This is a genomic window from Moorena sp. SIO1G6 (genome assembly GCF_010672795.1).
Lineage (GTDB): Bacteria > Cyanobacteriota > Cyanobacteriia > Cyanobacteriales > Coleofasciculaceae > Moorena > Moorena producens.
The window spans coordinates 1-57,671 of sequence record NZ_JAAHFZ010000031.1; the positions used below are offsets into that span (position 1 = coordinate 1).

A 57,671-nucleotide genomic window follows, 5' to 3' on the forward strand; every position below is an offset into this window, starting at 1 on the left:
CTATCAGCTATCAGCTATCAGCTATCAGCTATCAGCTATCAGCTATCAGCTATCAGCTATCAGCTATCAGCTATCAGCTATCAGCTATCAGCTATCAGCTATCAGCTATCAGCTATCAGCTATCAGCATACTTTCAATTCTGATTAATCTCGAACTATTAGGTGATACCCGTGGCAAATTCAATTCTTAATGGGTCAAGCGCACCTTTAAATTCTCCCGTTCAAGGTTTATTTTAAGTAAGCGATTCGCGTAGCGTGAGCTTTTAGCTGACGGCTGACGGCTGACGGCTGTTCGCGCAGCGTGCGCGTAGCGCATATGCTTACCTTGCCTCTTGCCTTGGCTTGAGGGAGTATATTCACAACTTAAATAAAAATGCTACATCATAGTTTTATTAATCTCAAATGCTAAGCTTTCAGCATCCAGCCCATGAGCACGAAGCACTTCCTGATTTTGACCGCATTTCGGAATATCAAATACTCCAAATTGCCTGACCTGTATTTGCCCAGACAATCCTAATTCTGCCAACCCACTTACAATCCGATCCCCCTGTCCTCCTATTACATAATGGTTATCCAGGGTAAACACCCAGGAGTAACCTTGGAGGATTTGTTCCAACCAGTCTAAATCCACAAAATTTAGCCAAGGCAAATTGACTACTTTTAGGGTGATACCGTGATTCTGAGCCAATAACTGGGCAGCTTGATAGGCTTGTGGCAGCAGCACGGGACCGTAACCAAATAAAATAGCGTCTTGCCCCTCAGTTAAGGCAATCCCCTGACCCAACTCCAACTGATAATCCTCTGGCAATTGATAGGGAATCTGACAGGGGATCGAGACTAGCCTGATATAGCAACTACTGATAGTTCGATGCAAACAGTAGTCTAGAGCTAGGGATACTTCTGCTTCATTAGCTGGTTCAATCATCACCATATTCGGTATCGCTCCTAGGGCAGAAATATCCCTTACCGATTGGTGAGAATGACCAGGACCACCGGGTAGCAACCCAGCTAGGGAGCCAACATAAATAATCTTAGTCCGTTCGGTAGCATTATTATAGATTTGCTCATTGGGTCTGGTGGATAGGAAACAAGCAAAGGAATGCACGATGGGCAGTAACCCTTTCAGTGCCATCCCCCCGGCCTGGGATACCATATCTTGTTCGGCAATGCCACACTCAAAGAACCGTTTCGGGAACTTGTCTTTAAAGGGAATCAACCCACAATCGAGCATTAAATCGGCATCTAGTACTACCAGGTCTTGATTCCGTTCTGCTTGGGTAACCAAAGCTTTGGAATAGGCACTAACCAGTCGTTGCGCCCCATTAGCTACAGCAGGTTTGGCATAGGATAGCATCTCCAATGCTAAGGGGGATGCTCCAACTTGTTCCAATTGGGTATTGGCAGCAGCAATTAGTTCTGCGACTCCGGTCGTGTAGGCTTCATCATCCGGTGCCCCACTATGGAAGTGATATAAGTTGTCTTCTGGTCTGATGGCCGTGTGTTCCATAAAGGAGATTCCTTTGCCCTTAATGGTGTCAGCAATCAGGATTTTGGGCTGATTAGTGACTGCTTTCAATTTTGCGATCGCATTCCCTAAAGCCTTGACATCATTACCATCACAGCGCTCAACATACCAGCCATAGGCCGCAAACTTCCGTTCCAAGTCCCCCAAGTCACTCACTTGGGACACCCAAGTATCGGACTGGATTTTATTATGATCCACAATCACAGTCATCTCATGGAATCCCAGATTTGCTGCTGGTTGGAGAGACTCCCAAAACTGACCCTCCTGCAACTCCCCATCCCCAGTTAAGATATAAACGTTTCCCTCTCGACCCATCAGCCGATTTGCGCTAATCATCCCCTTAGCCTTAGAAACCCCCATTCCCAAGGAACCAGTATTCGTTTCCAAGAACGGAATCGAAATATCTGGATGGCCAGGAAGTCCATCTAGCCGCCTCAAGCTATGGATACGCTCAAACTCCAGCAAACCATGGCCAATCAAAACCGAGTAAAAACCCGGTACATCGTGACCCTTAGAGGAAAAATAAATATCCCGTGGTTGATTAGAGTTAGTTTTCCTAACCCGTAATTCATTTAAAAACAGCCAACAAACAATATCTAAACTACTAAAACTACTACCAATATGCCCTGAACCCGCCTGTTTTATCATATATAAAGTATTGATTCGACAGTAGGTAGCAAAAAGCTCAGTATGAGTTTCGGGAGTAATGTCTAAATCCTTCAGGCGTTCAAACTCCCGAAAGGGCACTAAAGATAGATTTGTCATTTAATAAATATAACTAAATTGGTTTTTGACAGACGAGAGGTAAGTGAGCGTCTCCCTGTTCTATTAAATAGTTCACATACCACCAATCTTTCAAGTCATTAATATCTAATCCCTCATGATCATGGGTAATAAATGGCATAATCACCTTTCCAGCAATTGTATACTCTTCCAGCACTACTCTTGACCAAGCAATTTCTAAGCTAGCATTTTGCACATAGACCTCTGGCAAGGCCTGATAGGGAGTACTATGCCAGGGGGTATGGGGGGTTGAAGGTTGGGGGGTTGAAGGTTGGGGGGTTGAAGGTTGGGGGGTTGAAGGTTGGGGGGTTGAAGGTTGTTCGCGTAGCGTGGCCTTTTGGCCAAGGTTGGCTGGTTGGGTGGTTAGCTGGTTGAAGGTTGTTCGCGTAGCGTGGCCTTTTGGCCAAGGTTGTTGGCCTTTGGGGTTCGAGAAGGGTAGGTTGGGGGGTTGGAGGTTATGGTTAACCTGACAATTGCCTAATTCAAAAGTGTTCTGCTCAAGCAACGGTTTCATCAGGCTGCCGTTGAGTACCCACATTTTCCCAGGATGCTGCTGGCATTTCTCTACTGCCCGTAAGGAGTCTACTTGATTAGCTTGAGCCAAAAAACCCTGCCAAGCTCGTTGAATGGTCTGGGGTTGGCGACAAGGACTGGTTGGTCGCAGGATGCTGAAGCAATCAAATTCTCGCCCAAGATCACTCAAACGCCTCAGGGTGTAATCAATCCACTCAATATCTGGTGATTTGTCAGTAGCATACTCTGGCGGACGCAAAAATGGTACCTCAGCGTTATAGTAACGAGCAATTTCCGCCACCTCCTCTGAGTCAGTGGAAACAATCACTGCTGAGAACACTTGGCTTTGGGTTGCAGCAGCAATAGTATAAGCAATTAACGGATGCCCTTTCAAACGACGAATATTTTTACCAGGTACTCGTTTGGAACCAGCCCGGGCTGGAATTAGGGCAACTACTGTCGGAGTTTTAGAATCCACCAATTTTCTTGATCTTAGACAATAATCTTGCTGGCAAATTTTTGATCACCACTTTATAGTTTACAGAAATAGGGAATAGGTAAGCTATCAGCTATCAGCTATCAGCTATCAGCTATCAGCTATCAGTTATCAGCTATCAGTTATAGCAATCCTAAACGAGGTTTATTTTCAGCTGACGGCTGACAGCTGACGGCTGACAGCTAACAGTAGTCGGGAGTAGAACGGGCATCTTGCCCGTTACAATTTTACGAGTAATTTTTGGTTTTATAATAACTCACCATTGCAGTTAATTAGCTATTAGTAATTGCTAGGAGTTAAGACTTGTCAGTATTGACAAGTATAGTGTATAATTATATATGGTTAAATCAATTACTTTAAGTACAAATTACTGGGTTTTAGTAAGTAGGGATTAGGGAGTAATAATTGCTCCTTGCCACCGTGAATTAAATCCCACAGACAGGATTTCCTTAATAAGGAAATAAACTTGTTCGCGTAGCGTGACTTTTTGGCTAAGGGAAATCATCTGGTAAATCATAAGTAGTAAAAAACCGTTCTAATAGAGCAATGGTAAAAATTAACATTCACAGCGTGTAATCGCAAATCACACTATAAAAATAACACCATAAACAGAATCTACACTAGTTTAATCAGAATTATAGCGGTGATACTACTTAGGATTTACACAGATTTTTTATCCTATGCCCTATTCCCTGTTACCTAAAATCCAAAACGTACTTCAACCAATTGATAACTGCGATCGTAAACATTCTATTGCAGCAAAGCAAATGACAAACTCAGACCAGTTTGATACCCGTTTCAACCTTTTACTAACTGCCTTCGAGCGGATCACCCAACAGATTGAACAGCTCGGTCAAAGAACCGATTCTAATGCTCGTGCCATCGAGCAGACCAACCAACAGATTGAACGGATCAGCCAACAGATGGAACAGCTCGGTCACAGGATTGATTCTAATGCTCGTGCCATTGAAGCTCTAACCAATACTGTCCATGAGTTCAAACGAGATCGCGCTCAAGCATACTCTTTGATGGCAGATTTAGCTCAAAATCAATCCCGAATGTATGGGATGATGGCCAACTTAGATGAGCGACAGGAACAACTCTCCCAGCGACAAGGTGAGATTGTAGAAATTCTGAAGTTATTGACTCAATCTAATTAGGGTTTAGAACCACTAGCGTGAGCATTTAGCTATCAGTGATCAGCTATCAGCTCTCAGCTATCAGCTCTCAGCTATCAGCTCTCAGCTCTCAGCTCTCAGTGATCAGTTTGACCCAGCAGTGGTGGGTTACGGGCAGCAACTTAACCCTGGCTACGAGGCGAAACATGAAGGCTCCCCTGAAGCACCACTAGCAGCTGACCGCTGACCGCTGACTGCTTATAGCTATTGAGAAAACACTAAACACTATTGCAGCAAATGACAAACTCAGACCAGTTTGATACCCGTTTCAATCTTTTACTAACTGCGATCGAGCAGATTAGCCAACAAATTGAACAGCTTCGTCAAAGAACCGATTCTAATGCTCGTGCCATTGAAGCTTTAACCGATACTGTCAATGAGTTCAAACGCGTTCGCGTAGCGTGGCCAAAGGCCATCGCTCTCAACTGTATTCTGTAATGGCTAATTTAGCACAATCTCAGTCTAATTTATTTCAATCTCAGGCTAATTTAGCGGACAGTCAATCCCGAATGTATGGCATTATGGAAAATTTAGATGAGCGACAGGAACAACTTTCTCAGGGACAGGAACAACTGTCTAACCGACAGGGGGAGATTGTAGAAATTCTGAAATTATTGACTCAATCTAATTAGGGTTTATAACCACTAGCGTAAGCTATCAGCTTAAGCGCTACGCGCACGCGATCGCGTTCAGCTGATAGCTTACAGATCTTGATAAAACACTACACACTATTGCAGCAAAGTAAATGACAAACTCAGACCAGTTTGATACCCGTTTCAACCTTTTATTTACTGCCATTGAGCGCATCGACCAACAGATTGAACAGCTCGGTCACAGAATTGAACAGCTTCGTCAAAGAACCGATTCCAATGCTCGTGCTATCGAAGCTCTAACCGATACTGTTAATGAGTTCAAACGGGATCGCGCTCGACTGTATTCTGTGATGGCCGATTTAGCAAACTCTCAGTCTAATTTAGCTCAAAGTCAATCCCGAATGTATGGCCTAATGGAGAACTTAGATGAGCGACAAGAACAACTTTCCCAGCGACAGGAACAACTGTCTAACCGACAGGGTGAGATTGTAGAAATTCTGAAATTATTGACTAAATCTCAACCAGCTTAAATCTAAGCTATCAGCCCTCAGCTATCAGCGGTCAGCTGAGGGCTGATAGCTGAATGCTTAAGCAAAAGGGGCAAGGGAGATTTATATCAATTGTTTTGGTTCCCTTCTAGTAAACTATCCAGCTTATTTTCAATGGTGTTAAGTTTCCTGAGAATAGTGGGACGGTCATCATCGATAGCTATTAACATCCGAGTCAATCCTTCCTCAACTCTGGTAACTCTATTGACAACCTCTTCCATGGTCTGAATTCTCTCTCCATGGTCATTGGCAATAGCTTCTACAGAACGAGCTAATGACTGCACCACTGCTTCAACCTCTTCCATGGTCTGAATTCTCTGTTGATGATCATTAGTAAGAGCTTCTACAGAACGAGCTAATGACTCCACCACTGCTTCAACATTTTCAATGGTATGAATTCTCTGTTGATGGTCATTAGCAAGAGCTAGTACAGAACGGGCTAATGACTCCACCACTGCTTCAATCCGGTCTAATCTATCGTTGTTATTACTCACTGCTATAGCATTTATAAATAGCTTATGAACACCAATACTAATTTAGTATAGCATTTCGATTTAGTATAGCATTTCCTGTAGTAATTTAATAAAAATATTACCGCTTTTTACATTACCCAAAATCCCTTTATACTCGATTAATTATTGCCTGTTGGGTGCATCTCACTTTTGCCTAATTTCAAAACTGAGATGCACCGGTACCTACTCCCTACTCCCTACTCCCTACTCCCTACTCCCTACTCCCTTTCCTAATACCTTACTCACAAATCAGTTTTTTATTACTGATGAGTAATTGAGGCTAAACCTTTTGTTTAGATGGGGAAGGTTTCAGCTTACGTTTGATGGTTGAAGCTAAGCCGAGAATGGCAAGGGTAAAGATACTTATACTATGAGTGGGTTCAGGGACAATCACCGGTTTCGCAGAAAAACTAATCGGCAACTCGCTATCTTCTGGTCCAAAATTTTCAAAACCAGTGATAAATGGCGGTGCTGAAAAAATTTCAAAAAAACTAGGGGGCTGCAAAAAACTAGCGAAAAAGACATTAACAAAGTTTCCAGCTGAGGTGGAAAACCCAAAGCCGTCAGTTGTTAACTGATTACCATCAATACTAATTAAATTGTCAACCTCGAAAGGTTCGTTTCCCGGTGTAGAAGTACCAGTAGGTTGCAAACCAGTAATTGTTTCGGTGTTGCGGGTGCCAGTAATTTCAGAAATCAGGAAAAAACCCAAATCATCAGGAGTATCATTAGTAGTGAAAGTACCACTGGCTTCGATACCAGGAGCAGAATAACTCCAGTTCCAATTTAAAGCTGAAGCTGCCTGGGGTGCCACCAAAACCAATCCAGAGGTAGCAATCAGGAGTGTGCCAGATAGCAGAGTTAGATTTTTCATAGAAACCTTGGGTTGATCAAAACTGTAATTTAGACTAAACATTGAATAATATAGCGTTTCTCTCAGTTATGAGGTACGCTTTTCAACTTCAAAGTCCCCCTTAATAAGGGGGATTTAGGGGGATCAAGTTGTACCTTATGGGATATAGAATTAAATAATAACTCAATACATGAAGCCGCACAACATGATTATCCGAGATGCAGAAATAAGGGATCGTGAGAGCGTGCGCTCCTTACATATGTCAGCCTTTCCTACCGGGGAGGGTGATCTTGTGGCATCTCTCGCTGATGACCTCATATCCAATATTACCGAGCCATGTACCTTATCATTGGTAGCAGTCGATGACAATAAAATAATTGGAAACGTTGCATATAGTCCTGTATTTATTTCCGAAAAACAAGATTTTCATGGCTATATTCTGGCACCACTCGCTGTTAAGCCAGAATGCCAAGGTAATGGTATCGGGAGTGAACTAATTGATGCTGGTATTAAGAGATTGCGTAGTATGAATGTGAATATTGTCTTCGTGTATGGTGATCCTAGGTATTATCAACGATTTGGCTTTAAGGCAGAGTTGGCAACACATTTCATTCCTCCATATCCATTGCAGTGGCCTTTTGGTTGGCAGGCGCTCCTACTTCGCGAGATAGAGAAGTCAGGTGCTGCTGTGAATATCAAATGCGTAAAATCTTTAAACAATCCTAAACTATGGTGATAGGTTGCTAGGATTGCAATAACACTTTCAATTATGTTTTAAAACCATAGTATTATCGTTAGTTTTAGGGATGGATTTGCTGCCAAATTGTACCAAATACTCTTCCCATACTCCCCTGAGCCGCATAGTCCTAGATTCCTGGCATAAAAAGATTTGAAAGATTTGGTTGATTTTCATAAAGGGGTTTTGACAAGCGGATTTGGTATTAGATCTTCCCAATAGATCTTCCAAGTTAAGGGAAATAATGCGAGTTGTAGGATGTTCCTCTCCCAACTGTTTGACAGCAATCTTTCGAGCCTGCTGGTACAGGGGTTCCGCTTCCAAGTACTGTCCCTGACTTTCGTACAGTACTGCCAGGTTGTTGAGGATTTCTGCCACATCTGGGTGTTCTTGGCCCAGGAGGCGTTTCCTCAGGTCTAAAGCTTGCAGGTAAAGGAGTTCCGCTTTTTGGTATCGCCTCTGACTATAGTACAGTAAAGCCAGGTTTTGGAGGGTGCTTGCCACATCTCGGTGTTGTTGACCCAGCAGACGTTTCATCAAGTCTAAGGCTTGCAGGTAAAGGGGTTCCGCTTTTTGGTATCGCCCCTGCTTCCAGTACAAATAAGCCAGGTTGTTGAGGCTGATGGCCACATCAGGGTGTTCTTCACCCAAGCGCTCTCTAACCGTTGATAAGCATTGCTCATACCAAGGCCATGCTTGTTCGTAAGCGCCTTGACCATGGTAAAACCAGGCTAAGCCAACAAAAGGACAGATTAAATCTTCGTTATTTAAGTAATCCTTTTGGTTAGTGACAACTTCCACCAGGTGAGGGATAGCAGGGGTAATTGCTAGAATGTCTGACTGAGTTGGGGTCTCAGGAATATTCTTTGCTATTGTTACTATCGCTGAACAAAAGCCCTGTTTGAGGATTTCAATATCAGCTAATTGTTCCCCCTTGATACTCAAAAAGTCTCTAATCCGTTCCTGAAGTTGGTAGGTATTATCATCCAACTTCTGTAGTAAATACTTTTGAACTAAGATATCCCGATTAACGACCAAATCAAAGTCTAAGCTAGCAGCTCTAGCAGCCTTTGAAACTAATGACCAGGGAATAGGAGCTAAAGCAAATAAACTCAAGAGACCAGCCATGGTTTGAGCTGAAGACTCTAAGGAATCCCAATTGAGTTCCAGCACAACATCTGTACCAGAGTCACCTTCTTGAGATTGCTTCTGCTCTAGGAGCAATAAAATTTCTTCTAGCATCATGTACTCCCTGGCTTTGAGAACAGCCCTGCCAACGTATATAAAGCTAAAGGTTCAAAGTGAACTTTTTTACAGAGTGTTTTGGCAAACTCTAGCTCTTGTTGATCAAACTCTTGCCTTAACAAGTTTGCTAATAACTCTAGAGCCTCATTTTCTGGTAATCCCCCCAGAGAAAGTGATGGATAGGTTAACTGTGAGCTACGTGTGGTGATTAATACCCTGAATCGAGAACCCATGGGCGGTAAGTAGTCTTTGATTTGCTCGATGTTAGTGACATTATCGAAAACTAATAAAACCTTACCTGGTTGCCAGCTACGCCAGCAATAAGCTAGTTGGCTAGCAATGCTGAAATTTTCAGGAATATTAAAACCAGGAAATTCATTCACAATTGCAAATTCCGAGAGCTGGGTGACGATATCCACTCCCTTGAAATACAACCAACAACATCCACCGGGATAATCTTCTAATTTGTACCAAGAGTATTGAATTGCTAGTTCTGTTTTCCCTACTCCCCCCTTACCTGTGCGATCAGTAATCGCCACAATAGTATTGTCTTGCAATAGCTGATGTAACTTTTCCAGTGGCTGGTGTCTATCCACAAACTTACAGGCTTGAGTACTGGGTATATTGTGGGAAATTTCAAAGGGATTAGGATGATAATCCTCCCGATCACCATCCCAACTGCGCCGATAAAAATAGGTTGGTAGTTGTTGTTTATTTAAACTAGCAAATTGTTGTTTAACGTGCTTAGCAACTGCTGGCATATCTGGCAGCCAGTCATGGTGCGCCAACGCTTCTCTTACTGCTTGGGAAAAGTATCCCATTTTTTCTGAGGAGTTAACTTTGGCTGTCTCCCCTTCTCTAGTAGCTAGTAAGACAAACTGTTGACTGTCTTTCCTAGGTTGACCACTAGGAAACTGTTTCCCTCCCAAATTGGTTGGTCGCCCTTTTGACTCTAAAACATAATTAGCACAAGCATCGACTATACAAATATGATGTGGAATTTTAAAGGCATCTGAACCTAAAAGCAGTAACAGGGAATTAAAATCTAGATTCTGCCAATTATTTTTACTAGCATCAGCACAAAGTAGCCTGCGATTCCGCTCCGAAGTAATTAAACCATGACCAGCCCAAAACATAAACAGTAAATCTCCGTTTTTTTGGGACAGGTCATTGGTAATGATATCAACTAGATTATGCTCCGTTGCTGGCTTTGACGTTATCTCAAATTCCTTAACCAGTTCACTATTTTCAGTTAAAGGAGACAAACAGAGCTTGATATTATCTGTTGGCACTGCTTGTGATAACAACCAATCAGCAAACTTGATGGCATCATGAACGGGACCATTAACATTCCAGTTTGTTGCTTGATAGTTCTCGATACCGACAATCAACCCATAGGTTTTTTCTGGCCTAGCATTAATGGTCATGGAGTGCATCTCACTTTTATAAATGTCCCGTAGGGTGCGTTAGGGGCGGACTTGCCATGATTTTTTGCGTAGCCAGGGTTGTGATAGCCCGCCCCGTAACGCACCACCGGTTCAAACAGCAAATATGAGATGAACCCATAGTCATGGTAATCGCGGGATAATTGCTTTCCAGGTAGCTGGGTTTGTCCAATAAGCACTATGAGCTTGGGGAAACGGTTGTTTACTATCCACCAAAACATCCTGCACTTTATTAGGGAATAGAGTAGCGCCAATGTAACTAAGGAAATCGCGTGAATCATAAATATTCAACCACTCCGGAAAAAAGTCGGGCAGAGGCTGACCAAATTCTAGGCTATATAAGCCATTAATTTCGTATAAAAAGGGAGCTTGAGAACCAACTGTAATTAATAATGTCACCTGTGCCATTGGTTCAGTTACCAGTAAATCAACACAAGCAATCCCTCCTAAACTATGGGCTAATATAACAACTGGTGGTTCAGCATCTTCTATAGTTTTTTGGATAAAATCACGTATTTTATGACCCCGACTTTGATAGAGTATAATATCACCAGGTGTAGGAGTATTTGCTTCAGTAATTGCACCCCTCTTACTCCTCACCCAAGCTGTCGCTGGACCCGCCAATAAGGAAAGTGGTTTCTGGATCCAGTCACCCAATCCCAAGTCTTCCTCCTTACCCAAAGCATTACTGAGTGATTTCACGAGTTGATCACGCAATTCCGGATCAGGAAGGATGAAGCCATGGTGGTGCTGCTGAGAGTCAAAAATTGCCTGAGCAACAATTGCTCTTGCGATAGTATCATAACAGTCACTATCTGAATCAGAGACTTGGTTTAATACTTCTTGATAAACAGCACTGCGAGTAACATGGCGTCGTGCCTGATCAAACACCTCTGCTATGCCCGCTGCTTGTAATTTTTCTTGCAATTCTCCAGTAGGAATCAAATCCAGCAACCGGTCATGTAATTGATCACCCGGTTGTTCTCCAAAGGGATTACTATCACCACCAGTCCTAGGTTTAAACGACAACAATCCCAACTCATAAAGGGGATTGCGATATAACTCCTGCCAAAGAATAATAGTTTGATCCTCTTCTTCTCCCTGATCCAGAGCTAAGGTAGCATCATACAAGGGTATCGATGCCCCTTCAGCATTGAGCTTACTCCCAAATTGCTCACCCCAAAAGCAAGGAACAACGGTAATATCTGGACGTTGTTTTGTGACAAAACCCTCAACTATCTTAAAGGTTTGCTCATAGGCAGCTTGCCTAACCCCTGTGCCATGGACAAATACGAGAGTTGTCATAGTTGAGAAGATAGTTGATCAATATCTATATATTTTACTGTGAGCGGTCAGCGGTCAGCGGTCAGGGGTCAGCGGTCAGGGGTCAGCCGTGAGCTTTTAGCTCACGCTACTTGAGGTGCCGTCAGCTTATTTTATTCAAAAGCTGTTCGGTGTAGCTTGGCCAAATGCCCAAAGCTGATAGCTGATAGCTGTTCGCGTAGCGTGCGCGTAGCGCTTAAGCTGATAACTGACCGCTGACCGCTGATAACTGACCGCTGATCTAGCTTTTATAAATGAGATGTAAACGTAGTAAGTCTTTTTTTATTGTCCAACAAAACTCCGAATCTCTTTGCCATATTGAATTTTGTGTATTGCATTTTGCCTTGTTTTGTAACAATTTTGTTTACAACCTAAATATAAATTTTATACATACTAAAAAAAAATTCGGTCAAGTTTTGGTTAACCGCAATTCTTGACCGAATTATATTGTGTAAGCCATCATAAGTACAGCTTAACTGCACTTAAATGTAAATCACTGTCTTGATGCAGTCGCTCATGGGGGGAACCCCCAAGACCGCGCTGCATCGCTACTAATCAACGAATACATTATTATCGAGTTATTGTGCAACTCCTCGAAAGCAACAACATCCCAACTCAGTTTACGTCATACCCCTCCACAAAATAACCTCCACAATTCCTGGCCGCCAGGGCGGCAAACCCTGTCTTGATGCAGTCGCTCATGGGGGAAACCCCCAAGACCGCGCTGCATCGCTGGCAAAACCCTATCCTAGTCTAGGTACAAATATCGAATCAAGGTGGTCATAACCTCACCAGGATTTTCCGTAGGCTCCGGAGTGCTCCACTCCTCGGGATAGGCATATTTAAGGCCATAAATAGCATAAATAGTATGCCGAACTTGTTTAGGAGAACCAATCAAGATGTGCTTGACTTTTTTCCCTTTGCGACCTTGATTGTCAGGGTTTTGATTGTCATCGGAGTTGGGGTTAATGTTTTGATTCATGACCAGTGATTAGTGTAAATGGTTTACACTATCAATATATTAATTTATTAATATATTGTCAAGGGGTTTAGGAATTTTTTTTTATTACGAAATATCAAGATTGTAGAGAGGATAAATAGTATGGTAAGTGTGGTAATAATCAGATAAAAATTATTTGTATTTTATTCATTTTTTTTGATAAAATAAATTCTATGATGATCATTTATGTAGGGTGCGTTAGGTACGGGTTTGCCCTGATTTTATCCGTAGTCAGTGTTGGAAAATTTCGTACCGTAACGCACCACTTACTATATTTTTTTAAAGCTTGTCAACTGATGTTTATAGCGGGTTTTATTCTAATGAGGTACACAGGATTTTTTCCCTCTTGCCTGCTCCGAAGTCCCTGCTCCCTGCTCCCTACCGAATTGTAAACCGCTGTATGGGATGATATTAATAGCTTTGTGGAATGAACATCTTACTGTGGAATGGGCATCTTGCCCGTTACAATAGATTATCAATATCGGGGAGAAGAATTAGTGGATAGCAGAAAATATGCCCCAGCAACCCAGCGCAATCGGGAACCCATTTTAAACGTACTTTTAGAGATATTACCAGCCACTGGCACAATTTTAGAAATTGCTAGCGGTACCGGAGAACACGCTATTTATTTTGCACAACAGTTAAACCCTAGAAAATGGATTCCTTCGGATATCGATGCTTCCCTCCGTGAAAGTATCATCGCCTGGGCTAAAGATTACCCTAGCGACAACCTCCATCAACCCCTTGATATTGATGTCAGTCAGCCAGTTTGGAAGGTAGAAACGGAAATACTATCAGAAATACCAGATATTGTAGCGATGGTGAACATTAATATGATTCACATTTCACCATGGTCTACTTGTTTAGGATTAATGGCAGGTGCTGGTCGTATCCTTTCATCAGGAGATATTCTATATTTATACGGTCCCTACAAACAAGGTCATAAACACACTGCACTTTCCAATGCTGATTTTGACTCCTATTTACGAGAACAAAACCCAGAATGGGGAGTACGTAATTTAGAAGATGTTGTAGAGGTTGCCAGTAATCATAATCTCATCCTTGAAAAAACTTATCAAATGCCAGCTAATAATCTTTCAGTAGTTTTTAAACATACCTAAGGAAATAAAATTAATCCTATGGTGGGCAGTGCGTAATATAAATTTCCAAGCCTGTAGTAGCTTTGATAAGCACTGCCCACCAACAGTAAATAAAATGAATCGTAGGGTGGGCAGTGTATAAAACCAATTTCAAAGGTTTCCATCGCTATGATACTTACTGCCCACCCTACATCAACTACTCCCTACTCCCTACTCCCTAATGATCAAAATTGCTCAGGATCGATATTAATATAGATATCCTTCAACTCAGAATAGACATCCAACGCTTCTGTGCCTGGTTCACGGGTACCATTACCGGATTGCTTTAGTCCACCAAAGGGCATATGGGGTTCACTGCCATAGGTACCGGCATTCACTACAGCTACTCCAGTTTGGACTTTCTCACAAAACCTTACTGCACGGTGGATGTTGCGAGTGTGAATCGAAGCAGTTAAGCCATAGGGGGAATCGTTAGCAAGAGCAAGAGCTTCCTTAAAGTCTTTGACCCGGTAGAGACTAGCAATCGGACCAAATAATTCACATTGAGAAATTTCGGCGTGGGGGTCTACATTCTCTAGCAGGGTCGGAGCCATATAGAAACCAGTAGCATGGTCAGGGTCTGTTAAGCGATCGCCTCCCACCAGCACCGTTGCTCCTGCTTCTTGTGCCTGTTTCACCGCTGCAATCATGTTAGTCAACTGTTGCTCATTAATCACAGGACCCAGGTCATCCTGGTCAGTGGAACCTAATTTTAATTCCTTAGTTTTCTCCAGTAATTGGTCACGGAATTGTTCATAAATGCTATCAAAGACAATGATTCGACTAGCAGAAGCACAACGTTGACCGGCATTACTGAACACTGAGAGTAAGGTCCACTTGACGGCATTGTTCAAATCCGCATCATCACACACGACCAAGGGATTCTTACCCCCCAATTCCAGGGATACCCTGCCAAAGCGCTCCCCAGCTACCCGTTGCACAATTCGTCCTACTTCTGTGGAGCCGGTAAAGCTAACCACAGCGACATCATTATGAGCAACTAAGGGAGCACCTGCTTCTTCACCATATCCCTGAATAATATTGAGGACACCAGGGGGTAACCCAGCCTCTTGAGCAATTTGTCCAACTATCCAAGCCGTGGCGGGAGTGTCTTCTGCTACTTTTAATACCGCGCTATTGCCACAAACCAGGGCTGGAAAGACTTTCCAGGCTACATTAGCAATGGGAGTATTAGCGGCAATAATTAATCCAGCGACTCCCAGAGGTTGACGCACAGTCATGGCATATTTATTAACCACACCGCTGGTAGTGGTGCGACCATACAACCGTTGTCCTTCACTAGCGTAGAATAATCCTAATGCGATCGCACCGCCAGTTTCTCCATAAGCTGAACTATAGGACTTACCGGTTTCTGCTGCTACTATCTTGGCAATCTCCTCCTGACGGGCTTTCATACCCAGGACAATCTCGTGTAAGATAGCTCCCCGTTGTACCGGGGGAGTATCAGCCCAAGCCGGTTGAGCCTGTTTAGCTGACCTTACCGCTTGCTCAATATCTGCTGCTCTTGAGCGAGCCACCTGACATAGCACTTGACCATTAGTGGGGTCTAGCTTCTCAAACCATTCTCCTGCCACTGCTGCTACTTGTTGACCATCAATCCAGTTCAAGACTTGGCTCGGTAAATAGTCTTGTGCCATTATTTTTTCCCCCTTGGAAGTGTCTCATGGTGAGTCATGATACCAATAGAAGTTCAAACAATAGCAATCAAGATAGGGAATAGGGAATAGGGAATAGGGAGTAGGAGTCTAATCTACCAAACTGTAAAACCACCATCAACTCTGAGTTCGATACCTGTGACATAGGCAGAGGCATCGGATGCCAGAAACACTAATGGGCCAAGTAAATCATCAAACTCTGCCATCCGTCCTAGAGGAACGCGATCGCAAAATTGACCTTTGAATTCCTCATCTTGTCCACCCAATACTCCTCCCGGAGAAAGGGCATTAACCCGGATGCCAAAGGGTCCCCAGTGGGTAGCAAAGTACCGGGTTAAATTCACCAGTGCTGCCTTGGATGCCCCATAGGCAGGGGGTTTTAAAAAAGGAGGGTCGCACTCCAGATGCTCATAAAACCGGGCATCGGGAGATACGCTCCCATACAAGGAACCGATATTAATGATTGAACCTCGTCTAGCTTCCACCATCGGGCTACCGAAGACTTGAGTCACCTGGAATGCTCCCAAGACATTCACCTCAAACACATTGCGGCAAATCTCTAGGGGTATCTCTTCCAAGCTGTAGGTTTTCACTGGACCAGGAGGTTGGTCAATCCCAGCATTGTTGACAATCACAGCAGGAATGCCAATGTCGGTCAGGATGCGATCGCGGATTGCGATGATGGCAGTGCGATCGCATATATCACCCCGCTCCAAAAACAAACGAGTCTTGGGATAATGCCGTTGAAGTAGCTCAAAAGACCTTGGCACCTGAGCCAATGGTAGGTCTATCCCCACAACCGTTGCGCCAGCATCCAGTAATGCCCGACTCCACACCGGTCCAAGTTTACCTAAGACTCCAGTAACAATAGCGATTTTGCCAGAGAGGTCAAAATAGTTCACGAAGCCAACAACACCCTACAAAGCAACCTTTTCAACATTTTCCACCAACCCAGCCAACATAATCGACTCATCCACCCTTAGGGGTTTGGTTAAGACTTTACCAATCACATGGTCCAATTCATAAGGGGGTAAACCATCCCCTGGGGATTTCATCGCGATATCCTCTGCCCTTAAAACATGTCCTACAGGTAAATTATCCCCAGCAACCAGTTTTTTACCCATCTTCAAGTAAGCAGGACGTTCATTTAGGTGTACTTTCTTCACCCCATCCCCAAAAGCTTGGCGAGTGCGTCTGAGGTCTCTTACCATCTTGCGCAACCCTGTCGGTTCTAACGAGAAAGCATGGTCTGTTCCTTTCATCGCCCGGTTCAGGGTAAAGTGTTTCTCAATCACACGAGCCCCAAGAACATAAGCCGCCACTGCCATGGCGATACCGTTGTCATGGCTAGATAGACCAATCACAATATCACTGAACAGTTCCCGATAGGTCTCGATCACCTTCAGGTCAAGTTCTTCAAAGTCCGCTGGATAGCTTGCCGTACATTGGAGGATACACAGCTGGGGGTTAATCGGCATGATCGCATCATAAACCCGTTGCACATCCTCTAAAGTAGCTGCACCCGTGCTAACGATCATCGGCTTTTGGAATTGGGCAACATGTTTAATTAGGGGCAAGCTCTTAAGGTCTCCAGAAGCGATCTTATAAGCTGGCATATCCAACTCACCCAAAAAGTCCGCACTCGGAATATCAAAAGCAGTAGAGAAAAACGTAATCCCTACTTCTTCAGCATACTTTTTCAATTCCTGATATTCGTAAGCACCAAATTCTAGAAACTCCCGATGCTCACCGTAGGTCAAACCAAAACTATTTTCATGGTCATAAGGTCTGTCAAAAGCAGCTTTCGTGTAAAGGGCACGATTGTCTCGTTTTTGTAGTTTTACAGCATTCGCTCCGCATTCCTTAGCAATCCGGAACATTTCTTTACACTTTTCCAAGCTGCCTTGATGGTTATTCCCAATTTCAGCAATCACAAAGCAATCGCTATCGTCATGAATTTCAAAGCCATTAATAGTCAGTCTTCGAGACATTTTACACTCCTACAACCAATAAATTCCTATCGGTTTTTCACCACTGACCAATGGTTTACCATTAATTAGCTGAGATTTCAATACTTATTTGTCTTTTTGTCAGCATTCAGCCGTCAGCGGTCAGCGGTCAGCCGTCAGCGGTCAGCCTTTAGCTGATAGCTGATAGCTAATAACTTATAGCTGATAGCTAATAACTTATAGCTGATAGCTAATAACTTATAGCGTTTCTCCCAGTTATGAGGTACGCTTGTCAACCTCAAAGTCCCCCTTATTAAGGGGGATTTAGGGGGATCAAGTTGTACCTTATGGGATATAGAATTGCTATATAGCTAATAACTTATAGCTGATAGCTGATAGCTGATAGCTGATAGCTGATAGCTGATAGCTGATAGCTGATAGCTTTTACGATAACGGCTCGACTTCAAATGATCTCGGTCGTAAATATCCTGGACAATGTTGAATTAAGTGATAACTTTTACGTTGGGTAGTCATCGGATCGGTGATACTAATATACCGACTGGTCATGATGTTGTGCCAATCCCGAGGGATGAGATTCCAGAAGATCGGTTGGTCTGAATTGTAGTGTTGATCAAACCCGATCCCTTTACGAAACAATGCCCAAAGATACTTTTTCAGTTGCCATAACCAACCTGCTTTAGCATACTTTGAGTACCGTTCCGCATAAAGGGCTTTATAGTGCTTTTGCCTCTCCATCATTTGGGCATATTCTGGAGAATTAGGATCCGAACTCCAATTCCGGTAATGATGAATAGCAATTTTTTTAGTATAAACGATATCATTCCCTGAATATAAAACTTTCGTGGTCAAATCCGGATCAATCCCATAATCTCGAAATACTTCACAGAATCCACCCACCTGTTTTAATACGGAAGTTCTCAGCACACCTTGGTTAACATTTAATACACCAATTACTGAGACACCACCAATGTAGGGAGCACTCACGAAGGGACCTTGTTTATCCCTTACTTTCAGGGCTACCATCGCGATCTTCGGCTTATCCTCAAGTATTTTTACCGCCGTATCCAGACCCTGATTCACAATGACATTATCATCACTTACCCAACACACATAGGGAGTATCTACCAGTCTGAACACATCATTATAGGCTTTAGCTTGACCAAGCTTTTCTCCCACCAAAATCGGAATCACCTGTGGATTTGAGGATGCGATCGCATTTAAATACTCAATAGTGCCATCATCAGACCCCGCATCAGTTACATAAATTTTCGTAGGGGTTGATGTTTGTTCAAGAATACTAGTAATACATTGCTTCAGAAGACTCAATCGATTATAGGTACCAACAACAACAGAAAGTTTCATGGTTGCTTCACTCCTCACCTTCACTCCTAAAAATTAACGTAAGCATTCAGCTATCAGCATTCAGCTATCAGCATTCAGCTATCAGCATATGCGCTACCCGCACGCTACGCGAACAGCAGTCAGCGGTCAGCGGTCAGTGGTCAGTGGTCAGCCGTAGCACAGGCCACAAGCGTGATGTAGCCCATAAGCTAATAGCTATTAGCTGATACCTGATACCTGATAGCTGACCGCTGATAGCTGATACCTGATAGCTAATACCTGATAGCTGACCGCTGATAGCTAATACCTGATAGCTGATACCTGATACCTGATACCTGATACCTGATACCTGATACCTGATACCTGATAGCTGATACCTGATAGCTGATAGCTTGCACAACCCTAACGGACATACAAACAATGACAGAATAATGGCTGTCCCGACTTGATAGAATTAATTTGATTTTTAATTCCCGCAAATCGGTAACCCAACTCTACCAAACATTCATGTACCTCTTCAAATAATGGTTGTTCCTTATACAGGGGAACAAATGACATTTCTACCAGAACACATCGCCCTATTGAAAATAGCTTTTTACCTCCCTTTATCACTTTATCTTCAACCCCTTGGACATCAATTTTTATAAAAACATCTCTCTCAAATTGATCAGACTCTAATTCTGACTGTAATAGGTCATCCAGGGGGCAAACCTTTACTTTCATTTCACTTTCTCCTGATGTCTGTGGAAATTCCTTCTTACATAGTTCACTGATTCTTAACATGGAAGAAGCTGGCCCATAAGAATTCTCATAGAATAACTCTTCTCCTTGATAATCCGACAACGCTACATTAAAAATTTTTAGATTAGGAATCTTAGCGCCTTTCCCTTCCAAGTCTGATATATAAGATGGCAATGGTTCAAATACATAGGTCTGTTTAGCATTGAAGTAAATGGCTAAAAATTCCGCAAAATCCCCATTATTTGCTCCAATATCAATTACCGTCTTAATCGAATAATTTTCACGAAGCCATCGCCATAGCTCCCTGCCTGGATCGGGACTCGCTTCAACAATTTGTTTGTAGTCTGAAAGCCTTAACAACTTTAAATTCATGGATGCTAACAGACGATTTACCAACCGACCAATTTCCTGTTTCACCGAAGCCATTTAGTTACTCCTATAAAACTTAATAAACTAAGTCCATAAACTGGTCTGCTGTTCTATTTTTGTCCTCATATAACCTATTTACTCGTCTCCGGAGATCCCGCTTATATCGATGATAATAAATTCCTTCCCATCGCTTCAAGTAAGCCTCTCGGTCATGGTCTAAAACAGCATTGTTAGTCTGGCGAACCGCTTCATTTCGATCATAATAATGTTCAACATAAGCCCCTGGACAATCTACAATTTCATAATTAAGCTGCCACATCTTTAAACAGAGATCACCATCAGCTTTATAAAAGATATATCGCTCTTCATCCGCCCAGTCAACTGCTGCTAGGGCTTCTTTTAAGTACATACCATGATTAACAAACAGTTTGCCACCAAGGGTATGTTGTACATAGTACTCTTCATCCTCTGGCCAATTCCGAAAATAGAAAGCTACTCCCCCTATTTTTCCGCCAGCTTTTTCCACCTCTTCAAACTTGTCCAACCCTAAATTAACCGCATTCGGTAATAGCAGACAATCATCACTGATCATCAAAATATATTTACCTTTAGCTGATTTAAAGCCAAGATTCATAAAATACCCCCAACTGCGACGCTTGAGTGGCTTTCCTTGGAATTCCCCTCGGTTATGTTGGATGATAGTAATAATATCTTTCTGCTGAATGAGCCATTCTAAAGAGCCATCCGTTGACCCCCCGTCAATCACAATGATTTCATAGGGAACCCGAATCTGATTATCTCGAACACTTTGAATCGCTTTTTCCAGTAAAGGTCTACGGTTATAACTCCCAATCACCACCGAGACGATGCAGGTTTTCTCAGAGCTAATTACCGGTTTAGCGAAAGACTTTAATATCTTCAAATGACTCAATTGTCCTGGATTAGCTGGTCCTGGATTAGCTAGTTTAATAGGAGAATGAGTCAATGAGCCATTATACAATTGTTTGACTTGACGAAAAGGCTTAGCTAGAATTTTGATATAGTTCATAAGGCACTCCTGAACACACCTGTATGGAGCCATCACCATTAAGCGATTTAGCTTAATCTGATGTGGCCGTTATAGTTGCACCCTCGGGGATAATGATATCAAACTATCCCATTGTTTATGTTATAATAACAAGTCATTATGGATAGATAAATCTAAAAATTTTCTGAAGGCTGGCCGAGTCCGTAGGGTGCGTTAGGGGCGCGCCTTGCCATCATATTCAACTTCGTAGCCAGTAGCCCCGTAACGCACCACCCAAGGGCTTGCCCTGATTTTCCGCCTCTTCGCGCCTGGTTGGGATAGTCCGTCCGGAAATTGATCACGGGCAAGATGCCCGTTCCACGCCTGATCCCCGTTCCACGCCTGATCCCCGTTCCACGCCTGATCCCCGTTCCACGCCTGATCCCCGTTCCACGCCTGATCCCCGTTCCACGCCTGATGCTCATGGCACCAAGATGCTCATGGCACCAAGATGTCCATGCCACCCACCGGGTCAAACAGCTTTAATGAGATGCACCAGATGCTTAATCCTTAGACGCGATCAATTCCCAACCGTTCCGCTGGATAGATAAAAGGAGAACCAGACAAGATGCCATCACAGATAATATCCAAACCCGGATCTGCACCAGGAAGTAATTGGTCTAGGCTAGTAATATTGAGCTTTACGTAAGGATTTTCCGATAGGGGTTCGGTAAACTGTAGGGGAATCATGCGTCTGAAAAAGAAATGGTAGGCGTACATCCTCGCCCGTTTCAGGGAATTAGAATCTAACCGTTCACCAAGGGGTAGCTTATCCAAGCATTGGAAATACTCCTCTGCTGTCGAAGGATCCATCGTGATTCCCTTATCTCGGATCCAAGCTTCACCACCAACGATCACCGGAATGCCTACACTGGTCAACTCTACTCCAGTTTTTGTCCCATAAATAATCACCGAATCGCACTCCATCATCGCTGCATAGGTACTCACAGGACTTTCTGGAGGAATGATGAAAATATTTTTAGGCAATTGAGACCAGACCTTCTTGATTTCTGGCAACAATGGTTGGCGAGAAGGCAACGTTCCCCGAATCTCTGCTGGATGAATCCGAATCAGCAGTTGTAAGTCAGAACGTTTAGCAAAATACTCAATCGTCTGGAGTACCCACGTTAGCATATTCGGAAAAGCATTAGCGCGATAGTGCAACTGGGCATCCCACATCACATTGGTGAGCATCCCAATCACCGGCTGGTTCAGGTCAAGCCCCATCTCCTCAGCATTTCGGCTAAATTCTTCATCAGGTTTTTCATGAAACCAAATCCAATCCCGAGTGCCTTGCCATCGACTTTTCAAATACTGTAGGATGTCATCTGTCATTGCCTGATTCCAAGGCATGGTTTCCCAGGCATGGAGAGGCTCACTGAGCATAGTGTGATGATAAGTGTCTCCATGGCTAAAAATAAAGCAACGCTTGCGGTAGGCAATCGTCCAGTTAACCACCCGCACTTGGCGTGAGCGACACACCTCACCAATGATGCCATGAGGTAAGTAGATGCCATGATTGAAGCAAGCAGCCTTAAAATTATAGTTACACAGTAGCTTACTGATAGCATACGCAGTCAGCAAAGCCCCTTCAAAATACCGACGCACCACGATTTCACTGTTGGGTTCGTTATCTAGATTCCCGCTGGTAAAATAGCGCAGCGCCCCAGCATAGGCGTGTTCACCAATATTCCAGTTGCCCAGGCAATAGTTTTCAATCTCTGATAGCCTTACGTGTGCTGCGATCTGTTTTGCCTCTAGCCTGTCGAGCCCAGTGAGCAGTTCACTGAATACATGGTTCGTCAAATGCAACGGTTGATACAGATAACGACCGGTTGCAAAACACTTTTGGCACTTGATCGTTTCTAGATCATAGTTTTCAATCCTTTCTTGAGGTGTATCTAGTTTTTGAAGATTGAGGCAGGCAGGCAGAGAATGGTCACACAGGAGAGTATGAACCTGTGCTCCTCTGAGGGTAAGGGCTACTGCTAGTAGGCTTTCTGGTAGTGACAGTGGCGCTGACCCCCCTACGGTAGTTGCTATTAGGACCATTGGTCCCTGGTGAGACCGTTGCTTGGCTTCTCTCCAGAGGGAGGGGTTAGTTTCGATAATAGCTCGCCAATCTAACAAGTTACTTTGCCCTAGTTGCCAAGAAAGCAAGGGACTTGGCTCTAGTTCGTCAGCACTAGTCAGAGACATATAATCAAGTCAGATACTTACTTCTCAAGGGATTATAACAAGTTCCTACTCGACAAATTTCCCTAAACTATGATAAGAATATACACACCGAAACAGAACGGTTGCGCGATGAAGCGTTCGCAAAGCGTGGCCTACGGCCTCAGCTTCCGCGCTTATGCGATTAGCCCAAAGGTCTACGCTACGCGAACGCGCCGTAACCAAAAGTGCGGGGTGGGAACACGACAGGGCGAATTTCTTCGCAGTATATGTTATGGTTCTAAAAATGCGCATCTAAGAACCAGTGGGGAGGCTAACTTGAATCCCTATATATTCGGTTCTATATATTCATATTCGGTTCTATATCTTCGGTGTATAAATTATGACCTTATCCCTCAAGGCTAACACCGCACGGTGGCAACTTCAGCGCTATTGGGAGTTGCTGTATATATTAACAGAGCGAAATCTGAAGGGACGTTATCGAGGATCGCTTCTGGGAGTATATTGGTCTTTGTTAAATCCTTTGATTATGACAGGACTATATACAGCAATTTTTGGTGCTACCTTTGCCTCTTATTATGACAACTCAACCATTAACTATATTCTGGCGGCTTTTACTGGGTTGCTTGTCACTAACTTTTTCTCCGCTTCAACCAACCAAGCATTAGTCAGCGTAGTTGGCAATGGTGCCCTGTTGAATAAAGTTCGTTTACCAATCAGTGTCTTCCCAGTTTCAACCATTGCTGCTAACGTGTTTCAGTTAGCTGTTGGCAGCTTTCCTCTCCTAGCTATTGTCACGTTGCTTACTTCAAAAAGTGTAGTCAATTTGCTAGCGTTGAGTCTTCCGTTAATCGCATTAATTTTGGTTAGTATCGGCCTCGGTTTTTTCGTCAGTGTTCTCTATGTTTTCTTTAGGGATTTACCTTATTTCTACGAACTAGTATGCTTTGTGATCTGGATTAGCTCTCCAGTCTTTTATCCAGCAGCAATTGTCCCAGAGGCGGTTCAACCCTTTTTGTTTTTAAATCCCTTATTGCCGATTATTGAAAGCATTCGACAGATTTCTTTGTCAGGAGGTTTGCCAGATGTAGGGTTAATTGGACACTCATGCCTAAGTGCCATAGTAATTGTATCCTTAGGCTGGACTTGCTTTCGAGTTTGGCAGCCTCACTTCATGGATTTGTTATAGATGACAGAAGAAGTTATTAGACTCGATCGGGTTTCATTGTGGCGAAGAACCCAAGAAGAGTTTTCCTATGACCTCAAGAAAACCATACTATCGTTTTTGGAGGGAAAATACCGCAAACCTTCCAGGAATTTAGTCCTTGATGACATTCATCTAGCAGTAGAAGCTGGGGAAAAAATCGGCATCATTGGACCGAATGGTTCAGGAAAATCAACGCTACTTAAAGTTATCTGTGGCATATTAAAGCCGACAGGGGGTCAGGTATGGATCAGAGGTGAAATCGCTCCTCTGATTGAGCTAGGAGCTGGATTCGATCCGGAACTTTCGGTAGTGGATAATATCAAACTCTATGGCGTGATGCTAGGTTTCTCTAAACAAGAGATGAAACTCAGAACCCCATCGATTTTGGAGTTTGCTGAGCTAGAAGACTACAAGTTAATGCCAGTGAAAGGATTATCCTCAGGGATGTCAGCGCGGCTAGGCTTTGCCATTGCCACTGATGTACAGCCAGATATCTTAATTTTAGATGAAGTGTTATCCGTAGGGGATCAAAGTTTTAGAATTAAGTGCCAGCGACGCATGGAAAGATTTTGGGAGGCTCATGCCACTGTTTTAGTGGTCTCCCATGATTTATCCTTTGTGCGCCATTACTGCAAGCGGGTAATTTGGTTAGACAAAGGCAGGATAAAGTTAGCGGGAGAGAGCAATGAGGTAGTCGATTCCTACTTAAATAGTGTTAAGGAAGTGGTTTAACCTTAAAAAAAGTTAAAAGTTTTAAACAAAAGTTAAAAGCTTAAGGTAAATGAAAGATGGTAATCTCAGCAGTTGGAATATAGTTAAACCTATAGTTAAACCGTCAGCTATCAGCCGTCAGCTATCAGCCGTCAGCTAATAAATGGGAGGTAGTAAACAAGCATCGGGGGGCTGGTACGGTTGGTTAAAAATCCCTGCTCATTTCACTGATCCAATCCCGTGCATTTAAAGCGCCTGGTAGCACCATCTGTAGCCCATAAGCTGATACGCGACACGCTGATAGCTGACTGCTGAATGCTTAGGTTAAATCTGTTAAACAAGTCTTATCACCCTAATAGTGATAATTTTGAGGAGGAGCATGTGAGGATTTCAATTATCACTGTATGTAAAAATGCTGAGCGATTTATAGAACGAGCGATCAAGAGTGTCGTCTCTCAGACCTATGAGGATATAGAGTACATTATTATTGATGGCAACTCCCAAGACAAAACTAAGGAGATTGTTCATAAATATAGTGATCACATTAGCAGATTTATTAGCGAACCTGATGGCGGTATCTATGAAGCCATGAATAAGGGAGTTAGGTACTCCTCTGGTGAGTTTATTGCTTTTATTAACTCAGATGACTATTATCTTGATAAAAAGGTAATCCAAGATACCGTTAACTTCCTGTTGGCAAATCCCTCCTGTGATTTTGTGTATGGAGACCTAGAGGTTAGAGAGCAATCTGGGTCTTCCTTTTTAGTGAAGCCTCCCATGCCTGAAGATGTAGCTGATGAACTGATTTGTGGATGTTTGCCTCACCAAGCCAGCTTCTCCAGAGCTAACTTGTTTTTCTCTAAGATAGGGCTTTTCAATGAACGCTACAGAATATCATCGGATTATGAATGGTTTCTGAGGCTAATCCAGAATGAGACTGTGAAATTGTGTTACTATCCTCGCACAATCACATCCTATTATGCAGGAGGACTTTCTAGTCAGTTAAGACTATCCCTACCTGAATCCTATAGTATTCAGAACCAATGCCCAATGTATCAAGATTCCTACTGGTTGAACAGAAGAATCCTCAAATATCAGGAGTTCGTCATTAACCTGAGAGAATGGCTTCAAAATGCCGAAAACGGTAGAAATACACTAAATCTCAACTATACAGCTCTTGAAAACAAATATCAAGCCGTTGAAACGGAATACCATGCCCTAAAGCTTGAATTAGAGCAAGCCCGGGCGAAAATTGCTGAAATTGCGAAAATTGTTGAGAGGGAAACCGATATAAATCAGAATGGACAAAGTTCTAATATCAAACTCAACTTGACGAATTTGGAACAAGTCTGATTAGGATAACAACTTAGACTAATACCTTAGACTAACAGGTTATAAATACTATAGGGATACTAAATGAATTGTGATAATTTTTGTTCCCTGTTCCCTGTTCCCTGTTCCCTGTTCCCTGTTCCCTGTTCCCTTTGTTATAACAAGTTAAACTTCTTAATTATTGCTATTTACTGCCAAATTTATGGTCAGGTGTGTGTGAGGGGCTGTGTAATATGCCAAGTAATAGGTCAGAATCCGAACTAGATTATGTGATTCCTCCTGAGATTAAAGACGACGATTTTTATAGAGCGATTCAGAGGATAGCTCGGGAAGAAGATATCAAGACGGTTCTAGAAATCGGGTCTTCATCCGGTGCGGGAAGCACCGAAGCGTTTGTGAAGGGGCTGCGGGAAAACCCGTCTAATCCAGTGTTATTCTGTATGGAGGTTTCAAAACCTCGTTTTACTGAGTTAAGGGAACGCTATCGGGAGGATTCTTTTGTAAAGTGCTACAATATTTCATCAATTTCCCTAGAACAGTTTCCTAGGCAAGATGAAGTCAGAGAATTTTATAATTCCCATCGTACCCCTCTAAATAACTACCCTCTTGAACAAGTCTTGGGTTGGCTTCGTCAAGATATCGATTATGTTAGGGAAATGGGAACCTCTGGAGATGGGATTGAAACGATTAAGCAAGAAAACCAGATCGAGGATTTTGATCTAGTCTTAATCGACGGCTCCGAGTTCACGGGTGAGGTGGAATTGGATCAGGTTTACGGAGCCAAATACATCCTACTTGATGATATTTGTACCTACAAAAATTATAGTAATCACCATCGGTTATTAAGAGATAAAAACTATAAACTGATTGAGCAAAATGCGTCTGTGCGCAATGGTTACTCCATTTTTGCTAAAGCGGGTAGTCACCATTTAGGTGGGCAGTCAGGTCAAGCCTCAACCCCTCTTCCCATCAATTTTTTTACAATTGTTCTCAATGGTGAACCCTTCATTCGCTACCATATTGACGTCTTCAGTAAACTGCCATTCCCATGGCATTGGCACATTATTGAAGGTGTAGCGAAATTGAAGCATGATACTGCCTGGAGTTTAGCGACGGGTGGGTATGTCAGTGATGAAATTCACCACAACGGTCGTAGTATTGATGGCACCACAGAGTATCTCGACCAACTGATGGAACGCTACCCTGACCAGATCACCGTCTATCGCAAACCTGATGGGGTTTTCTGGGAGGGCAAGCGAGAAATGGTGAATGCTCCCCTTGAGAATATCCAACAAGAGTGTCTGTTGTGGCAGGTAGATGTGGATGAGTTGTGGACAACTGAGCAAATCTGTAAAGCTCGACAGATGTTCATCGACCAACCTGACAAGACGGCTGCTTTGTTCTGGTGTTGGTATTTCGTTGGAGAAAATTTAATTGTCACCAGTCGCAATTGCTATACACAAAACCCCAAACAGGAATGGTTGCGCCTCTGGAGGTTTAAACCAGGAGCTGTCTGGGCAGCCCACGAACCCCCAAGGCTAGTCCAACCGTGGTCAACTAATCAGTCTAATCAGTCAAATCAGTCAGCTAATCAGTCAGCTAATCATGGGCAAGATGTAGCAACCATAAATCCATTCTTACATCGAGAAACCGAAGCGCAGGGACTGGTCTTTCAACATTTTGCTTATGTAACACCGGAACAGTTGCAGTTTAAGGAGAGCTACTACGGCTACCAGAATGCTCTGGCCGACTGGCAGGGACTACAGCAGCAGTCTGAATTTCCAGTTTTTCTGCGTCAACATTTATCTTGGGTTGAGGATGAAACCCTGGTTGAACCGGCGGATATCTGTGGTATAGTGCCGATTGCTCAGAAGGAGCCTGACGGCGAAAAATGGCAGTTTTTGCAACTGGAAGAATTTCAGCAACAAACTATGAAGATTGAAAGACCATTCCCCCAAATTTTGGTTGATGGGGTATTTTTCCAATTTTTTCCTAACTCTGGGATTTCCCAAGTCTGGAAGTCTTTGCTAGAGGAATGGGCAACTAATGGCTTTGGGAACCATGTGATTGTTTTAGACCGGGCTGGAACGGCTGCGAGGATTCCTGGAATTCGCTATCGCCCCATTCGAGCTTACGATTACAACAAAACGGGAGCAGATGCTGACTTGTTGCAGGAAATCTGTGATGAAAAAGGGACTGATCTATTTATTTCCAGCTACTATACCGCACCCCTATCTACTCCTTCTGTATTTATGGCTTATGACATGATTCCAGAAGTGATCGGTGCCAATCTTAACGAAGCAGGTTGGAAAGAGAAACATTACGGTATCTTACACGCCTCACGTTATATTACGATATCCGAAAGTACGGCTCGAGATCTGATTAAGTTTTTTCCCCATATTTCCCGGTCAAAGGTAACGGTAGCTCACTGTGGGATCAAAAAGGTTTTTTCCCCGGCAAGCCCTGATGATATCGATGAGTTTAAGACTAAATTCAATGTGACCAAACCCTACTTACTCTTAGTAGGAGAAAGAACAGGTGTTAATGGCTATAAAAACGCTATCTTTCTATTCAGAGCATTATCTAAGCTGGTGGATAAGGAAGAGTTTGGGGTGGTTTGTGTAGGTGGTAGACCTGAGTTAGAACCTGAGCTAGCTGCCCTGGCAGCAGGAATAACAACCCAGGTTCTGCCCCTGAGTGATGAAGAATTGAAAGTAGCTTATTCTGGTGCGATCGCTCTGGTTGTCCCCTCTCTGTACGAAGGGTTCGGATTACCAGTTACCGAAGCAATGGTGTGTGGTTGCCCTGTAATTACCTGTCGTCACTCCTCTCTTCCGGAAGCAGCTGGGGAAGCAGCATTGTATGTGGATCAATCTAATGTTTACGAGCTGATTGATGCTCTGTACAAAGTTCAAAACCCAGAGGTTCGTAAGCAGTTGATTGCTGATGGTTTTGAACACGCGAAGAAATTTTCCTGGTCAAAGATGGCCGAGACTGTGGCAGAGGTTATGGTCGAAACTGCTAAGACCATCAAAAATGATGGTACTGGTATAGGTTCCCCCCTTTGGGGAGAATTCAGGAAGTTACAGGCTCAAATCCAAGAAAAGCTACCCCCAAGTCCGTCCCTAATTCAAGTTCAGCCAACTCAGCTTCAGTCAGGGGATCTCGAAGAGCAATTGAGGTACGCAGAGGCTCAACTTCACCAAAAACAGCGGGAACTTCAAGAAGCAGGGTCAACTCTAGCTGCAATGCAGTCCAATCAATTCTGGAAACTGCGGTCAGGCTGGTTTCGACTAAAACCCCTGTTAGTTCCACTAGTTAGTCTAATTTTAGGGATCAACTTACTACTGCTATCTACCGCAATGTATGCTAACAGGACTCTAGTGCAACTAATGTCATTCGTTTCTCCTATCCAAGGAAATCTATTCTTTAGTCTTGGCGGTAGTTTGTTGTCCATTGCACTAATGTTAGGTATGGTGGGCTATCTGGGCTATATGAAGCCTCAGGTTCTCCGCCGGGTCAGAATTGTCATGGGTGGTGGGGGATTAGCGTTGATAGGTTTGACGGTACTACAAAACATTAACCTGTTGTAGATAACAGCCCAGTTTTCCAAGTCTTAATTCTTAAGACCCTTTATTTTTATTCCCTCTCTGGAGACTGAATTAAAAAAAGGGTTTTCAATCCGGACTTGTGACCAGACTTAAGTTCGAGCTAATTTATCAATACCTGGGTGTAACAACAACATGACACAAACCTTTAGAGATATCTGTTGGTGTGGAAATACTGAGCTAACTGAATTTTCCCCCGACTACTTGGCGTGCTCTGAATGTGGCACTCTAGTGTCAAAAACTGGTTTGAGGTCTGAGCAGCTTCGTGTACAGGATGATAACCATGACTTCTACGGTAAAGAATACTGGTTGTCTTATCAGACCGAGCATTATGGTTTTCCTGATATTCGTCAACGAGCCCGTCAAGACTTACCAGAGCGATGCCTCCACTGGTTGCGTACACTGATGGCTTATAAACTACCGCCAGCCAAAGTGCTTGAGTTAGGTTGTGCTCATGGTGGCTTTGTGGCAATGATGGGCTGGGCAGGTTTTGATGCTATGGGTTTAGAACTTAGCCCTTGGGTGGTGGAATTCGCACAACAGACATTCAATATGCCCATTTTGTCAGGACCGATCGAGGATCAGCAACTAGAATCGGAATTGTTTGATGCCATCGTACTCTACGATGTCCTGGAGCATCTACCTGATCCAGTGGCTACCATGAGCCATGGGGCATCTCTTCTTAAGGAAGATGGTATTTTCATTGTGCAGATGCCAAATTATGAAGAGGGTAAAACCTATTCAGAGATGGTTGCTCAAAAGGATAATTTTTTACACCAAATGAAATCTATTGAGCATATCCATCTTTTGAGTAGGCGAGGGGTGTCGCAATTCTTTAAAAACCTCGGTTTTGAATTTCTGCAATTTGAACAACAGTTGTTCGACTATGATATGTTTTTCGTAGCTAGTCGGCAGGCTTTGGTGCGCTATACTGATCAGCAAATTAGTTACTATCTGCTCAAGAGTCCATCTGGGCGAATGGTTCAGGCATTACTGGACAAATCATCTGAGTTTAATCAACTCCAAGTTCAGTATCAAAATATCCAAGTTCAGTATCAAACTAGCGAGACTAGGCGTGCTGAGCTTCTGAAGATTATTGAGCAACAGGATCAAGAGATAGCTTCCTTGCGCTCTCAGGTCAGTGCAACTGTCACAGACCTCCAGCAGACTAAATCACAATTAACCCAAGCCCACTCAGACCTTCAACATACTCAGTCACAATTGACCAATGCCCACTTAGATCTACAACATAGTCAGTCACAACTAAATCAATCAAACTCAGAAGTTCAGCATACTCAGTCACAGTTAGTACATGCTTACTCAGAAATTCAACATACTCAGTCACAATTAACCCAAGTACATTCAGACCTTCAGCATACTCAGTCACAATTAACCCAAATACACTCACACCTTCAGAATAGTCAGTCACAATTGGCACAGTCACAGGAAAAAATTCAGGATTTTCAGCAAAATCAATTACAGCAGATTCAGAACCAACTGAACGAAACTGAGACTAAGTTGAAGGTAATTAATGTAGAAATTGCGGCGATGAAGACCAGTAAGTTTTGGAAATTGCGATCGCTCTGGTTCAAATTAAAAGGGTTTGTTGGTTTTCCTACAGATAACGAATAAAATTTTCAATAATTAACGTCAGCTAAAACAGGAGTTTAATCATGCTTGATACGGTACTCAATCAAGTTGTCAGTGCTAAGGAACCATTCAACAGTTATGAGACGGTGAAAGAAGCTGTTGAAACCATTGATGGTTTCCTAGTTCCTGGTCAAGAAGAGTTTTTATTCAATAAAGTAAAGTCCCTTCCTGAGGATGCTCTTATTGTTGAAGTTGGCTCTTATCAAGGAAGGTCTACGGCAGCTATGGCGTTTGCCTGTGTAGGAAGTAATCGCAAGATCTACTGTATTGATCCATGGATAGGGCAATGTCCGGACTTACCTGAAAAGAGTGTCTTTGAGGTCTGGAAAGAAAACCTTGAAAATTACCAACTGACTCCCTATATCAAATCGTTTCAGGGATATTCTTCAGAAATTATGAAGCGTTGGGGTGAATTAACTGGAGAAAAGACGATTGACTTTGTGTTTATTGATGGTTCTCATGAATACTTAGATGTGCTGACTGATTTTGGGTTATTATTACCCCTGATGAAAGTTGGGGGATGGATGGCTTTTCATGATGTTGTTGAAACTTGGCCTGGATGCGACTATCTATGGCATGATATTGTAAAATTTCGTCTTACAGACCACGAGTACTCAACGACCCTTGCCTGTGGTCGAGTGAAAACGACTCAAGAACTCTCGGAGGAATTACAAGAACTAAATGAATTGCGGACATTGCTAGTTCAATCACAACAGCTTCAAGAGAGCGGAAGCATAGAATTAGAACAATCTCAAACTAAGCTAAAACAAACTCAAGAGCAATTACAAGACACTCAAGACCAATTACAACAAACTCAAGGGCAATTACAAAATGCCCAAGTAGAGCTAGTTCAAACTAAACTTAAACAAACTCAAGAGCAATTACAAGACACTCAAAAGCAATTACAAAACGCTAAAGGTAAAGTAGAGCTAGTTCAAACTCAATTTAAACAAACTCAAGAGCAATTACAACAAACTCAAGAGCAATTACAACAAACTCAAGAGCAATTACAAAATACCCAAGTAGAGTTAGTTCAATCCCAACAACTTCAAGAGAGTAAAAGTATAGAACTGCAACAAACTCAATACGAATTACACCACAGCAAACTAGAAGTGGCGGCCATGAAGACCAGTAAGTTTTGGAAACTGCGATCGCTCTGGTTTAAATTTAAAGGGTTGGTTGGTCTACCAATAGATAACCAATAAAATTTCAAACAATTAACGTCGAAAAAATTGTTGCAGTCGATTGTAATTTGAGTCAGGCTATGCCTGACTCAAATTACAATCCGAGTTCACTCAGGTTCACTGTGTTTACTTTCAGCAATGGCAGATTGAACTTGGCTAGAAACGAAACTCTCGCTCTGTGCTATCCCAAATGGGGTTGGAGGGCTTTCTTCAATTCGCTATTATTAATTTATGGGTTTTGATATCACTCTCCTAAATTCGGATGAAACCCCATCCTGCTCTTCTTTTCAACCTTTTTGTCCTGTACTGAAGTGAGGGGTAGACTTTTGGCAGGAAAACATGTACTCTAACTTATTAGTTTTTCAAAGTCTGAGAGGAAATAAATGGGACTCCCAAAGCTCTCACCGCCAAAACAGTCTCTAAATCAGTCTCTAATTACTGACTTGACTGATAGGAGAAATCTAGTCATTGTCATTCCTTCATTTAATGACTGGGAAGCTCTGGAAAAGCTACTGCTACTTATTGATGAGATTATTATTCCTCAGGGCACCAATTTAGAAGTTGTTATTGTTGATGACTATTCAACGATGCCCATCCCACATTCACTTACTCATCAAGAACATCGCCAGATTCGAGCAGTTAACATCCTTCGACTTCGCCGCAACCTTGGTCACCAGAGAGCGATAGCGGTTGGCTTGTCCTATGTATATAGCCACTCAGACTGCGACTGGGTTGTGGTGATGGATGGTGATGGGGAAGATAATCCCTTTGCGATAGAGCACCTCCTGAATGTCTCGGACAAGACAGGTAACAATAAAATAATTTTTGCTAAGCGGAGTAAGCGCTCTGAAAGCTACACATTTAAGTTTTTATATTTCATTTACAAAAAGCTTTATCTCCTGCTTATAGGGAAAGAAATTAGCGTCGGTAATTTCAGTTTATTACCTGCTTATTTATTGAAGAACGTCGTAGTAATTTCAGAAATTTGGAATCATTACTCATCAGGCATTTATCGCTCTCGAATTCCCTATATTGAAGTAGATGTGCCCCGCGCAAAGCGACTAGCTGGACAGCCCAAGATGAACTTAGTGTCCCTCGTGACACATGGCTTGAGTTCTATTGCGGTGTACGGAGATATTGTTGGGACGAGAATCTTATTAAGTATCGTAGTTTTATTAGTTATTTTATTGTTGCTCTTAGGCTTAGTTTTGCTGATTAGAGTCTTTACCGATTGGGGGATACCAGGCTGGGCCACCTACGTGTCGGGTTTATTAGTTCTATCTATGTTGCAACTTGTCTTAATCGGCACTGTTTTCAGTCTGATCATTCTGTCAACGCGCAATCAGTCCAACTTGATTCCAGTTCGCGATTATAAATATTACGTTGATGATTTCTTTCCTTTAAAACCATGAGCCAGTTTACCTATGTCGGGACAGAGTTAGAGCTATTTGCTCAAGCCAATAATTGGAAGAACTATATAAGAGTATTATTAAGCAAATATATCAAAGGTGATGTCTTAGAAGTTGGGGCAGGCATAGGAAGCAACACCCGTTTACTCTGTCGCTCCCAATATAGTCAGTGGTTGTGCCTAGAGCCAGACAATCAGCTTTTCCATGCTCTAGAAAAATCGATTGATTTAAATGGTATCATCAACTGTTATGCCCGCAATGGAACTATTGATAGTTTGACTAATGAGCAATTCTTTGATTCAATTTTCTACATTGATGTTTTAGAACATATCCGCAATGATAATCAAGAAGTCATCAAAGTGTCTCAACATCTAAAAGCTAATGGAAATTTAGTTATTTTAGGTCCGGCTCATCAAAGATTGTTTACTCCCTTCGATGCAGCTATTGGTCACTATCGTCGCTATAGTCAATCCAGTCTTAAAGCAATAATACCAGATAATCTCAAGATTGTTAAATGTCTCTATTTAGATAGTGTGGGTTTACTAGCTAGTCTAGCTAATAAACTGATACTTAAGCAAAGTCAACCAACTTTAAAACAAATACAAGTATGGGATAGATTAATGGTTCCTCTCTCTAGAAAGTTAGATCCTATCTTCAGATATAAATTAGGAAAATCAATTCTGCTAATAGCAAAAAAAATCTCCTGATCAAATTGATAAAAGTTAATTTTATAGTTTGTTTTTAAAATTAACCCTAAATTTTTTTTTGGATAGCACCATTTCCTAATTCATTTTGGATGGCCATAATAACCTCTAAAACCTTTCCAAACTCTACCACCTTGTTGAAGGTTTTTATTAGCTAAAGACACCCAATACTGGTTAGACTCATCAACATTTTGATTTTGTAAATTTTTAGGGGGTTCAAAATATTCTAGAGACTCTAAATACTCAAAATAATATTGATATTTTTTTGAGATTACCGAAATTTGAGCCAACCTTTCTCTAAGATATTGATAATTAGAAATAGCTACTTTATTAAATTGAAGAACTATAGGAGTAAAACAAAGCATTATCCATGAAAAAGCTAGAATTATATTAATTTTAGCAAAAATTTTTGATATTTTATACCCAAGCCAAACAAAAGCCAAAGGAACAAGTGAGATTGAAGCTACCCATTGTCTTGGTAGAATCCAATAGTTACTCCGAAAAGAGACATAAGATAAAACTATAGATATTCCCAAGGCTATAATTATTAGAAAAACAGGACTGATTAGCTCTTTAAGATAAACTTTCCTAAGTTTTGGGTAAACTATAATAATTGAGAAAATAACGAAAATGATAATAAGCAAGGGATATAAAAGTTTTTGTAAAAATTCAAAATGACTGAATTCCATAAAAGTGATGAGTAACTCATCCTTTTTTACCCAATGAAAAGGAGCAAATGTAAACTCTGGGCGCTCTCGTAACCAAGTTAATAATCCTAAAGTAAAATAGACTATTGTGCCGAGGACAGAAAGAGGAATATTAGTATGTTTAAGAACAGAGTTAATTGAAATTTTTCCGCCCGTTTGAATCAATTTTTGCAAGTATGTAAATACAATAATTGCCAACCAATAAACAGAAAAATAAGGATGGAATAGTACCCCCATTAAAATAGAAAATAATCCAAAAAATGTAAAAATAGCACGGGTTCTTTGGGGCAAAGGGGTACTGTAATAGGCTAAGGTACAAACGGTAGCAGTTACTAAAGGCATATAAGGGCGGGCTTCACCCACAAAATACATTAGCTGAGTTTGAGAAAAAAGAGCAAGAATACCAATAACTTGCCAGAAAAAGGGCATGCCCCAAAGACGGAAAAGATAAATTGCTGCTAAAAACAAGACCAAACCAGAGAAAATACTGGGAAATCTTAGCCAAAAGATGTTAGCACCAAAGAGCTGCATCAACCAGTGGTCAATAAGCATATAAATGCCTGTTTGTCCATGATTAATCGTTAGAATAGACTGACTGATAGCGTTCCAAGCTTCAGCCGTTGTGTCATAGCTACCGAAAGCAAAATGTAAAAACTCATCAATCCAAATTGGCCGACCAAAAGATGAGTTTAATGCTACACAAAACAGACATAGTAGTAACAAGCAAATATTAGAAATATGGTAATTGATTAATTTATTTTTCATCACCCTCAATAACCATTGATAAAAACACCCTTAAAACGGTATTAATATGCAGAAGCGATGCAGTCGCTCATGGGGTAAACCACTCGCGCTTTGCATCAAGACACTGGTTGGATTCAATTACTTTTTCCCAGTATCTGCTTCAATAATTGCTTTGTTTTTATTTTCACAAACCCCCCGATTATCTTAAAGGGATGAGAGTTACTTGGCTTTGCATCCCCCGCAGCTCTAGGAGGAAAACTAACAATTTTTTGATAGTCTAAAGGGTTAAAAAAACGCTCAGGAGTAAAGGGAGGAGAAAAGGCATCATTGACTAAATCTTCACGCACATAAAATCCATTGGCAGAATATAATCCACAACCTACTAACACCATCCCCTTACGGCGAGCTAGCTTCTCTAAAGCTACAAGAGAAGCTCCATAAGCACTAGAATTACAATCCCAGCGAAAATTAGGGTCATAGGGCATGATCCATTCTTGAGGTGGTGGATAGGAATGATTGTGCTCTAAACAAACAACTCTAGGTTGTATAACCGAAATAGCCTCATAGACGTAATAGTCATTACTATCAATATCCACTGAAAGAAAATCAATTTCTCCAGTAATACCAGCACTTTCAATTAAATCATTAATATTTTCGGCGTTAACTGCCGCTTCGATAAATTTTAAGCGACCTTCACCGATGGCATCTTGATAATTGGCTCGAATAGTTTTTGCATAGTCTGGCAAGGATTCTATCCACAATCCTGTCCATCCCTTTTCTAAAAGATAATGACTATTGTTTTCTCGTCCTGTTTCTGCTCCAAACTCCACAAAAACCTGGGATTTTATCCCAATTCTATTAAATATTTCTTCTATAATGCCGTCTTCATCCGATTGAGAGTGTACCTTAAACCCAAAATGCTCTAACCTTCGTGGATCATCCCCTGCTCGAATCTTTCGGTCTTGTTTAATTTGTTCTATAACTGAATCCTGTTTATTCATGACTGTATTACCTTAAAACCCAACCAAATTTTTGGTCACTACTTATCAGTGATGACGGGTATATAGATCAAATCTACCTCACACCAATCCAAATACTACCGTCTTCGGGGTTTGATTAGCAACTGATACTGCTGACAAACTTATAGCGGTGTCCAGAATTCATCACCTAATTGAACGATAACCATCCAAGGTCAGTTGAGCAGTCTTTTCCCATGTGAAAAGCTTAGCACGTTGCCGTCCTTTCTCAATCATAGATGCCCGATGTTCTGAGTCTTCTACAACTATCTCCATAGCGTTAACTAGTCCATCCACAGAATCTGGCTCAAATAAACTAGCTGCATCTCCTACCACCTCAGGCAAGGAAGAGGTTAAGCAGCAGATAACTGGACATTGGCATTCCATTGCCTCTAGGGGGGGCAAACCAAATCCTTCATAGCGGCTAGTATAAATTAGGGCTTGGGCATTACGATATAGGGTTTTGAGTAGGGCATCATCACCCCTAAGATAGATAAAATTTTGCCGCATATTATGGTATTCCATAACCCTTAATTCGGATTCCAAAAAATCACAGGAACCCCCAAAACAGACTAATTTTAAATTATCCCGTAATTTAGGACTAGCAGCAAACGCTTTGAGGACTATTTCAAAATTTTTATATTTTGAACGAGTTCCCACATAAAGGAAGTAAGGCTGACTACGGCAATCCTTTGGTAACTCACATCCGTTAGCATCTTGAATTCGACTTGCCCAATAGGTGACTTTAGTTTTTTCCGGATTAACTCCCAATAAGTCTACTAAATCATTGCGGGTATTCTCGGAAGCTACAAAAATTAAATCGGCTTGTTCAACTAGCTGTTGCTTATTTTTAATTAATGGCTGAAACTTAGCTTGTCCTGATAAAAATTTTTCCGGAATCATATCATGGATTGTTATTACAAGTTTCTTAGGTTTAACAATCTCCACTAAGTCAGCATCATAGTAGGTAGGATGATAGATATCATATTGTCTACCAAATCTACGGACAAACCATTGAAAGGATAGTTTATTGATAGTGTCATTAATAGCCTTACCTGTTGGAAAGGTAAATTTTGGTATCACCCCATATCCGGTGAGTTGAGCGCGATACTCTGAAATATCATACCCATCGGTCTTGATGCCACGATGCCAATGAATTGAGCAGTCATAGTTTGGCGATAACTCTCGGATTAATTCAATAAAAATTCGGGATATACCACCAAATTTCTGGATGGCAAACATTTGATGGTCGTAGAGAATATCCATGGTGACTTTTGAGTTGTGAACAGACTACCTTAGGGGAAGGCAATAGGCATGCTAGCAATAGGCATGCTAGCAATAGGCATGCTAGCAATTTGGTAACCTCAAAAACTCTAATCCTTGTCTTGATGTAAAGCGCGAGTGAAGGTTTCCTTCAAGACCGCGCTGCATCGCAATTAAATATCTGAACTAGCTTGGAAAACGCTATAATCCCATAACTTTCTGTTTCCCTTGGCTGGTAACCGTGGGTAAATCAAGGACAGGTTTTATAATTTCCAAAGTTTTATTGTTGAATAGGTTCAAAAATTATATTGTAAGTATGATGCCCGTCGGGGTATCTCAGCCTTCCTGTTGCTATTTTAGCATTTTGACATTGCCCCTTACCCACTAATTTTGTGCCTGAAACATCATACCAATCTAAATCCCATGTATCGTTTTTATTATAGTTGATTTGAAATCTTACAGGGTTGGGAAACTTATGAGTATATTTACCACTTGTTACTGATATTTGTTCTAGGTTCTTGTTTCCAGGATATGGATGGTCAAGAAGATACACTATACCTGTTACCAATGTATCGTTATCTCTTTCTATTATCTCTAGATTTTCGACTTCTCCAAACTCTAGATGTTTAAGGTCTGTCCGATTATATTTTGCTTCAATTCTTTGATTATTCTTGAATAACGATTTGCAATGCCCTTTTGGACAATTTTGGTTGATGATTGGAATCAAGCATCTAATTTCTGGTGTAACAATAGCGACGACAATACCAACAGCGGAAAGAATCAAGCCTATTGCAGTAGTTGTTTTTTCCCAATTCCATTGATTTAGCATAATTTTCTTTAATGTACTTCATGATTATGGTATATAATATATTTCCAGTTTACTAATAATCATCTCTGAAATCAAATAAAAAAGATAGATCACAGTAACCTTTTGGGGTGCATCTCAATGCATGCTGTTTGACCCGGTGGTGCGTTACGGGGCTGGCTGTGCCAACCCTGGGGTTAGAGGCGGAAAATGAGAACCCCCCCCTAACGCACCCTACACAAAATTTTCAAATATGAGATGCACCCACCTATTGCCTATTGCCTATTGCCTCTTGCCTCTTGCCTATTGCCTATTGCCTATTGCCTATTGCCCCTTGCCTCTTGCCTCTTGGCCTTTGGAAGTATCTTTACAACCGATAGCCAAACGCTATATCAGGTTCTTTGAGTTGATTACTATCTTCCTTTGTCTGTAAATTATGATAGATTTTACTCAATTGATGTTCACGCTCTGAGCCAGAAACCATTAGGAATAAATTAGCGCTTGTAGCACTCCCTAACGTTAGTGCTGCTTCTGGAGTTGGTATGGATTTGAGTACTCTTGGGTTAGAATCCACGATCCAGCCTCGGAGGTTTTGATTGTAAAGATTCACAAGAGAGGACATCAATGCTTCCCGTCTGTGCTCATTTAGATTCTTGGCACTCACTTCCATCATGATCACTAGATTTGGTGAGCGCTGAATGGTTTCTATGGCACCATTTAATACGGCAAATTCGTATCCTTCGACATCAATCTTGATGGCATCTATCTGGGATAATCCCAACTCGGGAAGTATGGAGTCTAGACTACGCACTGGAATTGTAATCTTTTCACGCAAGACAGACCGTTTAGTATCATCCATACCACTAAATGCGGATTCCTGGGTAATATAAAAGTCTGTTTCTCCATCTTCAGCACCGACGCATAGGTCATGGCAAGAAACTAACTGTTGTAAGTGGTTAACTTCTACATTTTGTTGTAAAAGCTGGTAGGCATCTGGGTTAGGTTCAAAGGCATGAACACAACCCCTAGAAGTTAATTTGGTAGCTGATGATACGGCGTAGTAACCAAAGTTTGCTCCTACATCTAGCACAATGGAATTGGCATCCAGCAGACCTAAAAAGAGTTGGGCATCAAAGTATTCTTGGTAATGACCATAGTAAAAGTCACAGCCCAGTCGATCCCCAACATCAACGTGGAATGTCAAGCCTGATGGCAAATTCACTGCTTGGATATCCCGAACCCCTACTGGATGGAGTTTCTCTCGAAGCGATCGCAAAAACAAGGTGTAGGGTACCGCCAAGTTGGGAAAATCCATCGCCTGAGGCAGAAAATGATGGAATACCTGAAGATAAATCTCCATCTTATCCAACTGATTTATGGACTCATGGCTAGGTAAATGCTCTTCCTGACTATCCATTAATTCGTCAACTCGTCTAGTTATTGTTTAGCAAAATTATACTTTGGCGTGACAATCTCAGGTGAGGGAACTAAATCACTGACTTGTAACTCAACTGTAGATGCTAAAAATATTCGGCGTCTTTGGTGCTTGGTCTCCGTTTCCCAGAAATCTTCATGGTCTACATAACCCTGATAGTCGTATAGATATGGAAATCCTGAAACTTGGAGCATTTTCAGCAAGCAACTTCGGCTAGGAATCATGGCATGGTAGGTTAAGCCCTGGGTTTCATTTTTGCCTTCTTCAACTATATAGGTAACTGGTTCATTTAAAGGAACATTCATACTTTCAATAAATAACACTTTTTGGGTTAATAACTGCAAATTACGAATGACTTTGAAGGGATTTTCTGTATGATAGAGCAAGCCAAAGCAAAACACTAAGTCTGCTGCCGAAAATTGAGACATTTGTTGGGTAGATTCAACATCAACCTGATAAAACTTAGCTTCAGGTACCCGTTTACTTGCCTCTTCAACAAGTTCTTGTCTCCCCTCTAAACCAATTACATTTACTCCCCAATTCACCAGCTTTTCAGAAAACCAACCGGGACCACATCCCACGTCAAGGCAACTGGTAAAACTTAATCCCTGATGGAGTCTAAGCTGATTGAGAACGTTTTCTGCTACAGCCCAGCGGGCTTGATTAATCGCAATATAGAAAGGTTCATCAAATAACATGGTTATAATTTGGATAAAATTCTTGATAAACAACTTAAATAGCAAACGGAGTAGGGAGTAGGGAGTAGGGAGCAGGGAGTAGGGAGCAGGGAGTAGGGAGTAGGGAGCAGAGGCACCCTCCCCACACCTCCCACACCTCCCACACCTCCCACACTTCCGACACTTCCCTAGATTATGGGTATTCAACCGGATTTGAGATCAGTCCCAGGAGCAACAGTGGAACTTATGGCAGTTTTCCCTGATGCGATCGCGACACATTCCGGTAAACTGAGGGGTGGTTTATCGTATGATCTAGTAGCAATGAAAATCGGGCAAAAAGTAAAAGTGTTTCGTCTAAGAGACCGGGTAGGCAACGACATCGCAAATAAACTGGGAAAAGTAGGCACGATCACAGATTATAAAATGACCGATGGCAGTGGAGTTGGCGCAACGGTGAAATTTGAGGACAACTCCTCTACCTGGTTCTTTGAGGATGAATTGAAAGTCGTAGACTAGATTTTAGTAACCGCGATCGCACCGAGGCAAAAGACTTGCACTATGGCACGGATTCTAACATTTCTGGGTAAAGGCGGCACAGGTCGCACTACTGTGGCAATTGCTGCCGCTAAGCAGCTGTCGAGCCTCGGTCAACGAGTGCTACTGGTAGGACAAGACCCAAGTCCTAGCTTTGGACTGCTACTGGGGCTATCCCCAACGTCTGACCCGGTGGAAATAAGTCCTAACCTCCGGGTAGTACAGCTAATGACTACAGTACTACTGGAACGCAGCTGGGAAGATGTTAAAAAGCTAGAGGAGCAATATTTGCGATCGCCTACCCTAAAAAATGTCTATGGTCAAGAACTGGGCATCTTACCGGGGATGGATCATGCTTTAGCCCTCAACGCCCTTCGGGAGTACTACCAAAGCGGTCAGTATGACGCGATCATCTACGATGGCACCTGCTCTCAAGCTACCCTGAGAATGTTGGGAATGCCAGAAATTATCAGTTGGTATAGTCGTAGATTTCGCCAAGTCATGGCAGATTCTGACCTGGGCAAAGCCCTTTCCCCCTTTATCCAACCAGTCACTAGCGCCATCCTAAATGTGTCATGGACGAGTGACGACTTGGCTGGTGAATCAAGTAATAAGGCCAACAATATGTTGGAGGATGGAAAAAATGCGATCGCAAATCCCAATCGGGTCGCATCCTATCTGGTCACTACCGATGACCCCCTAGCCATGGCCACAGCCAAGTATCTGTGGGGTAGTGCCCAACAAGTGGGTGTTACTGTCGGTGGTGTGCTGGTCAACCAAACCCCGGTAACCCCAGCAATAGAATCGGAATTTGCCCCTCTAGTCGTTAATGCTCTTCCCACTTCCCCACCAGGGGAAGATTGGCAATCCCTGATCGATGCCCTGCCAGATTTTAAACAGGCATCCCAGGCACCCAGACCCATGACTATCGACATTCCTGGTCGCAACGTTCGTTTATTCTTACCAGGTTTTAACAAAAAGCAGGTGAAACTGACCCAATACGGTCCAGAAGTCACCGTTGAAGCCGGGGATCAACGGCATAATATCCTGCTTCCCCCACAACTTAGTGGTCAATCCGTGAAAGGGGCTAAGTTTCAAGATGGCTATTTGATAATTTCATTCTAGGTAGTAGCTATGGCTGAAGAAAATCTAACTGAACAAAGTGCCAAAACCCGTCAGCTACTGGGTATGAAAGGCGCAGCTCCTGGTGAAAGCAACCTATGGAAGATTCGCCTGCAGTTGATGAAGCCAATTACCTGGATACCCCTGATGTGGGGGGTAGTGTGTGGTGCTGCTTCCTCCGGTGGCTACAGTTGGACACTCGAAGACCTTCTGATGGCCGCCGCCTGTATGTTGCTTTCTGGTCCGTTGATGGCAGGGTATACCCAAACCTTGAATGATTTCTATGACCGCGAAATCGACGCCATTAATGAACCATACCGTCCTATCCCATCGGGAGCCATCTCTATCCCCCAGGTGATCACCCAGATTGTGGTGCTACTCCTAGCAGGTATCGCTCTTAGCTACGGACTCGATGTTTGGGCTGGTCATGAATTTCCCACACTCACCTGTCTTACCCTAGGTGGTGCCTTTCTAGCCTATATCTATTCTGCCCCACCCCTGAAACTGAAAAAAAATGGTTGGCTGGGAAACTATGCTCTCGGTGCCAGCTATATCGCCCTTCCCTGGTGGGCAGGTCATGGCTTATTTGGTCATCTTAACCTGACTATTATGATTCTGACCCTGTTCTACTCCCTGGCAGGGTTAGGTATTGCAGTAGTTAATGATTTCAAGAGTGTGGAAGGCGATCGCGAATTGGGCTTAAAATCCCTACCGGTCATGTTTGGTGTTACCACAGCAGCTTGGATTTGTGTGGTGATGATTGATCTATTTCAAGCAGGGATTGCTGGTTATTTAATCAGCATTCATCAGAACCTCTACGCTGCTATCCTGATCCTATTAATCATCCCCCAAATCACCTTCCAGGATATGTACTTTCTCCGTGACCCCCTGAAAAATGATGTCAAATACCAGGCTAGTGCGCAACCGTTTTTGGTACTAGGGATGCTAGTTGCTGGTTTGGCTTTGGGTCATAGTGCTATTTAAAATAGAGAACAGGGAATAGGGAACAGGGAATAGGGAATAGGGAATAGGGAATAGGGCAAAAATCCTGTGTACCTCAGGTGTGACCCGTGGCGAATTTAATTCGCCAAGGTCAAGCTCACCTAATAGCTATGAGAAACGCTATATTTTAGGTTTAAACCAGACTCAATCTGAAAGCTTACTACTTACGGTCAATTGGTCAATCCGGGTAAGAAGCAATCAAATCAAGGTTTTTTGGCAGTTCTCTACCATCAGGGCTGATAGCTGATAGCTGATCGCTGAATGCTTAGAGTTTAAGACTACCAGTATTGACCACAGGTTGTATATTTTGCTCAGCAGTCAAAACCACTAGCAAATTGTTAATCATTGCTGCTTTTGTTTCCTCGTCTAGCTGAATAATTTGGTTATCGTTCAGCCGCTTGATGGACATTTCCACCATGCTTAAGGCACCTTCGATAATTTCTTGACGAGCTGCTATAATTGCTTGTGCTTGCTGACGCCGTAGCATGACTTGGGCAATTTCTGGAGCGTAGGCTAAATAGGAAATACGACTATCAATCACCTCGACACCTGACACCTCTAAGCGAGCCTGTAATTCTTCCTTAAGAGCTGCTGCAATCTCTTCGGGGCTGCCTCTGAGTGACGCTAGGTTTTCTTGATTAGTATCGTAGGGATAACGACTGGCTAAACCACGGATAGCGGTCTCACTTTGGATGGCCACAAAATCTACATAGGAATTTACGTCAAAGGTGGCTTTGGCTGAGTCTACAACTCGCCAGACAACTACCGCAGCAATCTCAATGGGGTTGCCTTTCGCGTCATTTACCTTCAGCTTATCACTATTGAAATTACGCACTCGTAGAGAAACCAATTGCTTGGAGGCAAAAGGGTTAACCCACCAAAAACCAGAGGTACGGACACTGCCAACGTAGTTACCTAAAAACACTAGCACTCGGGCTTGGTTAGGCTGCACAGTCAGAAAGCCTTTTACGGCAACCAAGGCTACAATCACTAGACCAATACCAAATAAGTTGTTGGTATAGATCAATAAGTCGTTGATATTGGAAAACCCGACTAGACCTTTACCTAACCACACACCAAAACTAGCGATCGCAATAATCCCTACCAGAGCAGCAAAACCATTAACTTTAAAGGTAGGAATTTCCTGAATACGTTCCATTTTCATGTATTATTCGTCTATTGCTCTGTGTTGTTTGATCTAATTGGCTGATAGGTCTATTTTGCTTGGTTTATCGGGGGTTTGACAGTACCCTTGCGGGTACTAATCACTAATTTGACGGTAAACCTGAATCATTTGTTGTGCGATCGCATTCCAACTATAGTGCTTTAAAGCATACTCCTGAGCCTTGACTCCCCGCAGTTGGCATTCCTCTTTATTTTGAAGGGCTTCCCGTAACTGTCTAGTCAAAGCCTGAACCTCACAAGCACTTACCCATCCTGCTTCAGCATCTTTGACGTTTTCCCAAATATGGACCTGGTCAGAAATTACCACTGCTGTGCCAGCCACCATCGCTTCCGCTACCGCAATCCCAAAGTTTTCGTAGTAAGATGGCAGGACAAATACATCCGCATCCTTTAACAATGCTGCTTTCAAATCACCAGTCACGAAACCAGTAATGGTAGTATTTGATGATAGAGTTGAAGCCTTTATCTGGTCTATGATACTATTTTCATAACTTGGGTCTTGAGGATTAGTTCCCGCCAAGACAAAGTGAAACTGCAATCCCTCGTTTAATAGCGTCTCTAGAGCTGGGATAAGTAAATCCAATCCCTTCTTCGGGTCAATACGAGACATAAACAACACTAAGGGCTGGTCATGGGGAATCTTCAATTCAGTACGTGCTTGAGCTAGTTGTTGCTGGAGTTGTTGCTGGATTGGCGGCGTTACTCCTAAGGGAATCACGATATCAGGGGATGCTGTGCCAAAACGTTCCGAAATCTTAGCTTCCTGTTGACTCGTAAAGTGTATACCAGCTGCTCCAGCTAAATTCGGTTTCTCCCACAGTGCGGCATAGATGCGCTTTAGCTGTTGTTTCTTCCGCAAATCCGCTGGGTCAAGGGTACCTAAGGGACGCAATAGGTAGGGTAATCCCTGTTTTCGGGCGATGGTAGCCGCTGCTGTACTGACTGGGGAAAACAAGGCATGGATATGGGCAAGGTCAAATTCTGAGGCGTGTTGCCATAGCCAGCGTAATAAGCCCAGGGAAAATTTATAGCGGCGAAAGGGAGAGCAACGGAAGTATCTGATCTGATAACCATCCTGTTCTACTGGTTGATCCAGGGGTACATCCAAAGGGGGTTGACCAGCATCCCCATTAGAGTTAGTAGTTAGTACTGTAATTGCTACCCCTTGAGATGCCAGAGCCTGAGATAGTCCCTTTACCATTTGACTCGGACCACCATATACCAGGGAAATCGACGGGACGATTTGTAAAATTCGCATGGGAGATTTATTGATACCAAGTTGCGTCAAAGATAGCACTATTCCTAATCAACCTTAGGAGCAATCACGACCTTACGCCATAATTGAGCAACATGGGCGATTACTCAGGGTGCATCTCAATGCATGCAAAAACACTCTTCGGCAATAGAATGCTCATATTATTTTATGACAATTACCCTTAATAAAAATCTCCACCATCTCCCTATCTCCCTATCTCCCCACACTTCCTTTAGTTATAAATTTACAACAAAAAGATTCACCCGATTAATCCCGTTATTGCACCAATTCATAATACTCTTCCATCTGTGCTAAAGCTGCTTTTGCTTCTTGGGGAAATTTATCAAATTTGGCAGTCTTTTTGAACATAACATGTTCAAATCGGGGAGGATTCCTGTAAGCATTCAGCCGTCAGCTGTCAGCTATCATGCTTATTTTATTCAAAAGCACCATTAGTAGCGTACGCTATGGGCAGAAACTGTTCGGTGTAGCGTGGCCACAAGCCTTTAGCACCTCAAGTAGCGCTAATCGCTGTTCGCTGATACGCGACACGCTGATAGCTTACGGATTCCTGTTCCCTATTCCGAAGTTAAACAGTTGTGACGGTTAACCTTCTTCAAGGTCACCAATATCCCGCTTCAGAGGTCGCTTGTAGGTAAAGGTGAAGGTATCGCCACTCTCAATGACCTGGTGCATTTCGCTATACATGGGATAGTCACCCACTCCACTGACACTTGCCCAGCCCCGCGCCCGAGTTAATGCCACAAATAGCTGGTTACGCAGACTGACATCACTCTCGTTTCTGGCAACATTATCAACACCGACCACATAAACCATATCCGCTTCATTACCCTTAGCACGGGGCACACGAGATATAGTTACCCCACCATCTTTCCAGAAGCGATCGCGATCAACGTGGGGCCATTGAGGCTTGAGTTCATTCAACTCTAATGCTGTGGGAATATAAATATCAATGTCTTGCTCCATCAACACAACAGCGACATGATTTTCTAATTCAATTGCTTCGGAACTAGAGCCTAAAACTAGCACTAAGATTTCTTTACTGGCTTTAAGGTCATCATCAACCAGATTATGCATAATTTTATCTGCCAAAGCACTCATTTCTTCCTGACGAGAGCCATAGGTTTCAAAGTCTAATACTGGTGCGCTCCACAATTCAGGAACTGGATTGGGGGAGTTTTCTTTTGGACGATGGATGGTGATTTGTTGACCGGGAATAAAGTTACCTTTGACTTCATAACCAATTTTTTCCCAATCTTCCTTTCTGGTAATTCCAGTTAGCATTCCCTCAGGACGTAGCAACCCCATTCCGAGCCCATGAGCAGCGGTGAGAATTGAGCCAGGAGTGCGGTAGCAGCGCCGCATAACTTCAGATTTTTTAATACCACCGGGGTATTGTGGTCCTTGTGACAAAAGTCGGCTGAGATTTTCACCAAACAGTTCTTTTGTGGTAGGAATTTTTAAGGTGTCTAGGCTTTGAGCTTCGTCATAAGCCCAGATTAAGCGCCGTTGTTCTGGCTGTTCTGGGTCAACGGGTCGTAAGGCTTGATAAGCTAGCCAATAAATGGCTTGTTTGCCCTGGTATTTTAAGTCATCTTCAGTAACTAAGTCTTGTCCTTCATCAATTAAAATGGCATCAAAGCAGGGTTCAATGTTGATTTCTTCCGATAGCCGTTTACAAAGTTCTGCCAAACCCCGATTGGGCTGCCTTTCCCGAGTATCCCCAGCGGATTTGGGTCTAGCGCCATTTAACTGGCAAATCCTGCTGTACAAACCAGGCTGATCCTTAGCACCCCAAGCATGAAGTACTCGCAGTTTGTGGTTAGTCTTGTGGTCATACTGGATATCACCATTGCTGAAACGACGCAGCCATCGATCCACTAACCCAATCATCAAGTCGTAGAGAGTGCGACTAAAAAACACTAACCCAATCGTCCAGTCTGGATGCTTCAAGTGCATATGAGCGGCTTTTTGGCATAGCAGTACTGTTTTTCCTGACCCCGCAATTCCCCGCAGCCGCTGAAACCCAGGAGGGATTTCTTTTCCAATGTGTTCCTGCTGCCAATCTAATTCGTAGAGTTGTTGGGTGTAAGCAGCTATTACACTAGCGCGAGTTTTGCCTTCGGTAGAGACTAGGGTACGCGGAGGTTTACGGAAAATTGGTGCTCCGCTGATCACGGCTAAAAGTAACTTCCACTGCTGATCATCTATGTCTTCTCCTGGTATCACTGATTCAGTTTCTTGAATACACTCTAGGAAGCCAACTTTACCGAGTTGGTCCTGGAAGATAATCGGAGGACAGTCTGGGAGTTGGTCAAAACCGTGGTGTTGCCATTGTTCTTGAGTAATTAAAGGAAGAGCAATCATCGCCCTACCGGTAACTTTGCGCCAAAGGGCTGGTTCGCGATCGCAAAAGGCGAGTATTGCTTTTAACTGATGTTCTGCTTGTTGGTAGGGATTTGGGTCAGCGCTGTAAGGGTTTTGGAGTTGCCACTGATCATCATCAATAGTAATAATTTCATCAATAGTGACAGATTGGATTTTAATTACTACTAGACCAAGGTCTTGATCAGTAATAAAAATATCAGGCTCCTTAGAGATTTCCCCTACTTTAGAAAAAATAGGATAGCGCCAGTAACCAATACAATTGCGTTCTGAAAATGCACTGCGAGTGGCATCCCACACTCTTTGTTTTCCTGTTTCTTCACTTTCTGTGATCGGTTCAGTGGTAATAAATTTGCGACCCTGATCTGTATCGATAACCGACATTTGGGATAATTTCCTATGGTAATATTTACATCGGTTTTAAGGTGAGGTACTTTCGTTCTGGGTTTTAGGGAGCAAGGAGCAGGGAGCAGGGAGCAGGGAGAAAATCTTGTGTACCTCATTAATATGGAAAAACCTAGATTAAATCCGTATTGCTATAGCGCGTTACCATCTCCCCACACCTGCCATACTTCCCACACTTCCGTAGCTCCCTAAACACCAAGAATAAAGTACTTCACCTAATTGAGAACTGCTATACGGCTTTATACAGTCCTAACCGTAGAGTTCCCAAATGGTCAGCTATGGAATACAGGGTGCAGAGAATTCCAATGAAACGAAAAATTAAGGGTTTAGCCAATCATACAGGATAATAAAAATTTCCAGATAAAAAATAATTTATAAATTCTGTTCTAGGGTTGTATTACTTCGTGCTATGCTACTACCGGCGGAATGTGGGTTATAATGTAAAAGGGTTAAGTAAAAACAGGGGCCCAGAACAACAATAAAGACAGCACTGATACTAGTAGATATTCAGAATGACTACTTTCCTGGTGGTTCTATGGAACTAGTGGGGATGAATTTAGCTAGTCAAAATTCTCAACATTTATTAGAGCATTTTCGGTCAAACAAGTTGCCAACTTTTCACATACAGCACTTTTTTGAAGCTGATTCTAATGAACCCTTCTTTATCCGAGGTACTGAAGGAGTTGAAATCCATGAGATTGTTAAACCCCTTCCTGGTGAAACTGTAATCCCGAAAAATTATCCTAATAGCTTTCGGGAAACTACTTTGCTGGATCAACTCAAAGAAGCTGAGATTGAACAGTTAGTTATTTGCGGTGCCATGAGTCACATGTGTATTGATGCTACCACTCGCGCTGCTGCTGATTTGGGTTTTAAGTGTAAGGTAGTTCATGATGCCTGTGCTACTAGAGATCTGGTTTTTGGCAATCAGACTATTATCGCTCAAGACGTACATGGGGCATTTATGCATGCTTTGGGTGTTGCTTATGCTGATGTGATTAGCTTATCGGATTTTTCGTAGGGATTGAACTGAGATAACAACCAGTGCGATTCGTTATTCAAGACTGATAAGAGGTTGTCTGAGAAGTCTCATTTGCTACATCCAAGCCCCCTAAATCCCCCAATTTTGGGGGACTTCTACCAGCAAATTGATTCTTGTTCCCCCCAGAATTGGGGGGCTAGGGGGGCAAAATTCAGTATCAAAAAACTTTTCAGATATCCTCTAACAAGAAGATCAATTGTTTAATCACAAAACATCTTCTTGTTATCAAGCCCAATTACTTAACAAATTAAATCTTATCATTCATTGTTTGACTGATGACGTTAATCCTTAACCTGCCACCAGAATTGGAGCAATATCTCTTGCAGGAAGCCAAGCAGCAAGGGATATCCCTCGAAGCTATAACATTACAACTTTTGGCAAACTCTATTCTGGTAAGACAAAAGCAAGCTGAAGCGGTTAATCTGCTTCAGTCCTGGATTGATGATCAGGATATTGACGAACAGCAAGAAACAGGTCAGTACTTGATCGATGCATTGGATCAGGATCGACTTTCTGAGCGTCAGTTATTCCCAATTGAGATGAAGGGTGTAACTTGGTGAGGGGAGTGATAGTGTTGGATGCAGGACCGGTTGGTCTGATCACCAATCCCAAGCTGTCTGCTCAGAGTGTTGCTTGTGCTCAGGGTGGTGCGTTACGGGGCGGACTATCTCAACCCTGGCTACCGTAAAAATAAGGGCAAGTCCGCCCCTAACGCACCCTACGCACTCTCCCCAAACTCTTCCCCCGATTCCCGATTCCCGATTCCCGATTCCCGATTCCCAATTACCTATCCCCTATTTCCTCCGCACTCTCAACCAAATCAATAAACTCAGCTCGATAACCTTCTAAATCTACCCCTTCGGATTCCTTTGCTAATTGTAATGCTTGGTCAAAACTGGCTTTACCTTTGTAAGGAGAATCTCTTAAGACCATACCAAAACTGGCAACGGCAGCAGAAAACTTAAAGTTATCGGAAGCATCCTCTAGCTTTACAGCTTTATCAACCAAGGGATAGGTGAGGAGTTGAGAGGTGTTACCGTCAGGCTCTTTGTAACGTAACTTGACCTGCATTAATTCTTTGGAATTAGTGGTTGAAGCAGCATTGGATTGATATTTCAGAGGGTCAATATCTGGTAATTTGACATTAGTTTTCGCTCCCACAGGAATAATTTCATACAGTGCGGTGACAGTATGACCTGCTCCTAATTCTCCGGCATCTTTAGTATCATCATTAAAGTCTTCATCCTTCAGTCGCCGATTTTCATAACCAATCAAACGATAAGCTTGGACTTTGGCAGGATTAAACTCTACTTGAATCTTAACATCTTTGGCAATAGTGAGTAAAGTAGCTCCGATTTCGTTAACCAGGACTTTCTTCGCTTCTAACTCGTTATCAATATAAGCATAATTGCCATTACCTTTATTAGCAATCTTCTCCATCTTGGAGTCTTGTAAATTACCAGTACCAAATCCTAATACGGTCAGGAAAACTCCCTTTTTTCGCTTCTGTTCAATTAGTGTAACTAATTCGGTATCACTGGAAACTCCGACATTAAAGTCTCCGTCGGTTGCTAGAATAACTCGGTTATTTCCTGATTTAATAAAATTATCCTGGGCGAGTTTATAAGCCAGTTTAATTCCTGCTCCCCCAGCAGTAGACCCCCCGGCATTGAGATTCTCAATGGCTGTTAAGATTTTATCTTTCTCGTTGCCTGGAGTAGGGGGTAAAACCACCCCAGCAGCTCCAGCATAGACGACAATACTGACCTGGTCTTCTTCTCTTAATTCATTGACGAGCATCCGAAAGGCATCTTTGAGCAGGGGAAGCTTATTGGGAGAATTCATGGAACCGGAGACATCCAGCAAAAAGACTAGATTGCTGGGAGGCAAATCTTCAATGGCCATCTTTTCCCCCTGGATACCAATGTGAACTAATTTATGAGTGGGATTCCAAGGAGCTTGGGAAATTTCTGTGGTAATCGAGAAAGGGCGATCGCTTTCTGGTTCGGGATAGTCGTAGTTAAAGTAGTTAATTAATTCTTCGATACGGATGGCATCAGTAGGGGGGAGTTGACCGTTATTAAGGAAACGACGAAGATTGCTGTAGGAGGCGGTATCAACATCAATCGCAAAGGTAGACAGGGGATTATGCTTTACTCTCTGAAAGGCATTCTCATCAATGGGACTATAGTTTTCTCTGTTGCTGGCTTCTGGGATAGCATGCTCTGCTGTCAGTAACGGCATCCGTTTGGCCGCAGTAACTGATCTCCTAGGAACTGGTTTAGAGGCTGCATTTGGGCTACCGGAGAGTGGCATTGAGGCTCGGGGTGTCAAACCTCTGTTACGGAAATTCTGATTAACACTATCCGCCGACCTCCCGACCTGGGCTGATTCCATAAGTTCTGATTGGCGCTGTCTTTGGTCACGTTCTACGTCTTTCGCTACAGGTAGACTAGAGCTATCTTCTAATTGGGCTGATGGCTGATTGTGGCAAGCTGTTGTTAGCTGTGCCAAGATAGCGACCATTCCGGAAAGGAGGAATAGTCTGAGTAATTTGTTCATTTGATTGTCCCTCTGTATTGCTTATTCCTAAGCTAATCCACCACAGAAGGCTGTTTGTTTGTGTTGCGGTTTCTGTAACAGTTAATGGGGAGTCGGGAGTCGGGCATCGGGAGTCGGGCATCGGGAATCGGGAGTCGGGAGTCGGGAGTCGGGAGTCGGGAATAGTGATTAATCCTAAGGTGGGCAGTGCCTAGCAATGCTATGGTCAGCAAATGAATCTGGATTAGGCTCTATATTAAATGGTATTTTGCCGGGTAAACGGATCTAATTTTGTTAATTCCTATCTATAATGTTTTTACCATCAAATAAACACTATATGTATAAAATATATTGTCAATGAGCGCCATAAGGCCAGGTTTATTGAAAAGTACCCGTGGTTGATTGACAAGATGGGTTTATCCTATGATACTTTTACAGATATAGGAGTGGAAGCAAAGCTTAAGATATCTTATGCTTCCTGATCCAAAGCTACCTGTCCCCTTTCAATAAGAAAACTATGTCTTAAGCTATACTTCTCTTCCTATAAAATTAGATAAACCATGGCTACTCGCCATAGTTTATACTGATGATGTAGTTAACCCTTTTTATAGAACTTTTCTTAATTAGGAGCTACACATCATTTTTTTTCTGTTCGCTATTCCCTATTTCCTTTTGTAGGTTCCGGTGATCCGCTTTTCTGGTGATCCGCTATTTCCTGTTGCCTAAAATCCAGGATTTTCTACCTCAAATCGGTAAGCTATCAGCTATCAGCTATCAGCTATCAGCTATCAGCTAATGCGCTACGGGAGGTGCTTTTGAATAAAACAGGTCAGCATTCGAATAATCCTGAGTGATGTCACAGGGTTGAAGCCTGTGCCACAAACATTAAGCCTGTGCCACAAAGCTGTTCGCGTAGCGTGAGCTTTTAGCTCACGGCTGACGGCTGAATGCTGAATGCTTACTAAAATCGTTTAATACAACTGTTTACAACCACTATATAATCCCTAATTAAGGAAGTTGATGATTTCTACTAAACATTCTGCAGTCTGGGGATCTTCTTCCTTAGCCATTGCCATTTTTGCCCTATCGTCTTCACCAATTCTGACTCGCATAACAGAACATGATATGGGTCCTTATGGAACGATATTTAATCGGTTTTGGATTGCCAGCCTAGCGTTGGGTCTTGGCAAGGTTGTCAAACTACTTTGGGATAAGCAGAGCGGACGCTTATCTACTACTGATAACAAGGCTTATACTGTCCAGGATTTTTTCTCGTTATTTCTTGTTGCTAGCTTAGATTCAATTTGCCTAGTGACCTGGGCTTGGTCTTTGACAAAAACAAGTGTTGCTAATTCTAATCTGCTCCACAACACCACTCCTATCTTTGCAGCTGTCGGCGGATGGTTACTGTTAAGCCAATCCTTTAATCGTCGCTTCCTAATCGGCATGATACTGGCTCTAGCAGGAACGTTCTTAATTGGTTTTAACGATTTTCATATCGATCGAGATACATTGATAGGGGACAGCGTTGCATTACTATCTGCCCTTTTCTACGCGGGGACACTTTTGGTAACAGAGCATCTCCGAGTTAAATTTGACACAAGCACAATTTTACTATGGCTTTATACCTTGGGTGGCCTATTGTTGTTACCATTAACATTGCTATTTGAAGATAGACTATTTCCTGCTTCCTTTTCATCATGGTCTGCTGTTATTGGCCTAGGACTTTGTGGCTCTATAATTGGATTGGGTGCATTATTCTATAGTCTCAAACAATTTTCATCTAGCTTTGTCTCTCTCATCCTATTGCTGGAACCTATGATTGCAGCAGTCTTAGCCTGGCTAATTTTTGCGGAAAAATTGAGTTGGTTAAATGGCTTGACGTTTATAATCGTATTATCTGGGATTTATCTGGCTAAATCAGATGGGGAATTAGATAATATTGGCTCTACCGAAGCTACTTAAGATGTAATAGCAAAGGGAACAGGGAACAGGGAACAGGGAACAGGGAACAGGGAACAAACATTCTCTCAATTGATTTAGGATTGCTAAAGCTGTCAGCTTAAGTGCTACGCGCATATGCTTACGTCAACCCTACTTTAACTATTCCCGATTCCCGATTCCCGATTCCCGATTCCCGGTTCCCGATTCCCGATTCCCAATTTCCTGTTCCCTATTCTCTGCTTCCAATTCGCTATTTGCCCAATCCCGTGCTTTGATAGCGTCTCGGTAGTTTGGCTGGTAGCGCACGGCTTTATCATAAGCAGCGATCGCTTTTTTATACTCGTTGAGTTTAACTAATGCATTGCCTAGGCTATACCAGGCTTGGCTGTAGTCAGGTTTATAGTTAACTGCTTGTTGGTAAGATGCGATCGCATCCTTATAGCGTTCCAATTTATAGAAGGTATTGCCTCGACTGTACCAAGCTTGGTAAGGCTTGGATTGTAGTTTAATGGCTTTGTAGTAAGCTTCCAGGGCATCTTCATATCGCTGGACTTGATGGAGTGTCCAACCGCGACTGTACCAGGCTTGATAGGACTTAGGCTGGAGTTTAACGGCTTGCTCGAAGGACCCTAAGGCTTCTTGGTATTTCCCTAATTTATTTAAGGTATTGCCCCAGCTATACCAAGCTTGGTAGAAGTTGGGCTGGAATTGAACCGCTTGCTGATAAGACTTGGCTGCATCTTTATACTTTCGCAAATTGCTCAAGTCATTACCCCGCTGATACCAGGCTTCAGCGGAATTAGGTTTGTAGTCTAAGGCTCGGTCGTAGGATTCTACTGCTGCTTTATATCGGCGCAAATTATGTAATGCCCAGCCCCGTCGATACCAAGCTTGGTAAGAATCGGGTTGGAGTTTAAGGGCTTGGTCAAAGGATGCGATCGCATCAAAATAATTCTTGGACTTAACCTGAACATTACCAAGACTGATCCAAGCATCCAGGTCATTGGGTTGGAGTTCCAGGGCGCTATTAAACGCTTTAATTGCTCCGTCATAACGCTCCAACTGTTCCAAGGTTTTACCCCTACCCTTCCAAGCTGCACTATAATCCGGTTCAATTTGAATCGCTTGGTCGTAAGCGTTTAGAGCTTCTTCATAGTACTTTAGTGCAAACAAAGTCTTACCCTGACCTTGCCAAGCTGGAGCATATTCCCCTCGGATTTCCACAGCTCGATTATAAGCGTCCAGAGCCTTTTCATAGCGCTTCAATTCTAAAAAGGTTTCGCCCTGGTTATACCAATCCGTCGCACTAAATTCCCTGAATATATTCACCATAAAAACCGTTGCTGCAAACCCCAATCCAATCACCCCGGTGTACAGTAACACTTGGTACGGTTTTAGTCTGAATCGTCGGGGTTTAGGAAGCAGCGGTTGTATAGATGACGCAATTCCCAACATTAAAGTAGCGCCAGTTTTAGTGGTGTTAGTATTGCTGTTATTATTGCTATTTTTATTAGTAATTACAGTAGTCAGTGCTTGTAATGCTGAGGTAGCTGATTGGTAACGCTCTCGGAAATCATAGCACAGCATTTTATCTAAAGTATCGGCTAATTCAGCACTTACTGATATCTGGTTATGCCAGCTAATTTCCGCTGTATTAGGGTCAAGGGGCAATTGGTGAGGACGTAAACCCGTTAAACCAACAATCCCGATCATCCCGACAGCATAGATATCACTGCTTAATTTCGGGTAACCATTGGCTTGTTCACTCGGTCGATAGCCAGGAGTACCAATAGCAACCGTAAAGCCAGTATTGCCCCCTTCTAGGATTTGGGTACTCACTTGTTTAACCGCACCGAAGTCAATCAGTACTAATTTGCCATCTGATTTACGCCGAAGGATGTTTTGAGGATTAATATCTCGGTGAATAATACGCCGTTGATGGACAAATTCTAAAACTTCCAGGATTTCCTGCAACAGGGAAATAATCTGATCTTCATTCACCTGTTGTCCCGGTACAAGTTCCTGGCTGAGGTCTTCCCCTTCAATCAATTCTTGGACGAGATAGAATTCTTGATTTTCTTCAAAATACGCAAAAAGCTGGGGAATTTGCTCATGATTTCCCAACTGGTGTAGGATTTGGGCTTCCGTCTCAAACAGTCGCCTAGCCGTCTGCAATGTCAAGGGATCCGTGGCTACTGGCTTGAGCTGCTTAACCACACACTGATTTTCACCAGGCAAGTGTTGGTCTTCAGCTACGAAAGTCTGACCAAATCCACCTTGTCCCAGTTGACGAATAATTTTATAGCGTCCACCGATCGTTTGTCCAAGACCCAAGTTCATGCAACTTCTACTGCTCCGGGAAAACCTCACCACCTGTTAAAGGAGGTAGATCACTAGGTATAGCGCTATGCGCAAGGCAAAAGGCAAAAGGCAAAAGGCAACAGTTAACTACAAGAGCTTTTCACTTTGTACCAATGTCTTAACCTTAATGCGTACTGCTATATAGTGCTACCAATCATAGTATACAAAAGCCTTCAATAGTGATCGGAACATTATC

Annotated in this window: 54 protein-coding genes and 1 pseudogene; 24 read left to right on the plus strand and 31 right to left on the minus strand. The window is 42.7% G+C overall.

The features are described 5' to 3' along the window. On the plus strand, window positions 1–190 hold a 190-nt coding region (locus tag F6K63_RS24120), incomplete at its 5' end, for a hypothetical protein (RefSeq protein ID WP_287267144.1). A 37-nt stretch (window positions 191–227) separates the two neighbouring features. Here the strand turns inward: F6K63_RS24120 and F6K63_RS24125 are convergent. The 4 genes from F6K63_RS24125 to F6K63_RS24140 all read right to left on the minus strand — a co-directional run bounded on the left by F6K63_RS24125 (window position 228) and on the right by F6K63_RS24140 (window position 3,833). Further along, window positions 228–359, minus strand: a complete 132-nt coding sequence (locus F6K63_RS24125) for a hypothetical protein (RefSeq protein WP_287297663.1) — start codon at window positions 357–359, stop codon at window positions 228–230. 16 nt (window positions 360–375) lie between these two features. Further along, window positions 376–2,289: a thiamine pyrophosphate-binding protein gene (locus F6K63_RS24130; RefSeq protein WP_287313301.1), complete on the minus strand. Its 1,914-nt coding sequence runs from the start codon at window positions 2,287–2,289 to the stop codon at window positions 376–378. A gap of 13 nt (window positions 2,290–2,302) precedes the next feature. Next, window positions 2,303–3,298: an acylneuraminate cytidylyltransferase family protein gene (locus F6K63_RS24135; protein ID WP_287313302.1), complete on the minus strand. Its 996-nt coding sequence runs from the start codon at window positions 3,296–3,298 to the stop codon at window positions 2,303–2,305. A 409-nt stretch (window positions 3,299–3,707) separates the two neighbouring features. Then, window positions 3,708–3,833 (minus strand): hypothetical protein, encoded by a 126-nt coding sequence (locus F6K63_RS24140; RefSeq protein ID WP_287313303.1) that lies wholly within the window; start codon window positions 3,831–3,833, stop codon window positions 3,708–3,710. A 163-nt stretch (window positions 3,834–3,996) separates the two neighbouring features. Here F6K63_RS24140 and F6K63_RS24145 point away from each other — a divergent pair, with 163 nt between their 5' ends. The 4 genes from F6K63_RS24145 (at window position 3,997) to F6K63_RS24160 (ending at window position 5,617) form a co-directional block, all read left to right on the plus strand. Next, window positions 3,997–4,476, plus strand: coding sequence for a methyl-accepting chemotaxis protein (locus F6K63_RS24145; RefSeq protein WP_287313304.1), 480 nt, complete (start codon window positions 3,997–3,999; stop codon window positions 4,474–4,476). A 255-nt stretch (window positions 4,477–4,731) separates the two neighbouring features. Then, window positions 4,732–4,932, plus strand: coding sequence for a hypothetical protein (locus F6K63_RS24150; RefSeq protein WP_008181902.1), 201 nt, complete (start codon window positions 4,732–4,734; stop codon window positions 4,930–4,932). Next, complete coding sequence (locus tag F6K63_RS24155) at window positions 4,932–5,126, plus strand: hypothetical protein (RefSeq protein ID WP_008181903.1); 195 nt, start codon at window positions 4,932–4,934, stop codon at window positions 5,124–5,126. The genes F6K63_RS24150 and F6K63_RS24155 overlap by 1 nt, the downstream gene beginning before the upstream one ends. A 113-nt stretch (window positions 5,127–5,239) precedes the next feature. Further along, window positions 5,240–5,617 (plus strand): hypothetical protein, encoded by a 378-nt coding sequence (locus F6K63_RS24160; RefSeq protein WP_287253795.1) that lies wholly within the window; start codon window positions 5,240–5,242, stop codon window positions 5,615–5,617. 86 nt (window positions 5,618–5,703) lie between these two features. Here F6K63_RS24160 and F6K63_RS24165 read toward each other — a convergent pair whose 3' ends face one another. After that, on the minus strand, window positions 5,704–6,129 hold the full coding sequence (locus F6K63_RS24165; protein ID WP_008181906.1) for a hypothetical protein: 426 nt from the start codon (window positions 6,127–6,129) through the stop codon (window positions 5,704–5,706). A gap of 151 nt (window positions 6,130–6,280) precedes the next feature. Here F6K63_RS24165 and F6K63_RS24170 point away from each other — a divergent pair, with 151 nt between their 5' ends. After that, entirely contained in the window at window positions 6,281–6,421 is a 141-nt protein-coding gene (locus F6K63_RS24170; RefSeq protein ID WP_154659737.1) for a hypothetical protein, read from the plus strand. Between the two features lie 6 nt (window positions 6,422–6,427). Here the strand turns inward: F6K63_RS24170 and F6K63_RS24175 are convergent, their stop codons facing one another. Beyond that, window positions 6,428–7,021, minus strand: coding sequence for a hypothetical protein (locus tag F6K63_RS24175; protein ID WP_044492566.1), 594 nt, complete (start codon window positions 7,019–7,021; stop codon window positions 6,428–6,430). Window positions 7,022–7,205: 184 nt separating this feature from the next. On the opposite strand from F6K63_RS24175, the gene F6K63_RS24180 reads away from it, so the two are divergent. After that, window positions 7,206–7,736, plus strand: a complete 531-nt coding sequence (locus F6K63_RS24180; protein ID WP_287254541.1) for a GNAT family N-acetyltransferase — start codon at window positions 7,206–7,208, stop codon at window positions 7,734–7,736. A 27-nt stretch (window positions 7,737–7,763) separates the two neighbouring features. Here F6K63_RS24180 and F6K63_RS24185 read toward each other — a convergent pair whose 3' ends face one another. From F6K63_RS24185 to F6K63_RS24200, 4 genes are all read right to left on the minus strand, one after another. Next, complete coding sequence (locus tag F6K63_RS24185; protein ID WP_287267128.1) at window positions 7,764–8,978, minus strand: tetratricopeptide repeat protein; 1,215 nt, start codon at window positions 8,976–8,978, stop codon at window positions 7,764–7,766. Further along, window positions 8,978–10,408 (minus strand): caspase family protein, encoded by a 1,431-nt coding sequence (locus F6K63_RS24190; RefSeq protein WP_071106196.1) that lies wholly within the window; start codon window positions 10,406–10,408, stop codon window positions 8,978–8,980. The genes F6K63_RS24185 and F6K63_RS24190 overlap by 1 nt, the downstream gene beginning before the upstream one ends. A gap of 141 nt (window positions 10,409–10,549) precedes the next feature. Further along, entirely contained in the window at window positions 10,550–11,731 is a 1,182-nt protein-coding gene (locus tag F6K63_RS24195; RefSeq protein ID WP_008181916.1) for a hypothetical protein, read from the minus strand. Window positions 11,732–12,497: 766 nt separating this feature from the next. Beyond that, the gene (locus F6K63_RS24200) at window positions 12,498–12,731 is read right to left on the minus strand and encodes a hypothetical protein (RefSeq protein ID WP_287313305.1); all 234 of its coding nucleotides are present in this window, start codon (window positions 12,729–12,731) and stop codon (window positions 12,498–12,500) included. A 473-nt stretch (window positions 12,732–13,204) separates the two neighbouring features. On the opposite strand from F6K63_RS24200, the gene F6K63_RS24205 reads away from it, so the two are divergent. Continuing rightward, window positions 13,205–13,870, plus strand: coding sequence for a DUF938 domain-containing protein (locus tag F6K63_RS24205; protein WP_287313306.1), 666 nt, complete (start codon window positions 13,205–13,207; stop codon window positions 13,868–13,870). A gap of 203 nt (window positions 13,871–14,073) precedes the next feature. Here the strand turns inward: F6K63_RS24205 and F6K63_RS24210 are convergent, their stop codons facing one another. The 4 genes from F6K63_RS24210 to F6K63_RS24225 all read right to left on the minus strand — a co-directional run bounded on the left by F6K63_RS24210 (window position 14,074) and on the right by F6K63_RS24225 (window position 18,896). Next, a complete protein-coding gene (locus F6K63_RS24210) occupies window positions 14,074–15,546 on the minus strand; it encodes an aldehyde dehydrogenase family protein (protein ID WP_287313307.1) in 1,473 nt (490 codons plus the stop codon). Between the two features lie 113 nt (window positions 15,547–15,659). After that, on the minus strand, window positions 15,660–16,466 hold the full coding sequence (locus F6K63_RS24215; protein ID WP_287313308.1) for an SDR family oxidoreductase: 807 nt from the start codon (window positions 16,464–16,466) through the stop codon (window positions 15,660–15,662). Window positions 16,467–16,481: 15 nt separating this feature from the next. Then, window positions 16,482–17,555: an N-acetylneuraminate synthase family protein gene (locus F6K63_RS24220; RefSeq protein ID WP_008188057.1), complete on the minus strand. Its 1,074-nt coding sequence runs from the start codon at window positions 17,553–17,555 to the stop codon at window positions 16,482–16,484. Between the two features lie 402 nt (window positions 17,556–17,957). Continuing rightward, window positions 17,958–18,896, minus strand: coding sequence for a glycosyltransferase family 2 protein (locus F6K63_RS24225; RefSeq protein WP_287249501.1), 939 nt, complete (start codon window positions 18,894–18,896; stop codon window positions 17,958–17,960). A gap of 2 nt (window positions 18,897–18,898) precedes the next feature. Here F6K63_RS24225 and F6K63_RS24230 point away from each other — a divergent pair, with 2 nt between their 5' ends. After that, window positions 18,899–19,102 carry a hypothetical protein gene (locus F6K63_RS24230; protein ID WP_287249499.1) on the plus strand — a complete coding sequence of 68 codons (204 nt, stop codon included), beginning with the start codon at window positions 18,899–18,901 and terminating at the stop codon, window positions 19,100–19,102. 175 nt (window positions 19,103–19,277) lie between these two features. On the opposite strand, the gene F6K63_RS24235 is transcribed toward F6K63_RS24230, so the two are convergent. The 3 genes from F6K63_RS24235 to F6K63_RS24245 all read right to left on the minus strand — a co-directional run bounded on the left by F6K63_RS24235 (window position 19,278) and on the right by F6K63_RS24245 (window position 23,250). After that, the gene (locus tag F6K63_RS24235) at window positions 19,278–20,042 is read right to left on the minus strand and encodes an FkbM family methyltransferase (protein WP_287249497.1); all 765 of its coding nucleotides are present in this window, start codon (window positions 20,040–20,042) and stop codon (window positions 19,278–19,280) included. Window positions 20,043–20,061: 19 nt separating this feature from the next. Then, window positions 20,062–21,033: a glycosyltransferase family 2 protein gene (locus F6K63_RS24240; protein ID WP_008188061.1), complete on the minus strand. Its 972-nt coding sequence runs from the start codon at window positions 21,031–21,033 to the stop codon at window positions 20,062–20,064. A 528-nt stretch (window positions 21,034–21,561) separates the two neighbouring features. Next, window positions 21,562–23,250, minus strand: coding sequence for a capsule biosynthesis protein (locus tag F6K63_RS24245; protein WP_287249495.1), 1,689 nt, complete (start codon window positions 23,248–23,250; stop codon window positions 21,562–21,564). Window positions 23,251–23,608: 358 nt separating this feature from the next. Between F6K63_RS24245 and F6K63_RS24250 the strand changes: the two genes are divergently transcribed. The 6 genes from F6K63_RS24250 to F6K63_RS24275 all read left to right on the plus strand — a co-directional run bounded on the left by F6K63_RS24250 (window position 23,609) and on the right by F6K63_RS24275 (window position 32,939). Further along, entirely contained in the window at window positions 23,609–24,415 is an 807-nt protein-coding gene (locus tag F6K63_RS24250) for an ABC transporter permease (RefSeq protein ID WP_008188064.1), read from the plus strand. Then, complete coding sequence (locus F6K63_RS24255; protein WP_287249492.1) at window positions 24,416–25,165, plus strand: ABC transporter ATP-binding protein; 750 nt, start codon at window positions 24,416–24,418, stop codon at window positions 25,163–25,165. A 360-nt stretch (window positions 25,166–25,525) separates the two neighbouring features. Beyond that, window positions 25,526–26,497, plus strand: a complete 972-nt coding sequence (locus F6K63_RS24260; RefSeq protein ID WP_287249491.1) for a glycosyltransferase family 2 protein — start codon at window positions 25,526–25,528, stop codon at window positions 26,495–26,497. A 212-nt stretch (window positions 26,498–26,709) separates the two neighbouring features. Continuing rightward, window positions 26,710–30,069 (plus strand): glycosyltransferase family 4 protein, encoded by a 3,360-nt coding sequence (locus tag F6K63_RS24265; RefSeq protein ID WP_287313309.1) that lies wholly within the window; start codon window positions 26,710–26,712, stop codon window positions 30,067–30,069. 150 nt (window positions 30,070–30,219) lie between these two features. Further along, window positions 30,220–31,716: a methyltransferase domain-containing protein gene (locus F6K63_RS24270; RefSeq protein WP_287249487.1), complete on the plus strand. Its 1,497-nt coding sequence runs from the start codon at window positions 30,220–30,222 to the stop codon at window positions 31,714–31,716. 41 nt (window positions 31,717–31,757) lie between these two features. Continuing rightward, window positions 31,758–32,939 carry a class I SAM-dependent methyltransferase gene (locus tag F6K63_RS24275; protein ID WP_287313310.1) on the plus strand — a complete coding sequence of 394 codons (1,182 nt, stop codon included), beginning with the start codon at window positions 31,758–31,760 and terminating at the stop codon, window positions 32,937–32,939. Between the two features lie 76 nt (window positions 32,940–33,015). On the opposite strand, the pseudogene F6K63_RS24280 reads toward F6K63_RS24275, so the two are convergent. After that, window positions 33,016–33,147: pseudogene (locus F6K63_RS24280) on the minus strand (IS4 family transposase); the annotation flags it as partial. Window positions 33,148–33,301: 154 nt separating this feature from the next. Here F6K63_RS24280 and F6K63_RS24285 point away from each other — a divergent pair. Together F6K63_RS24285 and F6K63_RS24290 are read left to right on the plus strand one after the other, a co-directional pair. Beyond that, window positions 33,302–34,330 carry a glycosyltransferase gene (locus F6K63_RS24285; protein WP_287267114.1) on the plus strand — a complete coding sequence of 343 codons (1,029 nt, stop codon included), beginning with the start codon at window positions 33,302–33,304 and terminating at the stop codon, window positions 34,328–34,330. Further along, window positions 34,327–35,034: a class I SAM-dependent methyltransferase gene (locus tag F6K63_RS24290; protein WP_287249481.1), complete on the plus strand. Its 708-nt coding sequence runs from the start codon at window positions 34,327–34,329 to the stop codon at window positions 35,032–35,034. The genes F6K63_RS24285 and F6K63_RS24290 overlap by 4 nt, the downstream gene beginning before the upstream one ends. A gap of 80 nt (window positions 35,035–35,114) precedes the next feature. Here F6K63_RS24290 and F6K63_RS24295 read toward each other — a convergent pair whose 3' ends face one another. The 7 genes from F6K63_RS24295 to F6K63_RS24325 form a co-directional block, all read right to left on the minus strand. After that, window positions 35,115–36,503, minus strand: a complete 1,389-nt coding sequence (locus F6K63_RS24295; RefSeq protein WP_287313311.1) for a glycosyltransferase family protein — start codon at window positions 36,501–36,503, stop codon at window positions 35,115–35,117. Between the two features lie 113 nt (window positions 36,504–36,616). Continuing rightward, window positions 36,617–37,483, minus strand: a complete 867-nt coding sequence (locus tag F6K63_RS24300) for a hypothetical protein (RefSeq protein WP_287267109.1) — start codon at window positions 37,481–37,483, stop codon at window positions 36,617–36,619. A 162-nt stretch (window positions 37,484–37,645) separates the two neighbouring features. Next, window positions 37,646–38,764, minus strand: coding sequence for a glycosyltransferase family 4 protein (locus F6K63_RS24305; protein WP_287313312.1), 1,119 nt, complete (start codon window positions 38,762–38,764; stop codon window positions 37,646–37,648). Window positions 38,765–39,041: 277 nt separating this feature from the next. Continuing rightward, window positions 39,042–39,590: a hypothetical protein gene (locus tag F6K63_RS24310; protein WP_287313313.1), complete on the minus strand. Its 549-nt coding sequence runs from the start codon at window positions 39,588–39,590 to the stop codon at window positions 39,042–39,044. Between the two features lie 343 nt (window positions 39,591–39,933). Continuing rightward, the gene (locus F6K63_RS24315; RefSeq protein ID WP_287313314.1) at window positions 39,934–40,983 is read right to left on the minus strand and encodes an FkbM family methyltransferase; all 1,050 of its coding nucleotides are present in this window, start codon (window positions 40,981–40,983) and stop codon (window positions 39,934–39,936) included. Window positions 40,984–41,003: 20 nt separating this feature from the next. Next, window positions 41,004–41,699, minus strand: a complete 696-nt coding sequence (locus F6K63_RS24320; protein WP_287251636.1) for a class I SAM-dependent methyltransferase — start codon at window positions 41,697–41,699, stop codon at window positions 41,004–41,006. A 34-nt stretch (window positions 41,700–41,733) separates the two neighbouring features. Then, on the minus strand, window positions 41,734–41,862 hold the full coding sequence (locus tag F6K63_RS24325) for a hypothetical protein (protein ID WP_267872088.1): 129 nt from the start codon (window positions 41,860–41,862) through the stop codon (window positions 41,734–41,736). 137 nt (window positions 41,863–41,999) lie between these two features. Between F6K63_RS24325 and petP the strand changes: the two genes are divergently transcribed. From petP to chlG, 3 genes are read left to right on the plus strand one after another with little or no spacing between them, the layout of a single operon-like run. Then, a complete protein-coding gene (gene petP / locus F6K63_RS37975) occupies window positions 42,000–42,194 on the plus strand; it encodes a cytochrome b6f subunit PetP (RefSeq protein ID WP_044494701.1) in 195 nt (64 codons plus the stop codon). 42 nt (window positions 42,195–42,236) lie between these two features. Further along, the gene (locus F6K63_RS24335) at window positions 42,237–43,337 is read left to right on the plus strand and encodes a Get3/ArsA fold putative tail anchor-mediating ATPase NosAFP (protein WP_008188081.1); all 1,101 of its coding nucleotides are present in this window, start codon (window positions 42,237–42,239) and stop codon (window positions 43,335–43,337) included. A 9-nt stretch (window positions 43,338–43,346) separates the two neighbouring features. Beyond that, a complete protein-coding gene (gene chlG, locus F6K63_RS24340; RefSeq protein ID WP_287251638.1) occupies window positions 43,347–44,318 on the plus strand; it encodes a chlorophyll synthase ChlG in 972 nt (323 codons plus the stop codon). A gap of 283 nt (window positions 44,319–44,601) precedes the next feature. On the opposite strand, the gene F6K63_RS24345 is transcribed toward chlG, so the two are convergent. From F6K63_RS24345 to F6K63_RS24355, 3 genes are all read right to left on the minus strand, one after another. Beyond that, window positions 44,602–45,495: an SPFH domain-containing protein gene (locus tag F6K63_RS24345; RefSeq protein ID WP_287295671.1), complete on the minus strand. Its 894-nt coding sequence runs from the start codon at window positions 45,493–45,495 to the stop codon at window positions 44,602–44,604. A gap of 102 nt (window positions 45,496–45,597) precedes the next feature. After that, entirely contained in the window at window positions 45,598–46,779 is a 1,182-nt protein-coding gene (gene hpsP / locus F6K63_RS24350; protein WP_287313315.1) for a hormogonium polysaccharide biosynthesis glycosyltransferase HpsP, read from the minus strand. Window positions 46,780–47,382: 603 nt separating this feature from the next. After that, window positions 47,383–49,566, minus strand: coding sequence for a DEAD/DEAH box helicase (locus F6K63_RS24355; protein ID WP_287313316.1), 2,184 nt, complete (start codon window positions 49,564–49,566; stop codon window positions 47,383–47,385). 499 nt (window positions 49,567–50,065) lie between these two features. On the opposite strand from F6K63_RS24355, the gene F6K63_RS24360 reads away from it, so the two are divergent. The 3 genes from F6K63_RS24360 to F6K63_RS24370 all read left to right on the plus strand — a co-directional run bounded on the left by F6K63_RS24360 (window position 50,066) and on the right by F6K63_RS24370 (window position 51,456). Beyond that, entirely contained in the window at window positions 50,066–50,608 is a 543-nt protein-coding gene (locus F6K63_RS24360) for a cysteine hydrolase family protein (protein ID WP_502708349.1), read from the plus strand. 296 nt (window positions 50,609–50,904) lie between these two features. Further along, complete coding sequence (locus F6K63_RS24365; protein WP_008188090.1) at window positions 50,905–51,189, plus strand: hypothetical protein; 285 nt, start codon at window positions 50,905–50,907, stop codon at window positions 51,187–51,189. Window positions 51,190–51,264: 75 nt separating this feature from the next. After that, window positions 51,265–51,456 (plus strand): hypothetical protein, encoded by a 192-nt coding sequence (locus tag F6K63_RS24370; protein ID WP_165691859.1) that lies wholly within the window; start codon window positions 51,265–51,267, stop codon window positions 51,454–51,456. Here the strand turns inward: F6K63_RS24370 and F6K63_RS24375 are convergent. Together F6K63_RS24375 and F6K63_RS24380 are read right to left on the minus strand one after the other, a co-directional pair. Further along, complete coding sequence (locus F6K63_RS24375) at window positions 51,413–53,191, minus strand: vWA domain-containing protein (RefSeq protein WP_287313317.1); 1,779 nt, start codon at window positions 53,189–53,191, stop codon at window positions 51,413–51,415. The genes F6K63_RS24370 and F6K63_RS24375 overlap by 44 nt on opposite strands. A gap of 32 nt (window positions 53,192–53,223) precedes the next feature. After that, a complete protein-coding gene (locus F6K63_RS24380; protein WP_154659911.1) occupies window positions 53,224–53,403 on the minus strand; it encodes a hypothetical protein in 180 nt (59 codons plus the stop codon). Between the two features lie 787 nt (window positions 53,404–54,190). On the opposite strand from F6K63_RS24380, the gene F6K63_RS24385 reads away from it, so the two are divergent. Continuing rightward, complete coding sequence (locus F6K63_RS24385) at window positions 54,191–55,135, plus strand: DMT family transporter (protein WP_287313318.1); 945 nt, start codon at window positions 54,191–54,193, stop codon at window positions 55,133–55,135. 138 nt (window positions 55,136–55,273) lie between these two features. Here F6K63_RS24385 and F6K63_RS24390 read toward each other — a convergent pair whose 3' ends face one another. Next, window positions 55,274–57,454, minus strand: a complete 2,181-nt coding sequence (locus F6K63_RS24390) for a serine/threonine-protein kinase (protein ID WP_287313319.1) — start codon at window positions 57,452–57,454, stop codon at window positions 55,274–55,276. Window positions 57,455–57,671: the final 217 nt, after the last annotated feature.

Excerpts from the sequence above, each read along its gene's own strand:
- F6K63_RS24130 (WP_287313301.1), bottom strand. The coding sequence starts at position 2,289 with ATGACAAATCTATCTTTAGTGCCCTTTCGGGAGTTTGAACGCCTGAAG.
- F6K63_RS24140 (WP_287313303.1), bottom strand. The coding sequence starts at position 3,833 with ATGATTTACCAGATGATTTCCCTTAGCCAAAAAGTCACGCTACGCGAA.
- F6K63_RS24145 (WP_287313304.1), top strand. The coding sequence starts at position 3,997 with ATGCCCTATTCCCTGTTACCTAAAATCCAAAACGTACTTCAACCAATT.
- F6K63_RS24150 (WP_008181902.1), top strand. The coding sequence starts at position 4,732 with ATGACAAACTCAGACCAGTTTGATACCCGTTTCAATCTTTTACTAACT.
- F6K63_RS24155 (WP_008181903.1), top strand. The coding sequence starts at position 4,932 with ATGGCTAATTTAGCACAATCTCAGTCTAATTTATTTCAATCTCAGGCT.
- F6K63_RS24160 (WP_287253795.1), top strand. The coding sequence starts at position 5,240 with ATGACAAACTCAGACCAGTTTGATACCCGTTTCAACCTTTTATTTACT.
- F6K63_RS24175 (WP_044492566.1), bottom strand. The coding sequence starts at position 7,021 with ATGAAAAATCTAACTCTGCTATCTGGCACACTCCTGATTGCTACCTCT.
- F6K63_RS24180 (WP_287254541.1), top strand. The coding sequence starts at position 7,206 with ATGATTATCCGAGATGCAGAAATAAGGGATCGTGAGAGCGTGCGCTCC.
- F6K63_RS24185 (WP_287267128.1), bottom strand. The coding sequence starts at position 8,978 with ATGCTAGAAGAAATTTTATTGCTCCTAGAGCAGAAGCAATCTCAAGAA.
- F6K63_RS24190 (WP_071106196.1), bottom strand. The coding sequence starts at position 10,408 with ATGACCATTAATGCTAGGCCAGAAAAAACCTATGGGTTGATTGTCGGT.
- F6K63_RS24195 (WP_008181916.1), bottom strand. The coding sequence starts at position 11,731 with ATGACAACTCTCGTATTTGTCCATGGCACAGGGGTTAGGCAAGCTGCC.
- F6K63_RS24200 (WP_287313305.1), bottom strand. The coding sequence starts at position 12,731 with ATGAATCAAAACATTAACCCCAACTCCGATGACAATCAAAACCCTGAC.
- F6K63_RS24210 (WP_287313307.1), bottom strand. The coding sequence starts at position 15,546 with ATGGCACAAGACTATTTACCGAGCCAAGTCTTGAACTGGATTGATGGT.
- F6K63_RS24220 (WP_008188057.1), bottom strand. The coding sequence starts at position 17,555 with ATGTCTCGAAGACTGACTATTAATGGCTTTGAAATTCATGACGATAGC.
- F6K63_RS24225 (WP_287249501.1), bottom strand. The coding sequence starts at position 18,896 with ATGAAACTTTCTGTTGTTGTTGGTACCTATAATCGATTGAGTCTTCTG.
- F6K63_RS24235 (WP_287249497.1), bottom strand. The coding sequence starts at position 20,042 with ATGGCTTCGGTGAAACAGGAAATTGGTCGGTTGGTAAATCGTCTGTTA.
- F6K63_RS24240 (WP_008188061.1), bottom strand. The coding sequence starts at position 21,033 with ATGAACTATATCAAAATTCTAGCTAAGCCTTTTCGTCAAGTCAAACAA.
- F6K63_RS24245 (WP_287249495.1), bottom strand. The coding sequence starts at position 23,250 with ATGTCTCTGACTAGTGCTGACGAACTAGAGCCAAGTCCCTTGCTTTCT.
- F6K63_RS24250 (WP_008188064.1), top strand. The coding sequence starts at position 23,609 with ATGACCTTATCCCTCAAGGCTAACACCGCACGGTGGCAACTTCAGCGC.
- F6K63_RS24255 (WP_287249492.1), top strand. The coding sequence starts at position 24,416 with ATGACAGAAGAAGTTATTAGACTCGATCGGGTTTCATTGTGGCGAAGA.
- F6K63_RS24265 (WP_287313309.1), top strand. The coding sequence starts at position 26,710 with ATGCCAAGTAATAGGTCAGAATCCGAACTAGATTATGTGATTCCTCCT.
- F6K63_RS24270 (WP_287249487.1), top strand. The coding sequence starts at position 30,220 with ATGACACAAACCTTTAGAGATATCTGTTGGTGTGGAAATACTGAGCTA.
- F6K63_RS24275 (WP_287313310.1), top strand. The coding sequence starts at position 31,758 with ATGCTTGATACGGTACTCAATCAAGTTGTCAGTGCTAAGGAACCATTC.
- F6K63_RS24285 (WP_287267114.1), top strand. The coding sequence starts at position 33,302 with ATGGGACTCCCAAAGCTCTCACCGCCAAAACAGTCTCTAAATCAGTCT.
- F6K63_RS24290 (WP_287249481.1), top strand. The coding sequence starts at position 34,327 with ATGAGCCAGTTTACCTATGTCGGGACAGAGTTAGAGCTATTTGCTCAA.
- F6K63_RS24295 (WP_287313311.1), bottom strand. The coding sequence starts at position 36,503 with ATGAAAAATAAATTAATCAATTACCATATTTCTAATATTTGCTTGTTA.
- F6K63_RS24300 (WP_287267109.1), bottom strand. The coding sequence starts at position 37,483 with ATGAATAAACAGGATTCAGTTATAGAACAAATTAAACAAGACCGAAAG.
- F6K63_RS24305 (WP_287313312.1), bottom strand. The coding sequence starts at position 38,764 with ATGGATATTCTCTACGACCATCAAATGTTTGCCATCCAGAAATTTGGT.
- F6K63_RS24310 (WP_287313313.1), bottom strand. The coding sequence starts at position 39,590 with ATGCTAAATCAATGGAATTGGGAAAAAACAACTACTGCAATAGGCTTG.
- F6K63_RS24315 (WP_287313314.1), bottom strand. The coding sequence starts at position 40,983 with ATGGATAGTCAGGAAGAGCATTTACCTAGCCATGAGTCCATAAATCAG.
- F6K63_RS24320 (WP_287251636.1), bottom strand. The coding sequence starts at position 41,699 with ATGTTATTTGATGAACCTTTCTATATTGCGATTAATCAAGCCCGCTGG.
- petP (WP_044494701.1), top strand. The coding sequence starts at position 42,000 with ATGAAAATCGGGCAAAAAGTAAAAGTGTTTCGTCTAAGAGACCGGGTA.
- F6K63_RS24335 (WP_008188081.1), top strand. The coding sequence starts at position 42,237 with ATGGCACGGATTCTAACATTTCTGGGTAAAGGCGGCACAGGTCGCACT.
- chlG (WP_287251638.1), top strand. The coding sequence starts at position 43,347 with ATGGCTGAAGAAAATCTAACTGAACAAAGTGCCAAAACCCGTCAGCTA.
- F6K63_RS24345 (WP_287295671.1), bottom strand. The coding sequence starts at position 45,495 with ATGGAACGTATTCAGGAAATTCCTACCTTTAAAGTTAATGGTTTTGCT.
- hpsP (WP_287313315.1), bottom strand. The coding sequence starts at position 46,779 with ATGCGAATTTTACAAATCGTCCCGTCGATTTCCCTGGTATATGGTGGT.
- F6K63_RS24355 (WP_287313316.1), bottom strand. The coding sequence starts at position 49,566 with ATGTCGGTTATCGATACAGATCAGGGTCGCAAATTTATTACCACTGAA.
- F6K63_RS24365 (WP_008188090.1), top strand. The coding sequence starts at position 50,905 with ATGACGTTAATCCTTAACCTGCCACCAGAATTGGAGCAATATCTCTTG.
- F6K63_RS24375 (WP_287313317.1), bottom strand. The coding sequence starts at position 53,191 with ATGAACAAATTACTCAGACTATTCCTCCTTTCCGGAATGGTCGCTATC.
- F6K63_RS24385 (WP_287313318.1), top strand. The coding sequence starts at position 54,191 with ATGATTTCTACTAAACATTCTGCAGTCTGGGGATCTTCTTCCTTAGCC.
- F6K63_RS24390 (WP_287313319.1), bottom strand. The coding sequence starts at position 57,454 with ATGAACTTGGGTCTTGGACAAACGATCGGTGGACGCTATAAAATTATT.